Origin of the sequence: Rubrivirga sp. SAORIC476 (genome assembly GCF_002283555.1) — a bacterium.
In the GTDB taxonomy this organism is placed as follows: domain Bacteria; phylum Bacteroidota; class Rhodothermia; order Rhodothermales; family Rubricoccaceae; genus Rubrivirga.
Map to the genome: position 1 here is coordinate 57672 of NZ_MVOI01000004.1, position 57115 is coordinate 114786.

48 protein-coding genes and 2 tRNA genes (2 of these 50 only partly in view) are annotated in these 57115 nt (G+C 70.1%); 27 read left to right on the plus strand and 23 right to left on the minus strand.

All coding sequences use genetic code 11. From position 1 onward, the window contains the following. From B1759_RS11095 to B1759_RS11105, 3 genes are all read left to right on the plus strand, one after another. Positions 1–1603, plus strand: the 3' portion of a protein-coding gene (locus B1759_RS11095; RefSeq protein ID WP_095515148.1) for a PAS domain S-box protein. The gene continues 155 nt to the left of window position 1, outside the view; 1603 of the gene's 1758 nt are visible here — the last part of the coding sequence; its start codon lies beyond the left edge, outside the window; the stop codon is at positions 1601–1603. After that, on the plus strand, positions 1600–2232 hold the full coding sequence (locus B1759_RS11100; RefSeq protein ID WP_095515149.1) for a response regulator transcription factor: 633 nt from the start codon (positions 1600–1602) through the stop codon (positions 2230–2232). The genes B1759_RS11095 and B1759_RS11100 overlap by 4 nt, the downstream gene beginning before the upstream one ends. Positions 2233–2392: 160 nt before the next feature. After that, entirely contained in the window at positions 2393–2782 is a 390-nt protein-coding gene (locus B1759_RS11105) for a response regulator transcription factor (RefSeq protein ID WP_158225217.1), read from the plus strand. Here the strand turns inward: B1759_RS11105 and B1759_RS11110 are convergent, their stop codons facing one another. The 3 genes from B1759_RS11110 to B1759_RS11120 form a co-directional block, all read right to left on the minus strand. Then, entirely contained in the window at positions 2783–3331 is a 549-nt protein-coding gene (locus tag B1759_RS11110; RefSeq protein WP_095515151.1) for a YqgE/AlgH family protein, read from the minus strand. A 101-nt stretch (positions 3332–3432) separates the two neighbouring features. Further along, positions 3433–4236: an alpha/beta fold hydrolase gene (locus B1759_RS11115; protein WP_143537357.1), complete on the minus strand. Its 804-nt coding sequence runs from the start codon at positions 4234–4236 to the stop codon at positions 3433–3435. 85 nt (positions 4237–4321) lie between these two features. Next, positions 4322–4951, minus strand: coding sequence for a diacylglycerol/polyprenol kinase family protein (locus tag B1759_RS11120; RefSeq protein ID WP_095515153.1), 630 nt, complete (start codon positions 4949–4951; stop codon positions 4322–4324). 54 nt (positions 4952–5005) lie between these two features. On the opposite strand from B1759_RS11120, the gene B1759_RS11125 reads away from it, so the two are divergent. Continuing rightward, complete coding sequence (locus tag B1759_RS11125; RefSeq protein WP_095515154.1) at positions 5006–5866, plus strand: dienelactone hydrolase family protein; 861 nt, start codon at positions 5006–5008, stop codon at positions 5864–5866. On the opposite strand, the gene thiE is transcribed toward B1759_RS11125, so the two are convergent. After that, on the minus strand, positions 5830–6501 hold the full coding sequence (gene thiE / locus B1759_RS11130; protein ID WP_095515155.1) for a thiamine phosphate synthase: 672 nt from the start codon (positions 6499–6501) through the stop codon (positions 5830–5832). The two genes, B1759_RS11125 and thiE, sit on opposite strands and share 37 nt — an antisense overlap. 106 nt (positions 6502–6607) lie before the next feature. On the opposite strand from thiE, the gene B1759_RS11135 reads away from it, so the two are divergent. The 6 genes from B1759_RS11135 to B1759_RS11160 all read left to right on the plus strand — a co-directional run bounded on the left by B1759_RS11135 (position 6608) and on the right by B1759_RS11160 (position 13980). Further along, positions 6608–7000 (plus strand): response regulator transcription factor, encoded by a 393-nt coding sequence (locus B1759_RS11135; RefSeq protein WP_095515156.1) that lies wholly within the window; start codon positions 6608–6610, stop codon positions 6998–7000. Positions 7001–7104: 104 nt separating this feature from the next. Next, the gene (locus B1759_RS11140) at positions 7105–12063 is read left to right on the plus strand and encodes a chemotaxis protein CheB (protein WP_095515157.1); all 4959 of its coding nucleotides are present in this window, start codon (positions 7105–7107) and stop codon (positions 12061–12063) included. 106 nt (positions 12064–12169) lie between these two features. Further along, positions 12170–12838 (plus strand): response regulator transcription factor, encoded by a 669-nt coding sequence (locus tag B1759_RS11145; RefSeq protein ID WP_095515158.1) that lies wholly within the window; start codon positions 12170–12172, stop codon positions 12836–12838. A 12-nt stretch (positions 12839–12850) separates the two neighbouring features. After that, positions 12851–13609 (plus strand): L,D-transpeptidase, encoded by a 759-nt coding sequence (locus B1759_RS11150; protein WP_095515159.1) that lies wholly within the window; start codon positions 12851–12853, stop codon positions 13607–13609. Between the two features lie 120 nt (positions 13610–13729). Then, positions 13730–13802: transfer RNA gene (locus tag B1759_RS11155), tRNA-Phe, on the plus strand. A gap of 101 nt (positions 13803–13903) precedes the next feature. Then, positions 13904–13980, plus strand: a tRNA-Asp gene (locus B1759_RS11160). Positions 13981–14105: 125 nt separating this feature from the next. Here B1759_RS11160 and B1759_RS11165 read toward each other — a convergent pair. After that, a complete protein-coding gene (locus B1759_RS11165; protein ID WP_095515160.1) occupies positions 14106–14975 on the minus strand; it encodes an NAD(+)/NADH kinase in 870 nt (289 codons plus the stop codon). A gap of 74 nt (positions 14976–15049) precedes the next feature. Here B1759_RS11165 and B1759_RS11170 point away from each other — a divergent pair, with 74 nt between their 5' ends. From B1759_RS11170 to B1759_RS11200, 7 genes are all read left to right on the plus strand, one after another. Beyond that, entirely contained in the window at positions 15050–16261 is a 1212-nt protein-coding gene (locus B1759_RS11170; protein ID WP_095515161.1) for an NAD(P)/FAD-dependent oxidoreductase, read from the plus strand. Between the two features lie 62 nt (positions 16262–16323). Continuing rightward, positions 16324–17727, plus strand: coding sequence for a 4Fe-4S dicluster domain-containing protein (locus tag B1759_RS11175; protein ID WP_095515162.1), 1404 nt, complete (start codon positions 16324–16326; stop codon positions 17725–17727). A 234-nt stretch (positions 17728–17961) separates the two neighbouring features. Further along, positions 17962–19386, plus strand: a complete 1425-nt coding sequence (locus B1759_RS11180; RefSeq protein ID WP_095515163.1) for a hypothetical protein — start codon at positions 17962–17964, stop codon at positions 19384–19386. Between the two features lie 192 nt (positions 19387–19578). Further along, complete coding sequence (locus tag B1759_RS11185) at positions 19579–20061, plus strand: c-type cytochrome (RefSeq protein WP_095515164.1); 483 nt, start codon at positions 19579–19581, stop codon at positions 20059–20061. A gap of 79 nt (positions 20062–20140) precedes the next feature. Beyond that, the gene (locus B1759_RS11190; protein WP_095515165.1) at positions 20141–20368 is read left to right on the plus strand and encodes a hypothetical protein; all 228 of its coding nucleotides are present in this window, start codon (positions 20141–20143) and stop codon (positions 20366–20368) included. A 45-nt stretch (positions 20369–20413) separates the two neighbouring features. Continuing rightward, entirely contained in the window at positions 20414–21964 is a 1551-nt protein-coding gene (locus B1759_RS11195; RefSeq protein WP_095515166.1) for a YifB family Mg chelatase-like AAA ATPase, read from the plus strand. A gap of 102 nt (positions 21965–22066) precedes the next feature. Continuing rightward, positions 22067–27559, plus strand: a complete 5493-nt coding sequence (locus B1759_RS11200; RefSeq protein ID WP_095515167.1) for a T9SS type A sorting domain-containing protein — start codon at positions 22067–22069, stop codon at positions 27557–27559. A 159-nt stretch (positions 27560–27718) separates the two neighbouring features. On the opposite strand, the gene B1759_RS11205 is transcribed toward B1759_RS11200, so the two are convergent. The 14 genes from B1759_RS11205 to folD form a co-directional block, all read right to left on the minus strand. Continuing rightward, positions 27719–28138 (minus strand): hypothetical protein, encoded by a 420-nt coding sequence (locus tag B1759_RS11205; RefSeq protein ID WP_095515168.1) that lies wholly within the window; start codon positions 28136–28138, stop codon positions 27719–27721. A 143-nt stretch (positions 28139–28281) separates the two neighbouring features. After that, positions 28282–29028 (minus strand): MBL fold metallo-hydrolase, encoded by a 747-nt coding sequence (locus B1759_RS11210; RefSeq protein WP_095515169.1) that lies wholly within the window; start codon positions 29026–29028, stop codon positions 28282–28284. A gap of 86 nt (positions 29029–29114) precedes the next feature. After that, the gene (locus tag B1759_RS11215; RefSeq protein WP_198948827.1) at positions 29115–30134 is read right to left on the minus strand and encodes a polyprenyl synthetase family protein; all 1020 of its coding nucleotides are present in this window, start codon (positions 30132–30134) and stop codon (positions 29115–29117) included. A gap of 97 nt (positions 30135–30231) precedes the next feature. Next, a complete protein-coding gene (locus B1759_RS11220; RefSeq protein ID WP_095515170.1) occupies positions 30232–31512 on the minus strand; it encodes a DUF2851 family protein in 1281 nt (426 codons plus the stop codon). Positions 31513–31558: 46 nt separating this feature from the next. Beyond that, positions 31559–32296: a 6-phosphogluconolactonase gene (gene pgl / locus B1759_RS11225; protein ID WP_095515171.1), complete on the minus strand. Its 738-nt coding sequence runs from the start codon at positions 32294–32296 to the stop codon at positions 31559–31561. Between the two features lie 21 nt (positions 32297–32317). After that, positions 32318–33784 carry a glucose-6-phosphate dehydrogenase gene (gene zwf / locus B1759_RS11230; protein ID WP_095515172.1) on the minus strand — a complete coding sequence of 489 codons (1467 nt, stop codon included), beginning with the start codon at positions 33782–33784 and terminating at the stop codon, positions 32318–32320. Positions 33785–33904: 120 nt separating this feature from the next. Then, on the minus strand, positions 33905–34651 hold the full coding sequence (locus tag B1759_RS11235) for a phage tail protein (protein WP_198948828.1): 747 nt from the start codon (positions 34649–34651) through the stop codon (positions 33905–33907). Positions 34652–34786: 135 nt separating this feature from the next. Next, the gene (locus tag B1759_RS11240) at positions 34787–35566 is read right to left on the minus strand and encodes a phage tail protein (protein ID WP_198948829.1); all 780 of its coding nucleotides are present in this window, start codon (positions 35564–35566) and stop codon (positions 34787–34789) included. 90 nt (positions 35567–35656) lie between these two features. Next, a complete protein-coding gene (locus B1759_RS19995) occupies positions 35657–36427 on the minus strand; it encodes a phage tail protein (RefSeq protein WP_198948830.1) in 771 nt (256 codons plus the stop codon). Between the two features lie 119 nt (positions 36428–36546). Next, positions 36547–38109: a GMC oxidoreductase gene (locus B1759_RS11250; RefSeq protein WP_198948831.1), complete on the minus strand. Its 1563-nt coding sequence runs from the start codon at positions 38107–38109 to the stop codon at positions 36547–36549. Positions 38110–38205: 96 nt separating this feature from the next. Beyond that, positions 38206–39081, minus strand: a complete 876-nt coding sequence (locus tag B1759_RS11255) for an SDR family oxidoreductase (RefSeq protein WP_095515174.1) — start codon at positions 39079–39081, stop codon at positions 38206–38208. A gap of 172 nt (positions 39082–39253) precedes the next feature. Beyond that, positions 39254–40012 (minus strand): DUF481 domain-containing protein, encoded by a 759-nt coding sequence (locus B1759_RS11260; protein WP_095515175.1) that lies wholly within the window; start codon positions 40010–40012, stop codon positions 39254–39256. A 52-nt stretch (positions 40013–40064) separates the two neighbouring features. Continuing rightward, on the minus strand, positions 40065–41105 hold the full coding sequence (locus B1759_RS11265) for a mechanosensitive ion channel family protein (RefSeq protein ID WP_095515176.1): 1041 nt from the start codon (positions 41103–41105) through the stop codon (positions 40065–40067). After that, on the minus strand, positions 41105–41983 hold the full coding sequence (gene folD / locus B1759_RS11270) for a bifunctional methylenetetrahydrofolate dehydrogenase/methenyltetrahydrofolate cyclohydrolase FolD (protein WP_095515177.1): 879 nt from the start codon (positions 41981–41983) through the stop codon (positions 41105–41107). The genes B1759_RS11265 and folD overlap by 1 nt, the downstream gene beginning before the upstream one ends. A 172-nt stretch (positions 41984–42155) precedes the next feature. On the opposite strand from folD, the gene asd reads away from it, so the two are divergent. Genes asd through B1759_RS11285 form a run of 3 tightly spaced genes read left to right on the plus strand, consistent with a single transcriptional unit; the run spans position 42156 to position 44959 of the window. Then, positions 42156–43232: an aspartate-semialdehyde dehydrogenase gene (asd, locus tag B1759_RS11275; RefSeq protein ID WP_095515178.1), complete on the plus strand. Its 1077-nt coding sequence runs from the start codon at positions 42156–42158 to the stop codon at positions 43230–43232. Then, on the plus strand, positions 43229–43705 hold the full coding sequence (locus B1759_RS11280; RefSeq protein WP_095515179.1) for a GNAT family N-acetyltransferase: 477 nt from the start codon (positions 43229–43231) through the stop codon (positions 43703–43705). The genes asd and B1759_RS11280 overlap by 4 nt, the downstream gene beginning before the upstream one ends. A gap of 60 nt (positions 43706–43765) precedes the next feature. Beyond that, positions 43766–44959, plus strand: a complete 1194-nt coding sequence (locus B1759_RS11285) for an ATP-binding protein (protein WP_095515180.1) — start codon at positions 43766–43768, stop codon at positions 44957–44959. Here B1759_RS11285 and B1759_RS11290 read toward each other — a convergent pair whose 3' ends face one another. After that, positions 44960–45838, minus strand: coding sequence for a TraB/GumN family protein (locus tag B1759_RS11290; protein WP_095515181.1), 879 nt, complete (start codon positions 45836–45838; stop codon positions 44960–44962). A gap of 68 nt (positions 45839–45906) precedes the next feature. Here B1759_RS11290 and B1759_RS11295 point away from each other — a divergent pair, with 68 nt between their 5' ends. After that, positions 45907–47616: an aminotransferase class V-fold PLP-dependent enzyme gene (locus B1759_RS11295; RefSeq protein WP_158225218.1), complete on the plus strand. Its 1710-nt coding sequence runs from the start codon at positions 45907–45909 to the stop codon at positions 47614–47616. Further along, positions 47613–48578: a M28 family peptidase gene (locus B1759_RS11300; RefSeq protein ID WP_095515183.1), complete on the plus strand. Its 966-nt coding sequence runs from the start codon at positions 47613–47615 to the stop codon at positions 48576–48578. Before B1759_RS11295 ends, B1759_RS11300 begins: the two co-directional genes overlap by 4 nt. 3 nt (positions 48579–48581) lie before the next feature. Here B1759_RS11300 and B1759_RS11305 read toward each other — a convergent pair whose 3' ends face one another. Beyond that, on the minus strand, positions 48582–49364 hold the full coding sequence (locus tag B1759_RS11305) for a hypothetical protein (protein WP_095515184.1): 783 nt from the start codon (positions 49362–49364) through the stop codon (positions 48582–48584). A gap of 1154 nt (positions 49365–50518) precedes the next feature. Between B1759_RS11305 and pssA the strand changes: the two genes are divergently transcribed. The 3 genes from pssA to B1759_RS11320 are packed head-to-tail and all read left to right on the plus strand — an operon-like array spanning position 50519 to position 51872. Beyond that, complete coding sequence (gene pssA, locus B1759_RS11310) at positions 50519–51268, plus strand: CDP-diacylglycerol--serine O-phosphatidyltransferase (RefSeq protein ID WP_198948832.1); 750 nt, start codon at positions 50519–50521, stop codon at positions 51266–51268. A 26-nt stretch (positions 51269–51294) separates the two neighbouring features. Then, positions 51295–51561, plus strand: a complete 267-nt coding sequence (purS, locus tag B1759_RS11315; RefSeq protein ID WP_095515186.1) for a phosphoribosylformylglycinamidine synthase subunit PurS — start codon at positions 51295–51297, stop codon at positions 51559–51561. A gap of 2 nt (positions 51562–51563) precedes the next feature. Continuing rightward, complete coding sequence (locus B1759_RS11320; RefSeq protein WP_095515187.1) at positions 51564–51872, plus strand: ATP-dependent Clp protease adaptor ClpS; 309 nt, start codon at positions 51564–51566, stop codon at positions 51870–51872. Between the two features lie 10 nt (positions 51873–51882). Here the strand turns inward: B1759_RS11320 and B1759_RS11325 are convergent, their stop codons facing one another. Continuing rightward, positions 51883–54348 (minus strand): DUF5916 domain-containing protein, encoded by a 2466-nt coding sequence (locus B1759_RS11325; RefSeq protein WP_095515188.1) that lies wholly within the window; start codon positions 54346–54348, stop codon positions 51883–51885. 66 nt (positions 54349–54414) lie between these two features. Here B1759_RS11325 and B1759_RS11330 point away from each other — a divergent pair, with 66 nt between their 5' ends. Continuing rightward, a complete protein-coding gene (locus B1759_RS11330; RefSeq protein ID WP_095515189.1) occupies positions 54415–55023 on the plus strand; it encodes a YigZ family protein in 609 nt (202 codons plus the stop codon). A gap of 68 nt (positions 55024–55091) precedes the next feature. Further along, positions 55092–56219 carry a TRAP transporter substrate-binding protein gene (locus B1759_RS11335; RefSeq protein WP_095515190.1) on the plus strand — a complete coding sequence of 376 codons (1128 nt, stop codon included), beginning with the start codon at positions 55092–55094 and terminating at the stop codon, positions 56217–56219. On the opposite strand, the gene B1759_RS11340 is transcribed toward B1759_RS11335, so the two are convergent. Then, on the minus strand, positions 56216–57115 hold the 3' portion of the coding sequence (locus B1759_RS11340) for a TRAP transporter large permease subunit (RefSeq protein WP_095515191.1). 444 nt of this gene lie beyond the right edge of the window; only the last 900 of its 1344 coding nucleotides appear in the window; the start codon falls outside the window, past its right edge; it ends in the stop codon at positions 56216–56218. The genes B1759_RS11335 and B1759_RS11340 overlap by 4 nt on opposite strands.

Consider the following 57115-nt stretch of genomic DNA (forward strand, 5'->3'; position numbering starts at 1 on the left):
GGTCTCCGACGCGCTCCGGCGTCCGCGGACCCGTCCCGCCGTGGTGGTGGTCGCGACGACCGAGGCCGAGGAGGACGCCGCGCTGCGGGCCGGGGCCGAGGGCGTGCTTCCGCCCGATGCCTCGGACGGCGAAGCACGGCGGGCTGCACGGCAGGCGCGCGCCCGACACATCGGCGTCCGCACCGACGCGGAGCTGTACCGGCTAATGGTCGAGAACGCGACCGACCTCATCACCGTCACCGACGTGACCGGCCGGACGATCTATGCCAGTCCGGCGGCGACTCACCAACTCGGGCGCTCCACCGAAGACCTCATCCGCCACACGCCCCTGGACGCGGTCCACCCGGACGACCGCGAGGTCGTGCTCGCCGCGCTGACGGAAGGGTTCGACTCCGGGGAGCCGCGCGTGCTGCGCTACCGGACGGTGGACCCTGAGGGGAAGACGCGGATCGTGGAGAGTCGGGGCCAGGCGGCGATGGGTCCGGATGGGCAACCGGTCGGCATCATCACCACGCGCAACGTGACCGAACTGGAGGAGACTGAGCGCGGGCTGCGCGAGTCGCGAGCACGCTACCGGACGGTCGTCCGCTCGCTCCCCGACGTGGTCTCCCGCCTCGCGGCCGACGGGCTGGTCCTCGATTTCCACGTGCCCGAGGTGTTCCGGACCGAGTTTCCGGCCGAGGCGCTCATCGGGCGTCGGCTCCAAGACGTGATCCCGAAGCCGCTGGCGACCGAGTTCCTGTCGGCGATGGAGCGCCTGAAGGAGACCGGCGAACGGGTGTCGTACGGCTACGAGGTCGAAATCGCCGGGCGGACCCACCACCGCGAGGTCCGGATGGCACCCATCGAGGGGGGGGAGGTCATCTCGATCCTGCGGGATGTGACCCGGCTGCGGGAGAACGAGGCGGCCCTGAAAACCTCCCAGGCTGAGCTCCGCGCCCTCGCGACCCACCTCCAGGACGTCCGCGAGGAGGAGCGGACGCGGCTCTCACGCGAGGTCCACGACGTGCTCGGGCAGCAACTCACCGCGATCCGGTTCGGGGTCGGGTGGTTCGGGCGCCACTACCCCGACGACGAGGCCGCACAGGCCCGCCTCCAGGACGTGCGCGAGACCATCGACGAGACCATCCGCCACGTCCGCCAGATCGCGGCCGACCTCCGACCGGGGGTGCTGGACGACTTCGGGCTGGCGAGCGCCGTCGAGTGGCAGATCAAGCGCTTCGAGGAGCGGACGGGCACGCGCGGGTCCCTGGATGTCCACGGCGCGACCGAGCCTCCGACGGAGGTCGCCACGGCCGCATTCCGCGTGCTCCAGGAGGCCCTCACCAACGTCGCGCGCCACGCCGAGGCCCAGGCCGTGGCGGTGACGCTCGTGCTCGGCCCCGAGGTCGTCCGCCTCGTGGTGTCCGACGACGGCCGCGGCTTCGACTCCGAGCGGACCGGCCGTAGGCGGTCGCTGGGGCTGCTGGGCATGCGCGAGCGAGCCGGCGCGCAGGGGGGCACCCTGGACGTGCGCGGCGTGCGTGGTCAGGGGACCGTTGTGGAGTGTACGTTGCCGCACCAGCCCGTCCCGGACGCTCCACCACCCTCCGACTCGCCATGACCCGAATCGCCATCGCCGATGACCATGTCCTCGTTCGCCGCGGCCTCGCCGAGTTGCTCCGCGAGATGGACGACTTCCGCGTGGTCGGCGAAGCCTCCTCGGGCGACGAACTGCTCCGGCTCCTCCGCGAGGACCGCGTCGACGTGATCGTGATGGACATGAACATGCCGGGGCCGAGCGGGCTGGACCTCGTCAAGTCCATCCGCGCCGAGTTTCCCCGGCTGCCGATCCTCGTCCTCTCGGCACACCCCGAGGACCAGTACGCCGTGCGCGTCGTCCGCGCCGGAGCGATGGGCTACCTCACCAAGGAGAGCGCCGAGGCGGACCTCGTGGTCGCGGTCCGGCGTGTCGCCTCGGGCAAGCGCTACCTCACGCAGACGCTCGCCGCGTCCCTGCTCGACGCGCTCGACACCAATCCGGACGAGGACCCGCACGCGGCGCTCTCGGATCGTGAGTACCAGGTGCTCCGGCTCATCGCGTCCGGCATGACTGTCGGTGGGATCGCCGAGCACCTGTCGCTGAGCGTCAAGACGGTCTCGACGTACCGGAGCCGCCTGCTCCAGAAAATGGGCATGTCGAACAACTCCGAGATCACGCGCTACGCGCTGGAAAACGGACTGGTCGAGTAGCCGGGCGCCCGCCCTCGGCCGGGAGGCTGCCGGGTAGGACGGATGCCGACGCCAGGGGGCGGCCCGCGCTGACGCCACGCTGGGGGATCGGAGGCCGGTCCGGATGGGTCTCGCCCCCCGGATCTCCGTAGGATGGAGAACCCGTCACAGCCCCGGCCTTATGCCTCTCCGGCCCTCCGTCCGCGTCCTCGTCGCAGACGACTCCCCACGCCTCCGCCGCCTCCTCCGCGACGCCATCGAAGAGGTGGACGGTGTGGAGGTCGTCGCCGAGGCCGCCGACGGGCAGGAAGCCCTCCACCGCGTCCAGGCCTGCGCGCCCGGGGTGGTGGTGCTGGACCTTCAGATGCCGGTCATGGGGGGGCTGCTCGCGCTCCAGCACCTGCGCGAGGCCGGCCGGTTGCCGCGCGTGATCGTGCTCACCAACCACGCCGACGTGATGTACCGGGAGGCGTGCCTGGAGGCGGGCGCCGACCACTTCTTCGACAAGTCGGCCGAGCTGGACCGGGTGCTGGACGTACTCCGCAACCTCGCCGAGACGGGCGAGGCGTAGTCAGTTCAGGCGCGGGTCGTCCGGGAACGTCGAGAGGAGCGCGTACTCGCCTCCCAACTGGCGGAGGATTTGCCGCCACAGTGCGTCGTCGCCGTCGGCGAAGACGAGGTCGCGGTTGCCGGGGAGCACGATCCAGGCGCCCTCGTCCACCTCGGCGTCCAACTGGCCCGCACCCCAGCCGGAGTAGCCGACGAAGAACCGGGCCCGGTCGGGGTCGAGGTCCCCCGCAGCGATGGCCGCCCGGAGCGTCTCGAAGTCCCCGCCGAAGAACACATCCTCCAGGACGGGCAGGCTGCCGTCGAGGTCGCCGAAAGGGTGCAGGTAGTGGAGCGTCTCCGGCTGGACCGGTCCGCCCATCCAGAGCTCGGCGTCGAACGGCAGCGCCTCGTCGGCCGCCTGGCCGAGCGTGAGCCCCGTGGGACGGTTGAGCACGAGCCCGAACGAGCCCTCTGTGGTGTGCTCGCAGAGCAGCACCACGGTCCGGCGGAAGTTCGGATCCGCCATGGGCGGCTCGGCGACGAGGACGACGCCTGGGACGGGGGAGGACATGCGTTGGGGGACGGGCGGTGGGTCAACGGCGAGGGGCCGACACGGTTCGCGTTCGTCCCTCATCCACCTGATGCCTGCGGTCGATGTCCCCGACTGCGCCGTCAGAGGCCCCGTGACCGGAGCGCATCGCAGTGCGCCTCGAAAAATGCCATCGCGTCGTACGTCGCCGACGGCGTCCAGCGGAGCCCGATCTGCCGGGCGTGGTCGGCGTCCAGCACGCCCAGCCGCTCGCCCCACCAGGCCGAGTCCGTGGGGACGATCCCGTCGTTGAGGCCCGCCATTCCGTAGAGAATGCGGTTGGGGAGGACCAGCGGCGGGTACATCGGAGTGTCCGTCCCCTTGCCCGCACGCCCTGCGTACGAGGCGCACCACGCGCCGGGGAGGAGATCCTCCTCCGGGAAGACCGACGCGGTGGCGTCGGGCGTAAGCTCCCGCAGGGCTGCCTCGGCGTGCGGCGGGGCCCCCTCGTAGGCCGCCCGCCCGACGAAGTCCATCAGCGCGATCGCCCAGTCCCGGAGCCGCTCGGGGCGGTCGAGGACGAACGTCGCAAGGTCGGAGCCGCGGTGGGGCGTGGAGACGGTGACCAGGCTCGCGATCCGGTCCGCCCAGACCGGGTCCCGCGCCAGCCAGCGCGCATCCAGCCCACCGGTTGAGAAGCCGACCAGGTTGACCCGGTCCGCGCCGGTCTCGGCCAGCACCCGCGTCAGGCGCTCCGCCCAGGCCTCGGCACGCACCTCGACGGTGTCGTAGGGGTTGACGTGCGGAGCGTACGCCCAGACGCCGCGCCCGCGGAGGTGCATCGCTTCGGCGTGGAGGACGCCGCCCTGCATCAGGTTGGCGAGCGCCCCGAAGCCGTGGAGGAGCACGACCGGGTAGCGCGTCGGGCAGAGGGGGGGCTGGGGCATGGGCTCCAGTTCCACGGCCCGGCGGGCGACGGCCTCCGCGCGGCGGGACAGCCCGCTCAACATGGCCGAGGGGGGAGGTGCTGACTCACAGGGCCGCCCACATCGCGAGCCCGGACAGCAGCGGGACCCGGAAGTTGTCGTTGATGGGGATCGGCAGCGCCTCCAGCACCGCGCCGGTCACCGCGCCGATGACGCAGACGAGGGGCGTCAGCCCCGCACCCGGCCAGGCCGCGACGGCGAGGCCGGTCCCGAGGGCGGCCACCGCGTAGGCTGAACTTCCCTCCACCGACTTCGGCGAGCGGGGCCACTTCGTCCGCCCGAGCTTGCGGCCCACGACGGCCGCGGCCCCATCGCCGACCATCAGCATTGCGAGCGCAGCGGCGCCCACTCCGGGAGGAAACACCCACGCGCACACGGCGGCCGAGAGAAACATCCACACGCCGCCGTTGAACACCAGCGGACCGCCGAACGCGGGGATCTCCTCCGGCCGCATCATCCACCCGAACGCGCGTTCGACCAGCACCTCGTGTACGGCCGGGATCCGCTGCCGGGCGATGTCCAGTGCCACGGCCATCACGGCGAGGCTGGTGAGGACGATCCGGGCGAGCGGGGTCGGGAGGACGAGCAGCCCCGCCGGGAGCGCGAGCGCGCCCAGGTGGATGGCCTTGCGCTGCAGCTCGGCCGAGTAGGGAAGGACGGGTGGGGAGTCGCTCACGCCGGAACTTACGCGGCGCCCCTCTCCGTTCCGACCCGCCCCACCGATCGATCCATGCGTCTCTCCGCTCTCCTCATGCTGGTCGCGCTGGCAGCCTGCCAGTCCACCCCCGACGATGCCGCCGAAATGCGCCGCCAGCACGACGGGGACGCGCCGACCGCGTCCGCCGCGACCGACGGCGCCGGCACGCTCGCGGTCGTCTCCGAGCGGGTGACGTACGCGACCGCGGGCGGGCAGACGGTGACGGGCGTGCTCGCTCGGCCCGAGGGGGCCGAGACGGGGGTGCCGGGCGTCGTGGTCATCCACGAGTGGTGGGGGCTGAACGACAACGTCGAGGCGATGGCGCGGCAACTCGCGGCGCAGGGCTACCTCGCCCTGGCGGTGGACCTGTACGGCGGCGAGGTCGCCACCGACCCCGACGGCGCGATGGCGCTCATGCGGACTGCGATGGGACAGGAGGTCGCGCTCACGGAGAACCTCGCGCAGGCCGTCGCCTTCCTCGCCGACGACCTGGGGGCACCGCGGGTCGGCGTGATCGGCTGGTGCTTCGGGGGGATGTGGTCGCTCCGGACGGCCCTCGCCGCGTCCGACCGCGTCGACGCGACGGTGATCTATTACGGCCGTCCCGTCACCGACCCCGCTCGCCTCGGCGTGCTGACGGCCCCCGTGCTCGCGCACTTCGGCGGCGCCGACGACTCGATTCCGGCCGACACCGTGGCGGCGTTCGAGGCGGCGCTGGCCGAGTCGGGCGTGCCGCACTCGGTGTACACCTACGCGGGCGCCCCCCACGCCTTCGCGAACCCGTCCGGGCAGGCCTACGCCCCGGAGGCCGCAGAACTCGCCTGGGACCGGACTACAGGCTTCCTCGCCGACGCCCTTCAGCCCCCCGCCGCGGCGGACGAGGTCGCCGACTGAACCCACGCGTCGATCTCAGCGCGGAAGACGGCCGTCGCCGCGGTCGGGTCGTCGGCCATCGTGACTGCGGAGAGTACCGCGACGCCCCAGGCGCCCGCATCGAGGCAGGGGCCGACGCGCGCCGGTGTGATCCCGGCGATCGCGATCACCGGAATGCCCACGCCCGCGCACGTCTCGGCCAGCCCGTCGAGCCCTTTGACGGACGCGGGATTGGCCTTCGACGAGGTCGGGAAAACCGGCCCGAAGCCGATGTAGTCGGCCCCCTCGGCCTCGGCGCGGCGGGCGGCGTCGAGCGTGGTCGCGGTGGCGCCGATGACGAATGACTCCCCGAGGCGGTCCGCGAGGCGACGCGCATGCCGGACCGGCAGGTCGGACTCGCCGAGGTGGACGCCCGCAGCTCCCGTCGCCAGCGCGAGGTCGAGGTGGTCGTCCACGAGGCACGGGACGTTCCCCGTGCGGCAGGCCGCGACGGTCGGCTCCAGGAGGCGCAGCCGCTCGCGAGGCGAGCCGGGCTTGTGGCGGAACTGGACGGCGTCAGCGCCCCCGGCGGCGGCCGCCGCTGCGATCTCGGCGTGGGACCAGCGCTGCTGATGGTCGGTGTCGGTGAGGACGTGGAGTCGCCCGATAGAAGGCATGGGATGCGTTCGAGGAGGAAGGGGGGAAGATCGGGTGCCCTCGCCGGAAGTGCCGCGCCTCGACCTCCCGCGCTCCGTACGTTGCCATAGCACCGATCCCTTTCTGATGTCTACCACTCCCACCCGCGCCCTGGTCGTCGACGATGAGTCGGACGTCCAGTTTCTGTTCACCCAGAAGTTCCGCCGGGAGGTCCGGAAGGGGCTCCTCGAGTTCATCTTCGCCACGAGCGGGGAGGAGGCGCTGGGGAAGCTGCGTTCCGGCGAGGCCGCCGACGTCGTGGTGGTGCTCTCGGACATCAACATGCCGGGGATGAGCGGGCTCGACCTGCTCGCTACGGTCACGGCCGAGTTCCCGGACAAGCAGGTCTACATGGTCACGGCGTACGACGACGGTCAGTTGGAGGCGACCGCGTTGGAAAGTGGGGCGCGCGGGTACCTCACCAAGCCCATCGATTTCAACAGCCTCAAGGGTGAGGTGTTCGGGCTGGAGACGGCCTGAGGCCATTCTCTACCGAGGAGAGGTGATCCTTTCGTGTGTGCGAGGGTACGTAGGGAGATGCGGCGCCGAGTCCTGGCCGTCGCGCTCCTGCTCCTCAGGTTGTGATGACTTCAGACGCCGATCCTCCTGCTCCCGACCCGTTCGACGAGCACGAGACGGCTTCGGAGGCGGAGGCTGGCCCTGAGGCGGTGACGCGTCGAGAAGGGGTGGGATTTCCGGTGGTCGGGATCGGCGCGTCGGCCGGCGGGCTGCGGGCGTTCCAGGCGTTCTTCTCGGCGCTGCCGCCGCAGCCGAACATGGCGTTCGTGCTCGTCCAGCACCTCTCGCCGGATCACGAGAGCCAGCTGGCGGAGCTGGTCCAGTCGCAGACGCAGCTGTCGGTGGCGCAGGTCGAGGATCACCCGGTCGTCCAGGCAGACCACGTGTATGTGATCCCGCCGGGCAAGCACCTGGAGATCCACGACGGCGAACTCCGGCTCGTCGGTCCTGATGCGGACCGGGGGCGTCCCTCGGCCGTCGATCGATTCTTTCGTACGCTCGCCGAGGACATGGGCGACCGCGCGGTCGCCATCGTGCTCTCCGGCACTGGAAGCGATGGAGCCCTCGGGCTGAAGACCGTCAAGGAGCGTGGCGGGCTCACGATGGTGCAGGACCCCGCCGAGGCGGACTACGACGGGATGCCGCGGAGCGCCGTCGCCACGGGCCTCGCGGACGTGGTCGGGTCGGCGACCGACCTCGCGCGCATGCTGATCGAGGTGCGTGTGACGGCGGACCGGATTGGCCTCCCGAGCGACACCGAGAAGCCGACCGCCTACCGAGCCGTCCTGACGCATCTCCGGAACCGCACCGGGCACGACTTCTCCGACTACAAGCCCTCCACCATCCGCCGTCGCCTCGCCCGTCGGCTGCAAGTCAACGGGCTGGCGTCGCTGGACGCGTACCTCGCCTTTCTCAAGGCGACCCCCGCCGAGTCGGTCGCCCTCCTCCGCGACGTGCTCATCTCGGTCACACAGTTCTTTCGCGACCCCGGCGCCTACGAGGCACTGGAGCAGGACATCATCCCCGGCTTGTTCGAGGGCAAGACGCGCGGCGAGACCGTCCGCGTCTGGGTGCCGGGGTGTGCGACCGGGGAGGAGGCCTACTCCATCGCGATGTTGCTGCTGGAGCACCGGGACCGGACCGATGCGCCTGTAGAGCTCCAGGTGTTCGCGACCGACATCGACGAGGGGGCCCTTCAGAAGGCGCGCGACGGGATCTACCCGATGGCGGCGACCAGCGACCTCACGGTGGCGCGGCAGAAGGCGTTCTTCGAGGAGGAGCCCAGCGGCATCCGCGTCAAGGCCTCGCTGAGGGACGTCGTGCTGTTCGCCCGGCACAACGTGATCTCGGACCCGCCGTTTTCGAGACTGGACCTGATCTCGTGCCGCAACGTTCTCATCTACCTCAACCGCTCCCTACAGCGGCGCGTGTTGATCGCCTTCCACTACGCCCTCGTGGATCGGGGCGTGGTGTTCGTCGGAGGCTCGGAGGGCGTGGACGCGCTCGGGAAGGGGTTCAAGGAGGTCGACAAGTACGCTCGGATCTACCGGCGTCGCAACGTCGTGCTGGGAGGCGAGAGGCGCGAACGGTTCCTGGGCAGGGCCAGGCCCAAGCAGGTCGCGGTACCCGTTCCCGCCCGGACGGAGGCCGACTTCGTCGACCGGTATGCGGCGTGGACGGCTGCGACGTATGGCCCGCCTCGCATCGTGGTCGACGAGCACCACGAGGTCTCGCATGTCTTCGGCGGGGCGAGCAAGTACCTGCGGGAGAGGGAGGGGCCGGTCACGCAGAACATCATCGACAAGGTCCTCCGAGCGTTCCGCCTCGACCTCCGGGCTGCGCTCAGTCTGGTGTTCCGAACGGGGGAGTCCACCGATACCCGATTCCACCGGGTCACCCTCGGGACGGACGTTCGCTACGTGCGTCTCCACGTCGGGCCGGTCGGAGAGCCCGTGTCAGAGAGCGGGTTGGCCGAGGTCGTCTTCATCGAACTCGACCCGGCGTCGCTGGAGAGTCTGTCCAAGGGCATCCTGGACACCGCCGAGGGAGAGCAGGACCAGGACCATCCCGCACTCGCGCGACTGGAGGACGAGGTGCGCCAGACGCGGGAGCGCCTCCAGGCCACCATCGAGGAGCAGGTGACCTCGAACGAGGAGCTGAAGGCCTCCAACGAGGAACTGCAGTCGATGAACGAGGAGCTGCAGTCCACCTCGGAGGAACTCGAGACCTCCCGCGAAGAGCTCCAGTCGATCAACGAGGAGCTGCACACCGTCAACCAGGAGCTGAAGAACAAGGTCGATGAGCTGACGCGGTCGAACGCTGACCTGGCGAACCTCATCGCCTCGACGGAGATCGCGACCATCTTCCTCGACCACCGGCTGCGGGTGGTCCGCTACACGCCCGCGGCGGCGACGCTCTTCAACCTCATCCCCGGCGACCTCGGGCGCCCGTTCGAGCACCTCACGCATCGCCTCGAACACGACGACTTGCCGGGCCTGGTCCAGGGAGTGCTCGGCTCCTTGCGACCGGCGGAGGTGGAGGTGGAGGGAGGCCACAACCGGGCGTTCAGCGTCCGCGCCATCCCGTACCGCACGGCCGACGACCGGATCGACGGCGTGGTGGTGTCGGTGATCGACGTGACCTCGTTGAAGCGGGCCCAGCAGGAGAGCGCCCGCCGGGCCCACCAGCAGGAGGCGGTCTCCTCCCTCGGTCAGTTCGCGCTCCGCGCGACGTCCCTCGACGACGTGTTCGACCGGGCCGTGCACCTGGCGGCGGAGGCGCTCGGGGCGGAGCTGGCCAAGATCCTGTCCCACGACCCTGGTGCGGGCGTGCTTCGGCTCGAAGCCGGAGTCGGGTGGCCCGAGGGGGCGGTCGGGTCGGCCACGGTCCCCGACAACCAGGGCTCTCAGGCGGGCTTCACCCTCCTGTCCCAGCGCCCGGTGCTCGTCCCCGATCTGGCCCGCGAGGCCCGATTCGAGGGGCCGGCGTTGCTCCTCGACAACGGCGTCGAGAGCGGCATCAGCGTCGTCATCCCCGGGGACGAGCGGCGTCCATACGGGGTGCTGGGCGTCCATGCGCGGACGACGCGCTCGTTCTCCGAGGACGACGGCCGGTTCGTGGAGGCCCTGGCCAACGTCGTCGGCGAGGCGATCCGGCGGCACCGGGACGAGATCACCATCCGCGAGCAACTCGGGGAGATCGAGGCCATCTACGCCTCGGCGCCCGTCGGCCTGGCCACGTTCGACCGGGACCTGCGCTACATCCGCATCAACCGACAGCTCGCAGCGATCAACGGCTCGCCGCCCGAGGCGCACATCGGCCGGACCGCAAAGGACATGGTGCCGGGCCTCGGCGCGTCGCTGTATGCGATGTACCGACAGGTCCTCGAGTCCGGCGAACCCATCGAGCAGGTCGAGATCCGGGGATCGACGTCCAGCGAGGCGGGCCCCGACCACATCTGGCTCGCAACCTTCGCCCCGTGGTTCGACGCCGATGGCACCGTGCTCGGAGTCAGCGCGGCCGTCCAGGACATCACCGCGCGGAAGCGACAGGAGGAGGCACTCGCCGAGACCACGCGGCTCCTCGAACTGGCGATGTCGAGCGGTGGGCTCGGAAGCTTCGTGATGCCGGTCACGGGTCGGCGGTCGCAGATCACCTACGACGAGCAGGCCCAGGCGTTGCTCGACCTCCCGCGCGCCACCCCCCGCTCGATCCTGGACCGACGCATCCACGCCGGTGACCTCGACGCGTTCAGGAAGGCGGTCGACACCGCCTGCGGACTCGGCTCGGGCGACGACGCCTCCTCGCTGTCCGCCGAGTTCCGCTACCATCACCCCGACGGCCGGACGATGTGGATCGCGGCGCGAGGTCTCTGCACCCAGATGGAGGAGGGGCCGGCGCGCCTGACCGGCGTGCTGTTCGATGTCACGGGCTTGAAGGAAGCTGAAGCCCAGCTCCGCCGCCAACTCACCGAGATGGACGCCTACTTCGACTCCGCTCCGGTGGGGATCGCGGTCTTCGACGCGGCGGGGGATCTGATCCGGGCCAACATGCAGCTGAACGCGTTCCTGGGGCGATCCGAGGACTCACCGATCGAGGCCCTCGGCGAGCGCGTGGCAGGGGTGCTCGATCCGATGCTACGGAGCGTTCTCGCGGGCGGAGAGCCCGTCCGCAACGTCGCTCTGTCCATGCCCGGCGCCAGCACGGCGGCGGGTTCGGGGTCGGAGTGGCTCGTCAGCCTCGTCCCCCTCCTGGACGAGGGCGTCCCGGACGGCGCGATGTGCGTGGTCCAGGATGTCACGGCGCTGCAGCAGGCCCTGGCCCGGTTGGAGATGCTGACGGCCGAGCTGGAGGCGCGCGTCGCGATGCGAACGGCAGAAGTCCGCCGCCTCGTCGGCGACCTCACCGAGGCGGAGCGGCGCGAGCGTGGGCGCGTCGCGCAGGTCCTCCACGACGACCTCCAGCAGCTCCTCTACGCCGTCCAGTTCAAGATCGAGGCCATGCGTGATCCCGCCGATGAGCGCGTGGCCGCCCTGCTCGAACAGGCCGACGAACTCGTCGGCCGCGCCGTCCATGTGACGCGCACGCTCTCCGTGGACCTGCGCCCGCCCGTGCTCAAGGGCGAGGGGCTCGACCGCACGTTCGAGTGGCTCGGGCAGCGCATGCGAGAGGCGTACGGGATCGACGTCACCGTCGAGGCCGACACGCCGATTCTGGCGGGCAAGACGGTCCAGGTGCTCCTGTTCCAGATCGTCCGGGAGCTTCTCTTCAACGTCGTCAAGCACGCCGGCACGTTAGCGGCGACGGTACGCGTGGAGGCCGCCTCCGCCGAGCGCGTCCGGGTTGTCGTTACCGACACTGGGGCGGGCTTCGTGCCGAGCGAGGTCGAGAGCCAGGGTGATTCGCAGGGCGCAGGCCTGCTGAGCGTTCGGGAGCGGATCCGGTTGGTGGGCGGGACCGTCACATTCCATTCGGTCCCTCGTCAAGGAACGTCCATCGACATCGAGTGTCCTCTGAACCTGTAGCCCTCGACCCGCCGGCCGGGCCGAGCGAGGCTGCTCGTCCGGCCGACGCCCCCGCTCTCCGGGACCGTCTTCTGCCCATATCGTGTGCATCGCGCACTCTCTATCCATGTCCCACCGAATTTTTCTCGTCGAAGACCACCCTGTCATGCGGGAGGGGTACGTGAGCCTCCTGAATGCGGAGCCTGACCTCCACGTCGTCGCCCAGGCGGCCTCGGCCGAGGAGGGGTTCGACCTCTCCGTCGGTCTGGAGTTCGACATCGCCATCGTGGACCTGTCGCTGCCGGGCGTCAACGGGGTCGAGTTCATCAAGCGGCTGCGCTCCGTCGACCCAGACGTGAAGGTCCTCGTGGTCTCGGCGCACGACGAAGGGCTCTACGCGGAGCGGGCGCTGCGCGCGGGCGCGCGGGGGTACCTCATGAAGCACGAGTCGGCCCGGCGGTTCGTCACCGCGGTCCGCACCGTGCTGGATGGTGAGTTCTACCTCAGCGACACCCTCCAGAGCCGCTTCCTCGTCGACCGCTTCCGCCAGTCCGGGGAGACGACGCTTTCCATCGACCGGCTCACGGACCGGGAGTTGGAGGTGTTCGAACACTTCGGGCGGGGCAAGAGCACGCGGGAGGTCGCGGAACTCCTGGGCCTGAGTCTGAAAACCATCGAGTCGCACCGCGCCAACATCAAGCAGAAGCTGGGCATCGACGGGGCGGCGGAGTTCATGCAGCGTGCGGTGGTGTGGGTCGAGTCGCCCATGCGTCCTCAGTCGCCGGACGACGAGTAGTCGGCCTCCGACATGATGCTCCTCCTCGGCCTCGGTGTCTTGCTGGCGCAGACGGTCGCATCCGGCCCGATCCCAGCCTCGACGCGCCAACTCGTCCTCGTGACCACGCCCGACTGGACGGCGACCTCGGGCACGCTCCAGCGCTACGAGCGCGGCGCCGAGGCGGGCTGGGTGCCGGTCGGCGACGCGGTCGCGGCGGTGGTGGGGAGGAGCGGCCTCGGGTGGGGACGGGGCCTCCACGACGCGTCCGGCCTCGTGGGGCCCAGCAAGGCGGAGGGCGACGGGCGCGCGCCCGCAGGGGTGTTTCGGTTGTCGGCGGCGTTCGGCTACGACGCGTCGCTGCCGACGGGTCTGCCGTACGTCCCTGTGCCGGGCCTCCAGTGCGTCGACGACCCCGTGTCGGCGTCCTACAACGTCGTGCGCGCGCCCGACGACGACCCCGACTGGACGAGCCACGAGACCATGCGACGCCGGGATGGGCTGTACCGCATCGGCGCCATCGTGGCGCACAATGGGCCCGGCGTCGATCGGGACCTCCTTCCGGCGGCGGCCTCGGTGGACGGGGCGGCCCCGGTCTCGGGCGCGGGGTCGTGCATCTTCCTGCCCGTGTGGAACGGGCCCAGGTCCACCACGGCCGGCTGCACCGCCATGGCAGATCCCGCGCTGGCGGAGATTCTCGCCTGGCTCCGAGCAGATGCCCACCCGGTTCTCGTCCAACTGCCGGCAGGGGTGAGGCGCGGACTGCAGGCGCGCTGGGCACTCCCGGAGTGACCGCGAGGGGCAGGGAAAGAGCGGCTGGGTCCTCTTCACCGAGTCTCGGTGTGCGGAAGGTTGCCGGGCCCGCCTGCACGCCGCGTATATTCGCGACCCCGGTTGTTCGCAGCCGGTGCTGGTCGAGTAGCTCAGTTGGTAGAGCAATGGACTGAAAATCCATGTGTCGGCGGTTCAAGTCCGCCCTCGACCACCCCGCTGGGGGATTCGCCGCTCGTCGGTTGAAGATCCAGCGGAGCGCGCCCAGGCGCTCGCCGACCCCCGCGGTCGGCGGTAGATTGGGCACACCGATTCGGCCCGGTAGTTCAGTTGGTTAGAACGCCTGCCTGTCACGCAGGAGGTCGCGAGTTCAAGTCTCGTCCGGGTCGCCATCGACGAACGCCCCCGCTTCTCCGGAAGCGGGGGCGTTTTCGTGTCTGGTCGCACGCCTCGATGCCGAGGTGGACCCGGCGAGGGCACCAGAAGAGCGAGTGCCGCTCGCTTCAGGCTCTCCCGCCTAAAAGACGCCGCCCTGGCCCCACGAGAGCTTGCTCCGGATGGTGCGGAAGTAGTCCCGGTCGGGGAGCGTCACGAGGCGGACCACATGCTCAGACCGCCGGATGCGCACCGTGACGCCGCCGTCCAGCAACGTCGAGACCCCGTCGCAGGCGAAGGCAAACGGGTGGCCCCGCGTCTCGACCCGGAGCACCAGCTCGGCGTTGCAGGGCAGCACGATGGGTCGCGCGGTGAGCGTGTGCGGCGCGATGGGCGCGACCACGATCGTCTCGGAGCCGGGTACCAGGATCGGGCCGCCGACGGACAGTGCGTAAGCCGTTGAGCCAGTCGGGGTGGCCACCACGAGGCCGTCGGCCCAGTAGGTGTTCAGAAACGCGCCGTCGACCGTGGCCTCGACCTGGATCATGCTCGTCGTGCCCGACTTGTCGACGACGACATCGTTGAGCGCCCACGTCGGCGTGTCGCCGAGGTCGGGGGCGTCGACCTCGACATCGAGCGTCATCCGCTCCTCGACGCCGGTCCGCCCCGCCTCGATCGCTTCGATGGTCGCCCAAACCTCAGAAACCTCCGCCTTGGTCAGAAACCCCAGCCGTCCGATGTTGACGCCGAGGATCGGGACCCCGTCGGCGTGGTGCGCGGTCCGCAGCAGGGTGCCGTCGCCACCGAAGGAGAGGAGGAGGTCGGCGCCGTCTGCCGGGGTGTCGGTGGCGTGCGCCATCGCATGCGCGGACAGGCCGCGGTCCCGGAGGCCAGCGGCCAGCGGCTCGGCGAGGCGGAAGGGGAGGCCCTCCGCGGCCAGGGAGTCCACGAGCGCGCTGAGCGGCTGCCAGAGCGCGTCTTTCGTGGGGTTGCCAGTAATGCCGTAGGTCATGGGCGCGTCGGGGGAGTCGAGCGTACGTCGTGAGCCGGGCTACGTTCTGACTCCGCCGCTCCCGCCTCCTCCTCATGCACGTCGTCCTCGTCGGAAATGGCATCGCCGGCGTGACCGCGGCCCGGCACGTCCGCAAGGCCGATCCGGCGGCGCGCATCACACTCGTTTCAGGCGAGGCGCGTGAGCCGTTCGCGCGGACGGCGCTGATGTACATCTACATGGGCGTTCTCACGCAGCGCCACACGTGGCTGTACGAGGAGCGGTTCTGGGAGGAAAACCGCATTGACCGGGTCGTCGGCCAGGCCCGCGGCCTCGACAGTGGCCGTAGCATCCTGGACGTGGATGGGGCAGCGATTTCCTACGATCGGTTGCTGATCGCGACGGGCTCGACGCCGGTGCTGCCCGACTGGCCGGGCGTCGGTCTGACCGGCGTGCAGGGACTCTACCACCTGGCCGACCTCGACCGGATGGAAGCGGCGACGGTCGGTGTCTCCGAGGCTGTGGTGGTCGGCGGCGGCCTGATCGGGGTCGAACTGGCGGAGATGCTCCGCACGCGTGGCATCCGCGTCACCTTCCTCGTGCGCGACGCCCGCTACCTGCCGCGAACGTTTTCGGAGGCCGAGAGCGCGCTGGTCGCCGAGGCCATCCGCGCGCACGGCGTCGACCTCCGCCTCGGTGCTGAGGTGGAACGCATCGAGGGCGACGACCGTGTCGAGGCCGTCGTCACGACCGATGGGGAGCGGCATCCGGCCGGATTCGTCGGCGTGGGAACGGGCGTTCGGCCGAGCATCGAGTGGCTGGGCGACGCGGTCGAGACGGACCGCGGGGTGCTGGTGGACGGCGCGCTCCGCACGTCGGGGGAGGGCATCTGGGCGGCGGGCGACTGCGCGCAACTCCGCGAGCCGCCACCGGGCGTCCGCGCCATCGAGCCGATCTGGTACACGGCCCGTCTCCAGGGGGCGACGGCCGGACTCGGCATGGCGGGACGGCCCCGCCCGTATGCGCCCGGCGTGTTCTTCAACTCGGCCAAGTTCTTCGACCTCGAGTGGCAGGTCTACGGCCAGACGGGAGGGGAGGGGGGGGACTGGGAATGGACCGACGGCCGCCGCAGCGTGCGGATCCGGCACTTGCGCGGCGCAGTGATCGGGGTGAGCGCCCTCGGCGTCCGTCTCCGTCAGACAGTGTGCTCGCGCTGGATCGCCGAGCGATGGGCGGTCGACCGTGCGGTGGCAGACCTGCCGGCAGCGCGCTTCGACCCGGAGTTTTCCTCTTTCGTCGCTACATGAGGCCCTTTGGGTGGCTGGAAGAACAAGGCACGCCGACCCCCGACACATTCAATTCCGATTCCATGACCCCCTCCGGCCTCCCACTCTACAACCCCGAGGCGGACCTGTCGCTGTTCTCGAACCCGGCGTTCCGACCGACGGGACTCCAGCGGTTGGGCCTCGTAGGCGTGGCCGTCGGGGTGGCGGCGTGCGTGGTGGCGCTCGCGAGTGGGCTCGGCGCGGCGCACCCGCTGGCGTTCGGCGTGACGGCGCTGCTCGGTCTTGGCGGCGGGGGCGTGCTGTATGCGCTCGGCGGGCTCGCCCATCCGGCAGGCGTCCGCACGGAGGGGACGATGGTGTCTTCGAACGAGGCACGCGGCGCCGTCGGTTGGGCGATCGGACTGGCGCTGACGGGCCTCTACGTGGTCCTTTACTTCTGGCCCGCCGGCCTGGCCGGGCTGATCCCCCTCGCCGATCCGCTGTCGCGTCTGCTCCGCGACCAGCCCGCGACGCTCGACAACGGCGGGCAGTGGTTCCTCTACACGACGCTGTACACGCTGGCGGTCGCCGTGATGGGCGTCCGCGCGCTCGTGCGGTACCGGCACAGCCGCTACCACCAGCTGCGGACACTGAGCGTCGTGTTCTTCCAGACGGTGATCGCCTTCGCGCTGCCGTTTTTCCTCGTCGCCATCCAGCAGCCAGAGCTCTACCTCCATTACACGTGGCCGCTGGACTACGACCTGTTCTTCCCCTGGAAGATCGCAGAACTGCGCGCGGAAGGAACGCTGGGCGTCGCCATGCTGATCTGGGGCGTCGTGATGATCGCGGTCGTCACACCGGTGCTGACGTTCTTCTTCGGCAAGAGGTGGTACTGCTCGTGGGTGTGCGGCTGCGGCGGCCTCGCGGAGACGGCGGGCGACCCGTACCGCCACCTGGCCGACACGTCCACGGCGGCCTGGAAGGTGGAGCGCTGGATGGTGCACGGCATCCTCGCGGTCATCACGGCGGCGACGGTGCTGCTGGGCGTCGCCGCGGTCGCCGAGGTGGGATGGCTGGACGCAGTCGCGGGGACCGTGGGCTGGATCTACGGGCTGCTGATCGGCTCCATCTTCGCCGGGGTCGTCGGCGTCGGCTTCTATCCGATCTTCGGGACGCGGATGTGGTGTCGGTTCGGGTGCCCGATGGCGGCCATCCTGGGCCTCCAGCAGCGGTTCTTCTCGCGCTTCCGGATCACCACCAACGGCGGCCAGTGCATCTCCTGCGGCCAGTGCTCGGCGTACTGCGAGATGGGGATCGACGTGAAGGCCTACGCCCAGCGCGGTCAGAACATCGTCCGCGCCAGCTGTGTGGGATGCGGCATCTGCGCGACGGTGTGCCCGCGGGGGGTGCTGCGTCTGGAGAACGGAGCCGACACCTCGGGTGCCAGCCGGGCGGGGGTGCCGGTGAACAACCTCATCCTGGATCTCGACATTCTCCCCGACGCGTGAGCGGAGCGGAGGAGCGACGGTGTGCACCGCTCTCGACCGGGTCTGTACGCTCAGCAAACCGCGTTTAGGACACCGGACGCGCGGGATCTCGTGTCCCCACAGGATTTTATGCTGACGGGGTGTCGCTTATCCGGTCCTTCATGCTAGGTTGATCCTCAATCAGAGCGTTCCGGGGTGCCCTTGGCGTGCCCGGCCGCCGAGTCGATCCTTCCCCAACACCCTCCACGGACCCTCATGCGTCTTCTCCCCACACTCCTGCTCGCCGCCGGCCTGACCGCCGCTGCGAGCGCCCAGTCCAATACGGGCTCAGTGGTTGCCAGCGGCGACGCCAACGTCGCCACCATCGACCAGTCGGGCAACATCGTCAACACGGCCTCGATCGTGCAGTCGGGCGACAACAACACGGCGAGCCAGACGCAGGGCGCGGCCCCCGGCTTCCTGCCGCCGATTTTCTTCGATGCGACGGTCGACCAGTCGGGTGACCGAAACACCGTTACGCAGACCCAGGGCAACCCCTTCGGCAACCCCAACTTCGGCGACACCGACAGCCGCGTGAACGCGGTCCAGAGCGGCGACGACAACTCCGCAGAGCAGACCCAGACCAACTCGGGCTGCTGCACGGGCGGCCTGAACACGTCCGACCTCACGGTCGATCAGTCGGGCAACAACAACACGTCCGTCCAGAACCAGTACACGCTCAACTGGGTCGGCGTCCAGGTCAACAGCGGCACGGTGATCCAGACGGGGGACGACAACACCGCCGAGCAGCAGCAGGAGGACAACTCCACCAAGACGGCCCTCATCGACCAGAGCGGCGCCTTCAACACGGCGTTCCAGGGCCAGGATGGCAACAACAACCCCGCAGCCGGCTCGCTGGACGCCTCGGTGACCCAGTCGGGTGACATGAACGATGTCTCCCAGTTGCAGATCGTCGCCTCGAACGCGGTCGGCCCTGTGGTGCAGGTGGCCACGGCAGATCAGTCGGGCAACAACAACGTGCTGTACCAGGAGCTGAACCACTTCGTGGGTTCGCCCTTCGGCAACGCCACGCACACCGCGACGGCCACGCAGACCGGCGACGACAACGACGGCACGCAGGTGATCGGCCTCCTCGGCGGAGCCAGCCCGGCGGATGCGTCGATGTCTCTCGACCAGTCGGGTGACCGCAACGTCTCGACCCAGATCCAGCAGTCGGTCAACTACGGCGGCGGCTTCAGCTTCTCGTCGGCGAGCGTCTCCCAGACGGGCGACGACAACACGGCGTCGCAGACGCAGGACGACCTCGGCGACATCGAGGCGAGCATCACGCAGGCCGGCACGTTCAACTCGGCGACGCAGTACCAGGACGCCGAGAGCTTCGAGGGCGACCTCGACGCGACCATCTCGCAGGCGGGCACCGGCAACGTCGCCACCCAGGACCAGCGCGTCGACGACCGTCCGGGCGTCGCGACCTTCGCGATCCACTCGGCCGACCTCACGCAGGACGGCACGATGAACACCTCGTCGCAGATCCAGTCCGGCAACGGTGGTCACACGAGCATCGCGACCCAGATCGGCGACATGAACACGTTCTCCATCATGCAGTCGGGCACGCTCGGTCACACGAGCACCCACACGCAGATGGGCACCAACAACAACACGACGATCGTCCAGAACTAGGGACCCTCGACCGGTTGCTTGAGAGGCCCGCGGGAGACTCGCTCTCCCGCGGGCCTCGTCGCGTCTGGCGCTCCCGACGTGGCACGCTTGGGGGACGGGCACGCGGCCCTCGCCAGGAAACCAGTCTGTGAAGCACTTGTGCAGGGAGGCATTCGTGGCGACGTTGCCGAGGTCCAGTTGCCCCCTCGCGCCATGCGTTTGCTGCTTCCCGTCCTCCTCTTCGTGGTCGTCCTGCTGGCGGCCTACGCGCCTGCTCCTGTTTCCCCGGTGGCGTCGCCCGAGGCGACTGTCCGCTGGGAGAACCTCCAGGTGCTCCCGGACACGCTCTCTCGCGACGCGCTCATGGGGATCATGCGTGGCTTTACCGGCGCGCTGGGCGTCCGCTGCGACCACTGCCACGCCCGCGGGAGCGAGGGACCGCCCGATTTTCCGTCGGACGCCAATCCCATGAAGGACGTCGCCCGCGACATGATGCGGATGACGTGGCAGATCAACACCGAGACCCTCCCGGCCATCGAGGGGCTGCAGGAGGCAGACGGGATGCAGGTCACCTGCTACACGTGCCATCGTGGGGGGACCCATCCAGCCACGAGTGCTCCTGCGGAAGGAGAGGCTGCGCCCGTGGAGCGGGACCGGAACGAGCACCCGCACGGCGACCACGGGAGCGACGGCTGAACTCATCCGCCTCGGTGCTGAGACGGGACCCTGGGCTCAGGCCGCTTCGTCAGACGCCCCTCTTCCTACGATTGCCTCAATGCCTACCCTGCCTGCTCCGCGCCCCGTCACGCCGGTCCGCGCCCTCGTGTTGTTCGTCGTCTATACGGTCGCGTTCGCGCTCGGCGGCGGGCTGGCGGCGGGCATCATGGCGTTCGTGTTCGAGGCCGTCAGCACGGAGGGCTACGACCCGACGGTCTATGCGATCACGTTCGGCGTGACCGGCTTCATCGCGTACCGGCTGGCCCAGCGCGTGGCCGAAGGGTAGATCTGCGACCCTTCCGGGTCTATGGGGCGACACACCCGCCCCGAGATGCTGTCGAGAGTCTGGAGCAGCGCCGTCCTCGGCGTCGACGCGCTCCCCATCGAGATCGAGACCCACACCGAGCCCAACATCCCACGCTGGACGGTGGTGGGGTTGCCGGACGGGGCCGTCCGCGAGAGCCGCGATCGGGTCTGGGCTGCGCTCAAAACGTCCGGACTGCCGACGCCGCGCGGCGCGGTGACGGTTAACCTCGCGCCCGCAGACGTGAGGAAGGAAGGCTCGGCGTACGACCTGCCGCTCGCACTGGGGTTGCTGGCGGCCATCGGCGAGGGGCTGATCACGCAGGATGTGCTCGACGAGGTCGTGATCGTCGGAGAACTCGGCCTGGATGGTGCGGTGCGACCGGTGCGCGGCATCCTGCCGATGGCCATCGGCGCGCGTGACGATGGGCGGCGGGCGATGCTCGTCCCTCCCGAGAATGCGGCCGAGGCGGCGGTGGTGGAGGGACTGGAGGTCTACCCGGTCCGCACCCTCCAAGAAGCCTTCAACTTCCTGACGCGCGAGCGGGGGCGAGGCACGCCGGAGCCGACCCATGCCCACGTCGCCTCTGCCGTCGAAGCGGGTGGCCCCGACTTCGCGGACGTGAGGGGACAGGGGCTCGTCAAGCGGGCCCTGGAGGTCGCCGCCGCGGGCGGCCACAACGCGCTCATGGTCGGGCCGCCGGGCTCGGGCAAGACCATGCTCGCGCGCCGGCTTCCCGGCATCCTGCCGCCGTTGTCGTCGGCCGAGGCGCTGGAAACGACCAAGATCCTTAGCGTCAGCGGGCGGTCGACCTCACGCGGGGGACTGGTGTCGGAGCGTCCGTTTCGGTCGCCGCACCACACGATCTCCAACGCGGGCCTCGTCGGCGGTGGGTCGAACCCGATGCCGGGGGAGATCTCACTGGCTCACAACGGGGTCCTGTTCCTCGACGAACTGCCTGAGTTCGACCGACCGGTGCTGGAAGTGCTGCGGCAGCCGCTGGAAGAAGGGGAGGTGACCATCGCGCGGGCGCGGGCGACGGTCCGCTACCCAGCCCGCTTCATGCTGATCGCGAGCATGAACCCGTGCCCGTGCGGCCACGCAGGCGACCCGACGCGGGCGTGCGTCTGCGCGCCGGGCCAGGTGCAGCGGTATCTCGCCAAGGTGAGTGGTCCGTTATTGGATCGGATCGATCTGCATGTCGAGGTGACGCCGGTTCCCTTCGACGACCTCAGCCGTCGGGAGGATGCCGAGCCGAGTGCGGCGGTGCGCCGGCGTGTAGAAGCCGCCCGCGAGCGCCAGGCGGTCCGCTTCGCCTCCGTCGCCGGGCGCTACTGCAACGCGCAACTGACGAGCCCCGAAGTCCGCCGCTGGTGCCGCCTGGACGACGCCGGGCGGGGCCTGCTCAAGTCGGCCCTGACGCGACTGGGCTTGTCGGCGCGGGCCCACGACCGAATCCTCAAGGTGGCGCGCACCATCGCCGACCTCGACGGCGCCGAGGCCGTCGCCCCCGCGCATGTCGCGGAGGCGATCCAGTATCGGTCGCTCGACCGGGCGGGGTGGGGCGTGGGAGGATGAGAACGCTGGGGGATGACCAAAAAACCGTTTGATCCCCTGAAGCGCACGGGGAGGAGTGCCGGTCTACCTTGCGAGCCACCCCCACTTCGGTTGATACGGCTCATGCGACTTTCTGTACTCCTGGCCTTCCTGCTCACGGCGGCATCGGCTCAGGCCCAGCCCACCTTCAGTCGCTCGTTCGCTCCGAACGCCATTGGCCCAGGCAGCCAGACGACGCTCACCTATTTTCTCACCAACCCGGAGCCCGTGCGGATCGATGGCCTGGCGTTCACGGACTCCTTCGCCGGTCAAGAGGGGGTGGGCGCAGGACTCATGGTGGCGTCGCCCGCACAGGCGACCACGACCTGTCCGGCGGAGCAGGGCGGAGCCGTCGTCCTGACCGCCACCGAAGGCAGCTCGGTCGTGAGCTTCTCGGGTGCATCGCTCCCTGCGGGCGCCTCCTGCACCGTCACCGTCAACGCGACGGCGTCGACGCCCGCTGTGTATGAGACCTCGGCCGTGCTTTCATCGAGCGTGGGGGATAGCCAGCCAGCGTCCGCGACGCTGACAGTCGACGCGAACCGGATCGGCTTCACGAAGAGCTTCGCGCCGGCCTCGGTGCCGTTTGGCGGGCGCAGCAGGCTCACGTACGTGCTCGACGCCAGCGCCTCGGGCAACTCGTTCAACTCCCTCTCCGTGACGGACATGCTGCCGGAGGGAATCACCGTCGCCGACCCGGCGAACGCGTCGACCACCTGCGAGACGGCTCAGGTGGCCGCCTCGCCGGGTAGCAGCCAGGTGGTCCTGTCCAATCCAATCGGGGTCGTCTTCCTCTCTGCCGGAGCCACCTGCACGGTGTCGGTTGACGTGATCGGCGGCGTGATCGGGCAACTCGGCTCGGTGTCGGGCGACCTCTCGGCCCGCAATCAGACCTTCGTGATCCTGAGCAACGGACTGGCGGGAGCCACACTGGGGGTGACGGGCGGTGGGCTCCAACTGTCGAAGACGTTCGTAGACGACCCGGCGGCTCCGGGCGGCACCGTCACCGCGCGCTACCGGGTCACCAACCTGAGCCGACTCGATCAGGCCACGGCCATCGCCTTCGAGGACGACCTCGACGCGGCGCTGCTGGGCCTGGCAGCGACCGGCACCCCGACTCCAGCGTGTGGCGGAACCGTATCCGGGACCTCGACCCTCGTCTTGAGCGATGGCGTCCTGGCTCCTGAAGCCTCGTGTTCCTTCGATGTCTCCCTTCAGATCCCCGCGGGTGCGTCCCCCGGGACGTACCCGGCTGCCACGGGTCCGATCACCGCGACCGTGGGGGGCTCGGTGGTGACGGGTGCGCCCGCATCGGACGACCTGTTCGTGGCGTTCGTGCCCACGTTCGCCAAAAGCATCACCCCGGACCCGGCTTCAGGAGGGGAGCTGGTCACGGTCGCCTACACGATCACCAACACCGACACCGACACGGGGAATGGGCTGACCGACCTGCGCATGGACGATCCGTTGTCGGGGGACATCGGGGGAGCAGTCATCGAATCCCTGCCCGCCAATGGGTCCTGTGGGCCAGGGTCCGTGTTCTTCGTCCAGTCGGTCGGAGGCATCTCGACCTTCAGCTTCTCGGGTGGGGCGGTCGATCCCGGCGCGTCGTGCACGTTCGACGTGGGGGTTCGGTTGGCCGCTGGGACGCCGACCGGGGAGTATGTGACCACCTCGGGACCGCTTCAGGGGCAGTTGGGCGGTGCGGCCGTAACGGCCCCCGGCGCGACGGCCACCTTCCAGGTGTTCTCGCCGCCCGCGCTGTCGGTGTCGTTGCCTCCTGAGGCGGTGCAACCCGGCGGGACCGTCGACCTGACCATCGCCATCAACCAGAGCGATGAGGACACCTTCGGCGCGAGCGAACTCGGGTTCACGCTCGATCTCGCCGCTTTGCCAGGCCTCAGCGCGACGGGCCTCCCCATCATGGGGTGCGGCGGCACGCTGAGCGGAAGCGCGGGCGACACCTTCCTGACGTTCTCGGGCGGGTCTCTGCTGCCTGCCGAGGACTGCACGTTCGACGTGACCCTCGCCGTCGACGGCTCGGCGGCATCTGGGACGACGACGCTCACGACGAGCCCGCTTACGGCGACGGTCTCCGGACAGGCCGTGACCGGAGTGGCGGCCTCGGCCGACCTCACCGTGTCGTCGCTGACGTTCTCGACCACGTTCGTCGGCGACCCCGTCAATCCCGGGACTGCACTCGACGTGACCTTCGACATCGCGAACGTCAGCGCCACGGCGAACGCGACGGCGATCACCTTCACGGACAACTTCAGCAGCGTGATCACCGGCATGACGATCACGTCGGCGGGGGAGGCCGACGTGTGTGGCCCGGGGTCCCAGTCCATCGTCTCCGGCTCGTCGTTCTTCATCGTGACCGGGGGGGCACTCGCCCCGGGCGAGTCGTGCCAGATCTCGGCGACCGTCCTGGTCCCGGCGAACGCGGCCAGCGGCGACTACACGAACGTGACGAGCGCACTGACCTTCCAGGAGGGTGGCACGAGCCGCGCCATCCCTGCAGCCACGGACGTGCTCACGGTAACGGAGAATGTGCCGCCGCTCTTCACGGCGGCCTTTGACCCGACGGTGATCGCCACGAACGGCACGAGCACCCTCACCCTCACCATCGACAACGCCGCTTCGCTCGCCGAGGCGGCTGATCTGGCCGTGGCCACAGCGCTGCCGACCAACGTGGTGGTCGCCACGCCCTCCAGCGCCTCGACCTCCTGCGCCGGCGGGACGCTGACGGCGGCGGACGGAGGCACCTCGGTGTCGTACACGGGCGGCTCGGTCGCGGGCGGCGCCTCCTGCACGATTTCGCTCGACATCACCGGCACCGCTTCCGACCTCTACACCGTGACGACGGGCGACCTCACCTCGTCCCTGGGCAACAGTGGCCCGGCGAGCGCCGACCTGCGCGTGGCAGAGCTGATGTTCGCCAAGACGTTCGCCGAGGACGGTGTGGCAGCGGGAGGCTCGACCGACCTGACGTTCACGCTCATGAACGGCAGCACGGCGGACACCTACCAGCGGCTCGCGTTCTCGGACGACCTCGATGCCTTCCTCACCGGGGCCGTCGCCTCGGGGACGCCTCAGACGGATGTCTGTGGCACCGGCTCTCAACTCACGGGTACGTCAGTGCTGTCGCTCAGCGACGGCACGCTGGCACCGGGGGAGAGTTGCTCGTTTACCGTGACCGTCGTGCTCCCCGGTGCCGCCTCGCCCGGTGTATATGTCAACGAGACCAGTGCGCTCACCGCGCGGGTCGGCGTGGCCGACGTGACGCTCCCGGCGGCCACCGACGCCCTGCAGGTGTTCGTGCCGCCGACGTTCGCGAAGGCGTTCGCCCCGGACGCGGTCCTCTTCGGCGAGGGCAGCACGCTCACCTTCACCATCGACAACACCGCCGAGGTGGCCGCGGCGACCGATCTCGCCTTCGCCGACGATTTCCCTGCGGGGCTCGTGATCGCGACGCCTTCCAACGCATCCACCACCTGCACGGGTGGGACGCTGACGGCGGCCGATGGCGCGTCGGCCCTCACCTACACGGGTGGTACCGTCGCTGCGGGAACGGCGTGCGAGGTCACGGTTGACGTGATCAGCACGACACCGGGGACGTTCCTCAATACGTCGGGGGATCTCACGTCTTCACTCGGGAACAGCGGACCGGCCGCGGCGACGCTCGCGGTTGCCTCGCCCCCGCCGGCCTTCGCGAAAGCATTCTCCCCCGAGGAGATCCTCGCGGGCGGGGTGAGCACGCTCACGCTCAGCATCGACAACGCTGTCGCCACCGAGGCGGCCAGTGACCTCGACGTGACCGACAACCTCCCTGCTGGGATGACCGTCGCTACGCCGTCCAACGCGACGACGACCTGCACCGGGGGCACGCTGACCGCGGCCGATGGGGCCTCGACGCTCACGTACACCGGAGGTACCGTTGCGGCGGGCGCGTCCTGCACGGTGGCCGTGGACGTCACGAGCGCGACGCCGGGAGACCTGGTCAACACGACCGGGGAGCTGACCTCCTCGCTCGGGACCAGCGGCACGGCGTCGGCGACGCTGACGGTCTCGGCTGCGCCACCGACCTTCACGAAGGCCTTCGCTCCGGAGACGGTGGCGCTGGGGGGGCGGAGCACACTCACGCTGGTCATCGACAACGCGGCTGCGCCCGTCGCGGCGACCGATCTCACGTTCACGGACGCCCTCCCGTCGGGGATGGTGATCGCGACGCCTGGCAATGCCGCTGCGACCTGCACGGACGGGACGCTGGTCGCCATCGACGGTGCCTCGACGCTGTCGTACAGCGGAGGGACGGTGGCCGCGAGCGCCTCGTGCACGATCTCGGTGGACGTGACGGGCACGGAGGTCGGCGCCCTCGTCAACACGACGAGTGACCTGACCTCCTCCCTCGGCAACAGCGGTCCGGCGTCGGCTACCCTTACGGTCGAGCAGCCCGCGCTGCTGGCGACGAAGGCGTTCGCCCTCTTCGACCGCGACAATCCGCGCACGGCCGATGAGGGAGAGACCATCCGCTACACCATCGAGGCGTCGGTGGAGGACGGCCGGACGCTCTCCGGCGTCGTCTTCGACGACGTCCTGAGTCCCTACACGGCGCTGCGCGTGGGGTCGGTGAGCACCAACGTCGGCGTGGTGACCTCGGGTAACGACCCCGGCGACACGAGCGTGTCCGTCGACCTGGGCACGCTCACGCCCGCCTCGGGCACGGTGAAGATCACCTTCAACACTGCCGTGGTCGGCGGCATCCCGGAGTCGGTCGCGGTCCTCTGCAACCAGGGCACCTTCACGGGCGACTTCCCCGTCGTAGGAACGGATGACCCGAGTGAGCCTGGGATCAGCGACCCGACCTGCACGCCCGTGACCCAGCCCGACGTCAACATCGAGGTGGTGTCGCTGACGGCGGAGCGCGGGGGCCAGGTCGTGATGCAGGGCACGCTGACCAACACGACGGCGAACCCGATTCGCGTCCAGGTCTCGGGCCGCCTCCTGACCCCGGACGGGCAGACCATCCCCAGCGAGGGGCGTCGCGTCTCCGTTCAGCCCGGTGCGACCATCGGGCCCGCTCAGCTGATCCGCGGCATCAACCTCTCGGCGTCGGCGCCGGACGGCTTGTACCGGCTGACGCTGGACGCGGTGACGGTCAACACGAGCCGCCTCGTGGATACGGACGTGGTCGAGTTCACCCTGACGCCCGCTGGCATGCTGGCGGACGCCTCGGACGCCACCACGGCGGACGCCGACGTGCCGGCGGCGGCCGTCGCCGCGCCCGCCGCTGCGTCGCTCTCTGCGGAGGACCTCGCTGCCATCGAGCCGGGCGCAGGGCCGAACCCGTTCCTCGGGCGGACCGTGATCCGCTACGGGCTGCCCGAGGCGGCCCAGGTCGACCTTCGCGTGTTCGACCTTCAGGGTCGGCTCGTGGCGGTGCTGGAGAGCGGCTCGCGTCCGGCAGGCCTGGAAGAGGTGGTCTTCGATGCCTCGGCGCGGCCCGTTGGCGTCTACATCTGGCGCCTAAGCATCGACGGGGAGGTGACGACGGGCCGGGTCACGCTCGTCCGGTAGCGACGACTCGCCGGTTCTTCTCGCGGGCGCGGCTTCTTCAGAGGCTGCGCCCGCGAGACGTTGTGATCGCATCTCCTGCCAACGCGTCGAGCACGTGCACGGGCGGCGGGACGGCGCGACACCGGTGGTCGATGCTCCCGAAGGAAGCTCCATGCTGATCTACTCGGGAGGAGGCATCGGCGCCTCGTCTACGTGCGTGGTACGCGTCGATGTGACCAGCGCGACGCCGGGCTCGGCCACCCGCACATCGAGCGCTCTCACGTCGACGGCGAGAGCCAGCGCGGCCGCGACGGCAGACCTCACCGTGGCCACCGACCGCCCCGGATTCAGCGCGTCCCTCTCGCCGACCTCGGTGACGCTGACGGTCGGAGCGCGCTCCCCTACATCTGGGGGGCGCCATCGGTAGTCCAGCCAACGCCGCCACGACGTGCGACGGCGCGCCCGTTGGCGCCACAGAGCCAGATCGCGACTGTCCGGTTTGAGGCGCTCAAGGCTGCAACCGTCCGTGTGGCCGTATACGACGCCCTCGGCCGCGAAGTCGCCAGCCTCGTGGACGCGCCCGTAGAGGCGGGACGCCACCAGGCGACCTTCGTGTCCGACGGACTCCCCAGCGGGACCTACCTGCTACGAATGCCCCCCTCCGAGGGCTTCGCGCAGACGCGATCGATCACCGTGATACGATGATTCGACCTCGCTCTGTCGACAGACGTCGGAGCGGAGCCCTACTGGCCGACCGAGACCTGGCCTCCGTCCTGGCCCCAGGTGGTCTCGTCGAAGATGGCCCGCGCGTCTGTCAGATCCTCGTCCGACGCGCCGACGGGGGCGTGGACGAGGACCAACCGCCCGACCCCCGCGCGGGCGGCCACGTCGGCGGCCTCTGCTGGGGAGCTGTGAACCCCAGAGAGTGAGCCGGTGCCCTCATGGATCAGCACGTCGGCGCCCATGGCGAGCGCCACCACCGCCTCGCTGTGTGCGGTGTCGCACGAGTAGACGAGCGTGCCCGCCTCGGTCGTAAACCGGAGCCCGATGGTCGGCACGGGGTGGTCCACCGGTGCAGCCGAGATGGTCAGTCCGCCCAGGCGGACGACGGGAGCGCCCGGCTCCATGACCACCGGGTGGAAGCGGCGCTCGGGGAGGCCCTGCCAGTGGAGGGTATCGAATATGGCGAACACGGCCCGTGCCTTTTCCAGCGTCGGGGCGGGTCCGTAGATGTTTAGCGCTTCGCGCCGCCCCATCAGCCACAGCTTCTCGATCAGAAGCGGGTATCCGGAAATGTGATCCGGGTGCTCGTGCGTCAAAATGATCGTGTCCACCGCCAGCGGGTCGAGGCCGCAGGCCAGCATCCGCTGCACCGCGTCCCCCCCGCAGTCGACGAGGACCACGTGTGCCTCGTATTCCACGGCGAGCATCGTGGTGGTTCGGTCGGGGCCAGCGTGTGCGGAGCCGGTGCCCAGGAGGTGGACGGTCATGGCGCGGAGAGAAACCGGAGTCTAGTGCCCCCGGTGCGTACCGTGCGCACAGAATCGGGCGCAGTCGCCGCGAATCAGGAGCGAGCCTATGCCTTCCGGGCGACGACGTAGGCGCAGAGGCCGACGAGCGCATCGCGGGCGTCCGAGACGGGGAACGCGCCCAGGGCGTCGGCGGCGTCCGTGGCGAGGGTGACCATGCGGGCCCGGGCTTCTGCCAGTCCCCCCGAGGTGGTCACGAACGTCACGACTTCGTCGACCTCCGCGCGGCTCTTCTTCCGCTTGCGCACGATCCGGCGGATCCGCTTCCGGGTGGGGTCGTCGGCACGCTCCAGCGCCAGGATGAGCGGGAGGGTCATCTTGCGGTCCTGGAGGTCCAGGCCGACCGGCTTGCCCGCCGTTGCGCTCGGGTCGTAGTCGAACAGGTCGTCACGGATCTGGAACGCGAGGCCGATGGTCTCGCCGATGGCTTTCGCGCGGGCGACGGTCTCCTCGTCGGCCCCCGCAGACGCAGCCCCGGCCGCCATGCAGGCAGCGATGAGCGAGCCGGTCTTGTCGGCGATGATCTGGAAGTAGCGCTCCTCGGTCATGTCCAGCTTGCGCGCTGTCTCCAGCTGGAGCAGTTCGCCCTCGGACATCCGGCGGACGGCGTCGGAGGTGATGTGAAGCAGATCGTAGTCGCGGGCGTCCAGGGCGAGCAGGAGGCCGCGGGAGAGCAGGTAGTCGCCCAGGAGCACGCCCACTTTGTTCTTCCAGAGCGCGTTGATGGACGCGACGCCGCGCCGGGTCTCTGCCTCGTCGATCACGTCGTCGTGGACGAGCGTCGCCGTGTGGAGCAACTCGACCAGCGTCGCGCCGCGGTAGCTCCGCTCGGTGATGCCGCCGCAGAGTTCGGCCGAGAGGAGCACCAGCGTCGGGCGGATCTGCTTGCCCTTCCGCTTGAGGAGGTACTGAACGATCGTGTCCAGGAGGCGGACCCGCGACCGCATCGCCTCCCGAAAGTGCTGCCGAAAGGTGGTCAGGTCCGGTGCGACGGGACCCTGAATCGCCTTGAGGCTCAGCGGAGCGGCGTCGGAGAGGGACGGCGGGGAGGCGACGGCAGGGGACACGCGGCGTTTTCAGTCGTGGTTGAAAGTTCCTACCGGTGCGGGGCCGTTCGGTTGCGGCACCGCAAGGCTCTCCCACGATTCTACACCCGAAGCCGCTCTACATGCGATCGAGCGCTGGATAGAGTGCGCGTCCGATGGCGCAGCGAGCGCAGCGCCCCTCCTGGCAGTAGGACCGGGCGAGCTGCTGGACCCCCTGCGCCTCGACCGCAGAGCGGGGTCGGAACCCCGCTTCGGCGAACGCCCGCGTGACGTGGTCCTCGGAGGTGGGAATGGATCGGTACAGGTCGAGGACCGCTCCCTCTGCGCCGGGATCCTCGCGTTGCTCGGCATCGAGCAAGAGCACCGGCAGGACAGCGTCGGCCAGGACGCGCACGGCGCGCGTGCGTCCCATCGGAGCGCTGCCGTCCGGGGGAGCCGGTCTCAGCAAGGTCAGAACGGGGTCGAGACCCGCTCGGGCTGCCTCGGCCAGGGTGGCGACCGCGTCGAGGCGGAGGGGGCCCGCGGGCGCCAGCCACGCCGCGGCCTGTGCGATGCGCCGCCGGGGCGCGTTGGCCGGGCGCCCGCCCCGGCGCCAGGCGTCGGACCGCATGGGGGGCTCGGTGGAGGTCGCCGGATCGAAGAGGTCCGTGCGCTCCAGGCCGGAGGCGGCCAGCAACCGGTCCTGGATGGCACGGCCGTCGAGGGCGCGCACGGCGGTGAGAGAGACGCGCTCCGCGAGCGTCTCGAACGCATCCGCGTTCGCCTCATAGCCGAGCGCTCGGAACATGCGCCTGACCAAGAGACGGTCGAGGTCGGGGCGCTGCCCGTACGCCCGCCCGACTTCCTGCGCGCGGTGCCGGAGCCGTTCCGTGCCCAGGTGTCGGATCCAGTCCCCGGCGAGCTTCGGGTCCACCTCACGCCACCGCGAACCGCACTGGGGCGTCGTGGCCGCGTCCAGATGAAACGCACGCAGCAGCGCCCGGAGCGACCGGTCGAGGTGGGGGAGGAGCACCAACTCCGGCAACTCCGATCCGTCGGCCCGTCGGAGCGTTCCGGTCCGCCGGTCCGCCGTCAGCACGACGTGCAGCACGACCCGGTCGTAGGCCGAGTCGAGGTGGTGGCGGTGCGTCTCCCACGCCGAGCTGGACGTGTGGATCTCGATGTCCCCCGCCCACAGAAGCCCCCCGATCTCGACACGCGCATCCGAGACATCGGGGCCGGAGTCCCGGTTGAGCCGCCCGGCGTCGACGAGCCGCACCGGTTGGCCGTCCGTCGTCTGCAACCGGCTCGCGTCGAAGAGGCCGCGCACCCAGGCGTCCTGGATGGCGGCCTCGGGGATCCGGGCGATGCGGTCGAGCGGTTCGGCGACGAGGGGTTCGTGGACCAGCAGGTCAGTCATCGGGGCCAGGGGAGTTCGCCCCCATAGACCCGGCAGACCCGCAGATCTAACCTTCGTCGTCGTCTGCGAGGCCGGACGCGAGTTCGCGGTCGACCAGCCAGACCATCGTCCCGTCCACCTCGACCCGCGCGATGGGAGGGCCGACGGCCTCCCCGTCGTACGCGTCGAGCACCTCGGTGAAGGCGCCGCGCTTGCCCGCGCCGGCGGCGGCCACGAGGCAGAGGTCCGCTTTAGCGAGCGCGGGGAACGTCAGCGTGAGCCGGTCACGGACTGCAGCCGACGCGGGCGCATGACCGACCGTCACGCGCCGGTCGGTCTCGCCGAGCGCGTCGGTGCCGGGGAAGAGCGACGCCGTGTGTCCGTCCTCGCCCATCCCGAGGTGGAGCACGTCGAACCGGAGGTCGGCGCCGAAAAACTGCTCCAGGGCCTGTTCGTAGACGACCGATCCCTCCGGCGGTGGGCAGTCGCCGGGCATCTTGTGGACGTTCGTCTTCGGGATGCTGGCCGGGCGGATGAGCGTCCGGTTCGCCATAGCGAAGTTGCTCTCTGGGTGGTCCGGCGGGACGCACCGCTCGTCGCCCCAGAACAGGTGCACGCGGCCCCAGTCGATGCCCTCGGCCTCGGCGAGGCGGGCGTAGGCGGTGACCGGCGTGGAGCCGCCCGTGAGGCACAGCGTCACGCGCTTTTTCTCCGTCAGCGCCGCGCGAAGGGCGGTCGCCGTCCGGTCGGCCAGCGCCTCGGCGACGGCCTGTTTGCTGGGGAGAACGATGATCTCGGCAGACATGCGAATGGGAGGAGAGGGGGGTCAGCAGGTGTCGTCGGACGCCGCCACCTCTTCGGTCGGCGGCGCCTGGATGAGCGTCTCTGTGGCATCGGGGCCCCAGGTGCGGGACGGGTACGGGTGGACCTCGATGGCGTCGTTGTCGAGGATCTCCGAATACACGCGCCACGCTTCCTCAGCCTCGTCGCCGTGGACGAACAGCGTCGCGTCGCCGCGGACGATGTCGGCGAGGAGCGTCTCATACGCGTCCGGGAAGGCACCGAATCGGTCCTCGTAGTCGAACGACAGTTCCTGGGTGCTCACACCGAACCCGTTGCCGGGCGTCTTGACGTCGAAGGAGAGGCGGAAGCCTTCGTCGGGCTGGAGACGGAGGCGGAGTACGTTGGGCGTCGGGTCGCAGCCGCCCGACGTCTGGAAGAGCGTCACCGGCGGGCGCCGGAACACGACCGCGATCTCGGAGACGCGCGCGGGCATCCGCTTGCCGGTGCGGAGGATGAAGGGGACCCCCTGCCAGCGCCAGTTGTCGAGCTGGAGACGGACGGTGGCAAAGGTCTCGGTCCGTGAGCCCTCGGCGACGCCCTCGTGGTCGGCGTAGCCTTCCGGATCGTCGGGGCCGGAGGCGTACTGTCCCAGGATGACGGCGTCGGGGCGGGCGGTGCGGGTGGAGCGGAGCACCTTGATCTTCTCGCTGCGGATGCCCTCCGCGTCCAGCCGGGCCGGTGGGTCCATCGCCGTCAGCGCGAAGAGTTGCGTGAGGTGGTTCTGGATCATGTCGCGCAGCGTGCCCACGCCGTCGAAGTAGCCCGCGCGCCCGGCGGCATCGTTGGTCTCGGCGACGGTGATCTCGACACGCTCCACGTCCTGGCGCGTCCAGGCGGACTCGAAAAAGGCGTTCGCGAACCGGAAGACGAGCAGGTTCTGGACGGTCTCTTTCCCCAGGTAGTGGTCGATCCGATAGACGACGTCCTCGGGGAAGTGCTCATGGACGATCGCATTCAACTCCCGCGCGCTGGCCAGGTCGTGGCCGAACGGCTTCTCGATGACCAGACGCACCCACGGGGCATCCTCCGCCACGTGGTCGCCGACAGTCCCGCGCTCAGCCTCGTGCTCGCCGAGGGAGGCGATGGTGCCCGGAAAGGCAGACGGAGGCAGGGCCAGGTAGTAGACGCGCTCGCCCTCCAGGTCCCGCTCCTCCTCCAGTGCGGCGGCGGCGTCGAAGACGGGCGCGAGGTCGTCGTAGGCGGTCACGCGGGCATACCGGAGCGCGGCCTCGGCCCAGGCGCGGGCGTCGCTCTCGTCGACCCCACCCTCGGTCAGTGACGAGACGGCGGCGGCCTGGAGGCGGGCGTCATCCCAGTCCGACCGGCCGACGCCGAGGATGGTCGGCTCTGGAGCGCCTTCGCGCGTCGTGACGTGGTAGAGCGCGGGGAAGAGCTTGACCGCGGCGAGGTCGCCGGTGGCGCCGAAGAGGACGAACAGGTGCGGATCCATCACGAGGTGAGAAGGGGCCTCGTGAATGTCCGAAGCACGCCGGGGTTCGCGCGGGACCCCGAACGCACACCGGCCCCGGCCGCGAGGCAGCCGAGGCCGGTTGGCTGACCGGTCTGAGGGTCAGCTACGAGACGGATAGATGCCGTACAGCGCGATCTGGTAGCTCAGCGAGAGGAAGGGGCTCCGGATGTTGAAGCTCATGTTTCCGCCCGTGCCGGAGGTCGGCGCGAGGGAGCCGTTGGCTGCCGAGGTCGGGGCATAGATCGTGTCGTTGGTGGCGTCGCCCGCCAGGATGTTGCCCGAGGGCGTCCGCTGGTCGCCCGGCGCGTTGAGCACGGGCAGGGTGTGTGCGTGCGAGGGCATGGTGGCGGACGTGAGCGTGAGGGTCTCCGCGCCGTACTTCTGACCCATCGCCACAGGCTGAAGTCCGGGCCCGGCCCCAGCGTTGACCGGAGTGCGGCCCCGCAGGTCGGGGACCCCGAACGTGGTTCGGCCGTCGCCTCCGTACGTCGTTCCGAGGATGGAGAACAGGGCGTCGTTCGAGGCCACTGCGAGCAACTGGCCGTCGCAGTTGGCCCACTGGCGGACGGCGAAGTTGCCACCGAAGAGCATGATCTCGCCCACGTAGGGCTGGTTGCCCTGCGGGTTGCGGATCGGTCGCCCGGCGGCATCGACGACGGTACCGGGGGCGATGTCCCGGGTGGCGGCTCGGGCCACCTCGGGCATCAGGAGGCCGGTGCCGATGGCGACGGCGCCGGCGCGGCGGAAAAAACGACGACGGCCGCTGTCGGCGACGGGGCGAGCCCCTCGGTCGAGGAGCGTGCGCTTGGCGGCGTCGACGAGGCGAGAGAGACGATTGTCAGACATGAGATCACGGGTTGGAGGGCCATCGGGCCCTGCGAGCGGAGGGAGTGTGCGGGGATCCGGCAGTGCCGGGATCGGCGAGGTGCGCGATGTCGGAGAAGGGCGCGTACACGCGCGCCCGACCCGGACGTGCGTCCACTAGCTCCGCGAGGGGTAGACGCCCACAGTGGCGATCTGGAAGTTGAGCGCGAGGGAGGGACGCCGATGCGAGAAGGGGATTCCGCCGCCGGTCGCGGCGGTCGGCGCCAGCTGCGCGTTGGCCCGGCTGGCAGCGGCGTAGATGGTGTCGCTGGTGGCGTCGCCCGCGAGGATGTTGCCCGCTGGCGTCCGCTGGTCGCCCGGCGCGTTCTTGACCGGCAGCCCGTGGTTGTGCTGAGGCATGGTGGCGACGGTGAGCGTGGTCTGCTCCTGCCCACCCTTCATGCCCTCGCGCACGGGCTGGAGGCCGGGGCCGCTCCCGTAACTGACCGCCTCGCGCCCCTGCAGGTCCGGGACGGCAAACGTGGTCCGGCCGTCCCCGCCATAGATGGTGCCGATGATCGAGAACAGCGCCGTGTTGGCTGAGATCGGAAGCAAGGCTCCGTTGCACGGGGTGTAGCCTCGGACGGTGAAGTTGCCACAGAACAGCATGATCTCCCCGAGGTAGGTGTCCGCGCCCACCCCGTCGGGGGCCGGTCGACCCTGGGCATCGACGACGGTGCCGGGGACGATCCCGAACTGTGTAGCGCGCTCCTCGATGCCGGCCCACGCGTCGTCCGGGATCATGAGGCCGGTGCCGACCGCACCGGCGGTGACGACCCCGGCGCGGCGAAAGAAGCCTCGGCGGCCGGTGTCGGCGCCGGGAATGGGCGTCGCGCCGCGGCCGAGCAGGTGGCGGCGTGCGGAGTCGAGGAGACGGGAAAGCGGGTGGTCAGACATGTGCTTCGAGAGGGAGGGGCCCGAGGGGGCCAGCGTGTGCCGAGAGATCCGAGACCGGCGCGTCGACCGCGCCGTGGGGTCGGAGTAGGCCTAGGTGCGCGACGGGAACAGACCCTGGATCGCGACCTGAATGGAGATCACCAGGGACGGGTCGAGGACGTTGATCGGCTGCCCGCCTCCGGACGCCTGGGTCGGCGCGAGCTGGGCGTTCGCCCGGGAGGCGGCGGCGTAGATCGTATCGTTGGTCGCGTCGCCCGCCAGGATGTTGCCACTGGGGGTTCGCTGGTCGCCCGGCGCGTTGAGCACAGGGAGCGGGTGCGTGTGGGACGGCAGGTTCTGCTGCGTCAGCGTGACCGTCTCCTGGCCCGATCTCGCGCCCAGGGGCTGCGGCTGGAGGCCTGCCCCTGTGCCCATCCCGACCGGAGCGCGGCCCCGCAGGTCGGGCAGGGCGAACGTGGTCCGGCCGTCTCCCCCGTACGTGGTGCCGAGGAGCGAGTACAGCGACTGGTTCTGGTTGATCGGCAGCAACTGCCCGTCACACTTCATGAACCCGCGGACGGCGAAGTTGCCGCCGAACATCATGATCTCCCCGAGGTAGGGCTCTGACGTCGACGGGTTCGCTACCGGTCGGCCCTGAGCGTCGACCACGGTGCCGGGGACGATGCCGAAGCGGCTGGCGCGTTCTTCGATGCCTGCCCAGGCCTCGTCGGGTGTCAGCAGGCCCGCGCTGAGCGCGCCCAGTGTGCCCATGCCGGCGCGCCGGAAAAACTGCCGCCGGCCGTCGTCGGCGGCAGCGGGTGGGCTCGCCTTCCGACGGCGCGTGGCGACGCGGAGGAGACGGGAGATCGGGTTGTCGGACATGAGGGTGTGGTGTGTGAGCATCGACATGAAGCCGATGTGAACCTAGCCCTGCCTGCCCGATCTCATGTCGTGGGATCAGCCGATATTCTCTGCCGCTGCGTGACAGTTTGGAGTTGCCCCTATGTCCACACCTCTGTGTCGAGGTGCTCTCCGACGCGAAACGCATTCGCGGCGATGGTGAGCGTCGGGTTCGTCGCTGCCGAGGACGGGAAGACACTCGCGTCTGCGATGTACAGGTTGGTGAGGTCGTGGGCTCTGCCCACCGGGTCGACAACGCTGTCGGACGGGGCCGTGCCCATCCGGCACGTCCCGCACTGGTGGTTGACCACCGCCAGGGGCATCGGGACGCGGAGGAACCGGTCGAAGCCGATGCGGCGAAGGGCGTGCTCCAGACGGTCCATCAGGTGCTCCTGCGCCCGGCGGTTGGTCTCGGTGTAGCGCACCCGGATGCCGCCCTCCGGCCCGAGCGTGATGCGGTTGTCGGCCAGGGGGAGGTCCTCGGATTGCACCCACCAGTCGACCGAGTGCGCGGCGATCTGGTCGGCCTCCTCCGGTGTCAACGCACCGTGCGGCAGGTCCTGAAGGATCTGCCAGCCCGCGTGCTTGCCCATCAGGTGGATGTGGCCGAGCGGCACGTTCTCCCACTCGGGATCGCCGGGAACGCCGAAGTAGAAGTCATTGACGGCGAGCGTCTTCTGGAAGCGCGTCGGGTTGGGGGTGCCGCTGGCGATGGTGTAAAACTTGGAGGTGACATGCCGCATGAAGTGGCGCCCGACGGCTCCGGAGCGGTTCGCCAGTCCGTCCGGGTGGGCGTCCGAGGCGGACCGCAGGAGCAGCGCGGCCGAGTTGACCGCCCCGGCACAGAGCGCGAACACGTCTGCGTGGAACGTCACCGGCTCGCCGTCCACGACGGCCTCGACGTGCGTGACGGTTCGCCCCGAGGCGTCGGTCACGATCCGTGTCACGTCCGCGCCGGTCACGAGGTCGACGTTGTCGTGGGCGGTGGCCGGAAGGACGGTCGCGGTCTCGGCGTCGGCCTTGAGGTGGAGGAGGTCCGGGAAGCCGTCGAAGGCGGCGCGGCCCATGGCGTCGAACGTCTCGCGGAGGATGAATGGCCCGGCACCGGGGGTCTCATGGCTGTAGCGAACCCCCATCGGCAGGTCGAACGCGTTGACGCCCTGGCGGCGGAGCCCCTCAGCGACTTCCGCGATGCGCGCGTCGTGCGGGATCGGAGCGTGCGGGAACGGGCCGTCGGCGGGGGGCTCGAACGGATCCGCCCCGCGGTTGCCGTGCACGTGGTAGACCGCCTCGGCCTGGTCATAGAAGGGCGCCAGATCCGCATATGAGATGGGCCAGGCCGGGGAGAGACCGTCGAGCGTCTGGAGTGCCTCGAAGTCCTCGGGGCGGTTGCGGAGCAGCGCCGAGCCGTAGACCTTCGTGTTGCCGCCGAGCCAGTAGTACATGCCCGGCCGGAAGAGGTCGCCGGTGGCATCGTCGGTCCAGCGCTCGTCGGCCTTGTACCGGTCCTCGGTGAAGAGCTTCTTTGGGTCCCAGTTCTCCGCCTCTCGCGGGAGCGAGCCGAGGCGGTTGAGGAGGAGGATGCGCTTGCCGGTCGGGGCCAGGGCGTGCGCGAGCGCGCCGCCGCCGACGCCCGCGCCGATGATGCAAAGGTCGTAGGTCAAGAGGATGGGGAATGAGGAGCAGGGAAATGGCGGGCGACGCGACGCGGGTCCCGCGACCGGTTGCTCGCTCGTCGTTCCCCGCTCGTCAACCCCGCATCACCCGCTCCAGGGGTCCTGGAAGTCGCCGTAGAGGGTCAGCCCGCCGTCGGCGATGAGCGTCTGGCCGGTGACGTAGGAGGCGTCGTCGGACGCGAGGAAGGCGGCGATGTGGGCCATCTCCTCGGGCTCGGCGATGCGGCCCATGGGAATGTGGTCCTCGACCACCTCCGTAGCCTCCTTGTCGGTGAGCCAACTCTGGATGGGCGTCCGTGTGGCGCCCGGCGCGAGGCTGTTGACGCGGATGCCGCGGGCGGCGTACTCCAGCGCCAGCGTCTGCGTGAGGCCCTTCATGCCGAACTTCGAGACGGCGTAGCTGAGGTACTTCGGCCGCGGAATCTGCTCGTGGACGCTGGACAGGTTGACGATCACGCCGCGGCTTCCGCCCTCGCGCTCGGGCAGGTCCAGGAACCCCTTGATAGCTTCGCGCGCGCACAGGAACGCGCCCCGCAGGTTGACACCCAGCACGGCGTCGAAGTGCTCGGCGGTCGTTTCGTGGCTGGCAGGCTCCTCGATCTGGATGCCCGCGTTATTGACCAGCAGGTCGACCCGCCCGAACGCCTTCGTGACTGAGGCGAACATGCCCTCGACCTCGGACTCCCGGGAGACGTCGGCGCGCACGAGCATGCAGGTGTCCTCCTGGTTGGCCAGGGCGACACTGTGGGCGGCCTCCGCAGCGGCCCCGTGAGCGGCGGCGTACTGCCGGGCGGCCTGGTGGACGAGGCGGCGCGTTTCTTCGGCGTTCGCCCGCTCGCGCTCGAAAGGGTAGTTGATGGCGACAGTCGCACCGCGACGCGCGAACTCCACCGCGATGGCGCGGCCGATGCCGGTAGAGGCGCCGGTGACGAGGGCGACGCGATCTGAGAGGTCAGTCATGGGGGACGTGATCGTTTGTGGCTCGCTCAACCCGGCCGAACTTTCAGAGTTTCCTGAAAGCCCTGCTGTGCGGTCCGCCTCGGGCAGTCCCCGGAGAATCCTGACCTCGCCGTCGGGAGAAGCGAGCGGAAGGGAAGGAGGACGAGGGGATCTCCTGTCTGGAAAGCACTTCTCAGCTCCCTGGAATTACGATCACGACGCCGTTCTCCAGTCGCAGGTCGATGGTCTCGATCCCCTCGGGCGGACGGCTGTCGTACCGGAGGTCCGTGCGGACGCGCAGCTTCAGGTAGCGCGTCAGCCCGACATCCAGCGAGGCTTGCGTCAGCACCCGGAGGTCGCCGAGGTCGCGCGCACGCGGCTGGACGTACGAGACCAGCGTGAACGCCGTCCCGTTGGGCAGGGTGGCGCGGCCAGCGACGTACGTGCTGACCCGCCCGACAGCGTCCTGGCTCCCGCCGAGCGCCTCGTCCAGCACCTCGTACTCGAACATCGGTGTGACGCCAAACGCGAGGCCGACGGAGTCGCGCTGGACGATCTCGTAGCGCAGCCCGGCCCCGAGCAGCGTCCGCCGGTCGAGCGCCTCCTGGCGGTTGCGCTGGATCTGGACGAACGACTCGGCGATGAGACGGGGCGCCAGCATCCGGTTGTGGCGGAGGTGCGCGAACGACTGGTCCACGAACGCGCGCTCGTCGGTTTGGGCGAGGTCGAACCGGCCGACCAGGAACGCCGTGTTCTCGCCCACCCGCACGTCCAGGCGGCCGCCGAGGCCGACCTGCAGGAAGTCGGTGTTGCCGGTCGCGAACGAGGCCGCGGCGTCGACCGACGCGATCACGGCGTCGTCGGTGAGCAGGCGGCGCATCCGCTCGGTGTTGACCTGGGCGGTCGCGGCGGAGGCGGTGGCGATCAGCAGGACGAGGAGCGTGCAGCGCATACCGGGCAGGAGGGACGTCAGCCGAGGATACCGGAGACGCCCCGAACGGCGGTCACCCGCCCGCGTCCGCCTCGGGGCCCGGCCCGAGCAGGCGCGAGCCCTGGAACGCCTTCGCCTCGTCGACGAAGAGCTGCAGGTGGGGGAACGGGATCTCGATGCCCGCCGCCTTGAGCGCCTCGAACACCTTCTCCTGATACTCCAGTCTGAGCGAGACCTCCAGCTTCGAGTCCTTCAGGTGGAGCCGCAGTTCCATGTTGACCGACGAGTCGGCCAACTCGGTGACGACGACGGCGGGTGCGTAGTCCGGGTGGAGGCGTTGGTCGCCCTCGGTGAGCGCCAGCACGACCTGGCGGGCGGCCTCGGGGCTCTCCTTGTAGGCGATCCCGAACGGCACCAGCACGCGCAGCGCGCGCAGCATCGAGTGGTTGATGATCCGATCCGAGATCACGTTCGCGTTCGGCAGGATGGCCATCTGGTTGTCGAGCGTGCGGATCCGGGTCGTTCGCAGGGTGATCTCCTCGACCGTCCCGAAGGTGTCGTGCAGCTCGATGTTGTCGCCCACGTGGAAGGGGCGGTCGAGCAGGATCGTGATGCCCGCGATCAGGTTTTGGACGGTGTCCTGTGCCGCGAAGCCGAGTGCGATGCCCGCGATGCCGAGGCCCGCGATGAACGGCGCGACGGCGATCCCGATCTTGTCCAGCACCGCCACGACGGCCAGCGCGACGATCACGAACCGGGAGAAGCGCAGGATGAGTTGCTGGACCCCCGCGTCGATTCGCTTGGACCGTCCCAGCGCGCGCCGCAGCACGCCCAGGAGGATGCGCAGGGCGATCCAGAAGGCGACGGCAGTGATCGCCGCCGGGAGCAGGTTGTCGAACGCGAACGCCTTCAGCGACGCCGCCAGGATGCTGGCCGCGTCCTCGAAGCGCCCGCTGCCCAGGGCCTCCGCCGCCACGCCCACGTCCTGCGACAACCCCCCGATCCCGCCCGACGTGTCGACCACCGCCGAGTCGGCTCGGAGGGAGTCGGCGAGCGCGAGGGAGTCCGCCACCGCGAGCGAGTCGGCAGCCAGCGAGTCGAAGGCGGACTGCATCACGCGGTCGCCCGGCGGGTGGCAGCCTCCAGGGTGTTGGCCAGCAGCATCGCGATCGTCATCGGGCCGACGCCTCCGGGGACCGGGGTGATGGCGCCCGCGACCTCCGCGACGGCCTCGAAGTCCACGTCCCCCACGAGCCGGTAGCCCCGCTCCCGCGTCGCGTCCTCGACGCGGTTGATGCCCACGTCGATGACCGTCGCTCCCGGCTTCACCATGTCCGCCGTGACGAACTCGGCCCGCCCGATGGCCGCGACCAGGATGTCGGCTTGGCGGGTGATCGACGCGAGGTCGTGGGTGCGGCTGTGGCAGACGGTCACGGTCGCGTCGAGCCCGCGCCGCAGCAGCAGGCTCGCCATCGGCTTGCCGACGATGTTGCTCCGGCCCAGCACGACCGCGTGGGCGCCCGAGGTGGGTACGTTCGTTCGGCGGAGCATCTCCACGATGCCCGCCGGCGTGCAGGGCTCCAGCGTCGGTTCGCCGAGCGACAGCTTGCCGACGTTCTCGGGGTGGAAGCCGTCCACGTCCTTGCCTGGGTCGATGGCGCGGATGACCGCCGCCTCGTCGATGTGGTCGGGGAGAGGGAGCTGGACGAGGATCCCGTCCACGCCATCGTCGGCGTTCAGGGCCGCGATGAGCGCGAGCAGGTCTGCCTCGGGCGTGTCGGCGGGGTGGAGGAGCGTCTCGGCGTCGATGCCCGCCTCGCCTGCCGCCCGCGCCTTGGCGCGGACGTACGACTGGCTCGCCGGGTTGTCGCCCAGGAGCACGACGCGGAGGGCGGGTGCGCGACCGTGTGCCTCGGAGAACGCCGCGGCGCCCTCGGCGACCTCGGCGCGAACAGCGGCGGCGACGGCCTTTCCGTCTATGAGATGGGCCATGCGGGGGACGGGTGGCGAGGAGGCAAACTAGCGGGCCGGGACGCGCGGGTTCGATGGCGCGCGTGGGTATCGCCGGTTTCTCCACACGGGCAGCGGGCGCGAAGGGTTAGCGTCGGGGCATCGGGTACGCCACGCACCCGTCCGTCCTGCGACACCTGCTCCCTGCCATCCCATGCTTCGCGTTGCCATCCTGGGCGCCACCGGCGCCGTCGGCCAGACCTTCGTCCGCCTGCTGAGCGGCCATCCGCTCTTCGAGATCGTCTCGCTGGTCGCCTCGGAGCGCTCGGCGGGCAAGCCGTACCGCGAGGCGGCCCACTGGATCCAGTCGGAGCCGCTGGACGACCGCATCGGGGACCTCGTCGTGGAGGGCATCGATGCGGCCCCCGACGCCGACCTCGCCTTCTCCGGCCTCGACGCGTCGGTCGCGGGCGAGGTCGAGGCGGACTGGGCGCGGCGCGGCTACGCCGTCGTCTCGAACGCGCGCAACTACCGCATGGACCCGACGGTCCCGCTCCTCATCCCCGAGGTCAACGCGGACCACATCGCACTCATCGACCGCCAGGACTGGCGCGGCGCCGACGGCCAGCCGTCGGGCGGCTTCATCGTGACCAACCCCAACTGCTCGACGGTCGGGCTCGTGATGGCGCTCAAGCCGCTCCACGATGCATTCGGCGTCGAGGCCGCGCACGTCGTGACGATGCAGGCACTCAGCGGTGCCGGCTACCCCGGTGTGGCGTCGCTCGACGCGCTGGGCAACGTGGTGCCGTACATCGGTGGGGAAGAGGACAAGCTGACCACCGAGACCCGCAAGCTGCTCGGCACGCTCGGCAGTACGGGTGAGGTGGTCGAGGCGGAAGCGGTCGTCTCGGCGCAGTGCAACCGCGTGCCGGTCATGGACGGCCACATGGAGGCGGTCTCGGTGCGCCTTGTAGGCAGCCCCTCGGCGGCCGACGTGGCGGACGCGCTCCGCTCGTGGGAGAGCCCGCTCGCCGGTCGCGGCCTGCCGACTGCCCCAGCGACGCCCCTCCTCGTCACCGACGACCCGACGGCGCCGCAGCCCCGCACCCACGTCCACCTCGGCGGCGGCATGACGGTGACCGTCGGGCGGATCCAGGACTGCCCGGTGCTGGGGGTCAAGTTTGTGGTGCTGAGCCACAACACGGTCCGCGGGGCCGCGGGCGGCGCCATCCTGAACGCGGAGCTGCTGCACGCGGAGGGCCGCCTCGGTCGCCGCGCCGACGCCGCGTGAGCGTGCTCGTCCGCGAGGCTCGGTCGTCGGACCTCCCGGTGGCGCTCCCCCTGTGGTCGGCGCTCCACCGGGAGCACGAAGCGCGGGACCCGCGCTACCGGCTCGCCGACGACGCTGAGGCGCGATGGTCGACCGACTTCCGCGACTGGACGAGGTCGGACGGCAGCCGCGTCTGGCTCGCCATCGACGCGAGCCAGCCGGTCGGGCTGCTGACAGCGCACCTCTACCAGCCTGCGCCGCTGTACCGCGAGCACCTGCTCGTGCACGTCAGTGACCTCTACGTCGCCCCCGAGGCGCGAGGGGAGGGCATCGCGGCCACGCTGCTGGACCAGGCCCGGACGTGGGGGCGCTCGGCGGGGGCGACGCACCTCCAGGCGGGAGTGCTGGCGGTCAACACCGTCGGTCGGGCGTTCTGGGCGGCGCAAGGGGGCGAGGACTACTCGGTCACCGTCTCGATGGCGCTGACGTCGTAGAGGCGTCGGCGGTTTGCTGCGGCTCGTACCCTTCACCCCTCACTCTTTCTGCTGCGTCCTATGTGGTCTCGGGTCATCGGCCAGCGCCGCGCCGTCGGCGTGCTCCAGCAGGCGCTCGCGCACGACCGCGTCGCCAACACGTATCTGTTCCACGGCCCGGCCGGGTCGGGGCCGCGGGCGGCGGCGCTCGCGTTCGGGCAGGCGCTCCTGTGCGAACGTCGCGGACGCCCTGGCGGACCGGAGGGCGACGCCTGCGGGACGTGCCTCGCCTGCACCAAGGCGGCGCGCCTCATTCACCCGGATCTCCACGTCTACCTGCCATTCCCGAAGGTCAGCAGCGGGGCCGACAAGGACGACCGGCCGTCGGACTACCCCGAGCGCATCGCCCAACTCGCGCTCGAGCCCTACGCCCCCGTCGACTACCGCCAGCGCGGCGCGCTCGGCGATGACGGGCCGAGCAAGAAGCAGGTCGAGCACCGGCGGCGGCCGACCAACGAGTTCCTCCGACGCGACATGACGTTCGTGCCCGCCGAGGGGCGCTACGTCGTCGGGGTGATGACCGACGCGGACCACGTGCGCACCGAGGCGGCCAACTCGCTGCTCAAGCTGCTCGAAGAGCCGGGGCCGGACGTGGTGCTCATCCTGACCGCAGAGCGGGTCGAGAATGTGCTCCCCACGATCCTCTCGCGGTGCCAGCGGGTCCGCTTCGACCCGCTCCCGGCCGAGGCCATCGAGGAGGCGCTGGTGGCCCGCTCCGGCGTGCCGCCCGGCGACGCGGGCGTCGTGGCGCGCATGGCGGACGGGTCGTTCACCCGCGCCCTCGAAATCTGGAGCAGCGAGAGCGTCAAGGAGAAGCGGGCCCTCGCGCTCGACTTCGTGCGCAAAGCCTACACGGGCCGCCCGGAGCTCGTCGCGCCCGTCATCCAGCAAGCGTCCACCGGCGGGCGGGAGGCCATCAAGTCGTGGCTGGACCTCGTCGCGCTCTGGGTGCGGGACCTCGTGCTGGCGCAGGCCGTCGGTGCCGAGGCGCAGCTCGTCAACGTGGATCAGGCCGACGCCGTGCACCGGTTCGTAGCCGCGCTCCCCGAGGCGGACCTGGGCGCGATGGCGACGCTGGTGGCCGAAGCGACCGAGGCCATCGAGGCCAACGGCTCGGCCGGTCTCATCCTGCCGACGCTCGCCTTCGGCCTCCGAGACGCGATGTTCGGGCAGTCGTCGGGCCACCTCGTGACGCCGCTCGACGCCCCGGCCTGACTACATCCGCCTCGGCTTGTACCCGGCCCGCCGGAGCAGGTCCACGACGTTGTCGCGTCCGACCAGGTGCCCTGCACCGAAGATCACGAGCGAGACGTCGCCCTTGCGTGCGAGCAGCGTCTCGATGGTGGGGATCCACGACCGGTTGCGGCCGATGAGGATCGACTCGAACACGTCGGGCTGCTCGAACTCGTCGCTCAGGACGCCGGTGAGACGGGCATCATCGCCCGCGGCCCATGCGTCGATCAACTCGTCGAACTGCGGCCCCGCCTGATCCGCCGACGCGACGAGGCTCATCAGGTACTCCACCTGGCTCGCGTCCGGGAGGTCGTCGAAGGCCGCGATCTGGTCGGCCAGCGTCTCCAGCGCGACGATCTCCTTGCCGTCGAATCCAGCGCGCTCGAAGAAGTACTCGTCGACCCCCTGTCCGAAGGCTTGCTCCTGGCCCTGGAGCGACAGCATGCCGTAGCTCATGCTCCCGAACCACGGCTCGAAGGCGTCGAAGCTGGGGCCGGGGTAGCCGAACTCGCGAAGGGAGGCGTGGAGCGTCTCGCGCTGCTCGTCGTCCAGCAGGTCGCCGATGAGCGCCTCGTCGGTGGCGGCGGAGACCAACTCCGGGTAGAGGTCCGCCGACATCGACAGGTCGACCTCGAAGCCCACGACGGCCGCCGCGGTGTAGATCGACTCGATGTGGTCCGGCATCGGCAGCGCGCCGACGGGCAGGACGTGGACGGAGCCCAGCAGATAGACCTTCGCTCCCTCGTGCTCGACGAGGTAGAGGGGCGGACGTCGGGCGTCGACCTGCGCGCTCGCGGCGGCGGCGAGGCCCGCGAGCAGCGTGAGGGCGAGGAAGCGACCAGAGAGCAGGAGGAACGGCATGACGCGTCGGGGGGGATCGGCAATATCCGACACCGGCAATGGGACGCGGGGGCGCTCTATCTTGCGGTATGGAGCTTCCGCGCCTCACCCCCAACGCCCTCCGCGCCCAGACCCTCGGCGCCGATGCCGTCGTTCAGACGCCCTTCGGCGAGCGACCGCTCGTCTACGCCGACTTCACGGCCAGCGGGCGGCAACTCGCCTTCGTGGAGGACTACCTCCGGTCGCTGGCGCCGCTGTACGCCAACAGCCACACGGAGGACAGCCTGACCGGTCGCACGGCGACGCACCTGCTGCATCAGGCCGAGCACGCCATCAAAGAGGCCGTCCACGCCGGGCCGTCGGGCCGGGTCGTGTGCTGCGGCAACGGGTCGACGGGTGCCATCCACAAGCTGCAGGAGATCCTCGGGGTCGCCATTCCGCCGGCCACGCTGCGCGACCTCGGCCTCCGGCTGACCGGCGCGCTCGGCGACGAAGCCGCGGGACGGCTGATGTACGACCTCCGCGAGAAAGGCCCCGTCGTGTTCGTCGGCCCGTACGAGCACCACTCGAACGAAGTCACGTGGCGCGAGGGCCTCTGCACCGTCGTCGAGGTGTGCCTCAACGAACAGGGGCAGATCTGTCTCGACGACTTGGAGCGACACCTGACCGATCCCCAGTGGGAAGGCCGGACGCTGTACGGTTCCTTCTCGGCGGGCTCCAACGTGACCGGCGTGCTCGCTCCGGTGCACGACATCGCGCGCGTGCTGCATCGCCACGGGGCGCTGGCGTTCTTCGACTACGCGGCGTCCGGCCCGTACGTCGAGATCGACATGGCGCCCGACGGCGACCCTGACGGTCGGCTGGATGCCATCTTCCTCTCGCCCCACAAGTTTCTCGGCGGTCCGGGGTCGTCCGGCCTGCTGGTGTTCGACGCCGCCATCTACCCCGACGGCCTCGCGCCGACGGTCGGTGGCGGCGGGACGGTGGTGTATGTCAACGCGACTCACCACGACTACACGGACGACATCGAGGCCCGAGAGACGGCCGGAACGCCGGGCCTGTACCAGACGCTCCGTGCCGCCATCGCGATGCAGGTCAAGGCGGCCGTCGGCGTGGACGCCATCCGAGCGCGCGAGCATGCCCACCTCGAGCGCGTGATCGACCGGTGGGCTGCCGACGAGCGGATCGAGATCCTGGGTCCGGGCGCGGAGGTCGAGCGGCTCCCCATCGTATCGTTCAACGTCCGCGACCCCAAGGAAGGCCTCTTGCACCCTCGGTTCGTGACGGTGCTGCTGTGCGACCTGTTCGGCATCCAGAGCCGGGCCGGCTGCTCGTGTGCAGGGCCCTACGGTCACCATCTGCTCGGCATCACCGAGCACATGAGCACCCGCTTCCGCCAGTGCATGGCGGACGGCATCCACGGCCTCAAGCCCGGCTGGGCGCGCATCGGCTTCCACTACACCCACGACGACGACGAGGTGGACTTCCTCATCCGGGCGGTCGAGTTCGTGGCCGACTATGGGGCTCGCTTCCTGCCGCTGTACGCGTTCGAGGTGGAGACCGGGGCCTGGACGCTTCGGGAGGACCGCGCGCCCGATGTCGCGCTCTCCATCGCCGACGTGCTCGCGGGCGCCGCGCCGCTGGGCGTGGGGGTCGCCTCCGGGGCAGACCGTCGGCGACTGCTGGCCGAGACGCTGGCCCAGGCGGAACGGATCGCCCTCGACCTGCCCGAGCCGACCCATTCGGGTCGACTCGCGGACGACTTGGCTGACCTCCAGTTCTTCGCCCTGCCCGCGTGACTCGTCGCACTCTCTGGCTCGCCCTGGCGGGCCTCGTCGTGGCCGCAGTCGCGGTCGGTATCGTTCTGCGGTGGGCCGACCGGCCCGCCCCGCTTCCCGCTTTCGAGGAGGAACGCGCGTACGCGCTGGTGTCCGAGCAGACCGACTTCGGCCCCCGCGTGCCTGGCACCGCGGCCCACGACTCGGCGCGCGTCTGGCTCCAGGCCCGCCTCGGCGTGTACGCCGACCGGGTGGTCGAGCAGCAGATCGAGATCCCCGATCCCGCCGACACGACGCGGACCTTCCGCGGAACGAACATCGTCGCCTCCTGGCAGCCCGGCCTGCGGCGGCGCATCCTGCTGGCGGCCCACTGGGACTCGCGCCCGATCGCCGACAACGATCCGGACCCGGCGCGGCGGCTGGAGCCCGTGCTCGGCGCCAACGACGGCGCATCCGGCGTGGCCGTGCTGTTGGAGATCGCTCGCCTGCTGGATGCGCAGCCGCTCCAGCGGCCCGTCGGCGTGGACATCATCCTGTTCGACCTGGAGGATCTGGGGACCATCGACCCGGCGGTGCCGGAAGGCGACCGGGTGCCGTTCGCGATGGGGTCCGAGATGTTCGTGCTCCACAACCCTGGCTACCGGCCCGTCTGGGGCGTCTTGCTGGACATGGTGGGCGACACCGACCTCCGCATCCCGAAGGAAGGCTATTCCTTGCAGCATGCCCCGGAGCTGGTGGACCGCATCTGGGCCGCTGCGCGGCGGGTCGGGTCTACGGCCTTCCTCGACGAAGTCGGCCCCGCGATCCAGGACGACCACGTCCCGTTCCTCCGGGTGGGCATCCCGATGGTGAACCTGATCCAGACGCCGTTCCCCGATACGTGGCACACGACCTCCGACACACCTGAGAACGTCAGCGCGGAGAGCCTCGGCCAGGTCGGCCGCGTTCTCGTGGACCTGCTCTGGCGTCCGGACGCCGAGTAGGGATCAGGGGAGGCTGGGCCGGTTGCGCGGCGTCAGGTCTGTGAACAGCGCCTCGTCGATCTCCAGGAGCGCCTCAGGCTCAGTGAGGATCGCCGAACCGCCTGCCCGCGACGCCTTCTCGGTCGCGAACGAGAGCGGACCCAGAGGCGTGTCGAGTTCGATCGGGTCGAGCCAGATGAAGTCGCCCTCGTTCCCGCTCTCCAACACGAAGGCCCAGCCGGTGGTCGCACCCGAGCCGTCGTCCACTGCCAGCCAGTAGCGGTCCCCGGGTGTCAGGCCGACGCCCTCGAAGGACAGCGCGAGGCCGACGACGTTGTCCCGGGTCTCGACGGCCCGGACCACGCCGGGGTCGAACACCTTCAGGGGTGCCAGGAGCCAGTAGCTGTCGTTGATGAACCGGCTCTGCGCGCCCGTCAACTGCTCGGACGCGATCTCGCCAGAGAGGATGGTCCCGTTCAAGGCCGCCTGGCCCACTGGAGATGCCGGGTCGAAGGTCGAGGGGGAGAACACCGCCACGACGACGCTGTCCGCGCCGATCTGGAACTCGCTCCGGACCCGGTCGCCTGTCTTGTCCCACACGTGCCAGTTGCGAGCGACCTCCACAGAGTCGCGGACGACGGCCCACTCGAAAGCGATGCCTGGCAGCGCCTCCCAGGTGTCGAGCCCGCCCGCAGCCTCGGTGACGCGGAAGGCGAGGCTGTCGGCCGCCGTGTCGAGGCGGGGCGCGTCGGGCGACCCGCAGCCGACCAGCGCGAGGAGCAGAGCGGCGAGGGAGGGCGTGCGCATGGGCGAGGGGAGAGGGCGTTGGGCGAGAACGACATGGCCGGATCTGGCTCGGAGAGCCGTCCCGCCGAAGCTCCGAAGCCAGAAGGGTACGATGTGGACGGGGGTGGATATGTGGGGAACTTAACCGTTGGTTCATCTTGACTCCGCAGGATCTCCCCGGTACTATGGGTCACTGCCTTCGGGCAGGCGGCCCTCCGGGGTCGCGTTCCTTGACACAGTGCGTCTCATTGCTGGAAGAGGGCTTCCTCACGGAATGCCCTGCGTGTACAAGGCCCCGCCTCGGTGGGGCGAGAGGAGCGTCGCCCTCCAGGCCATTCATCGAACGGCCACCGAAGGCCCTCACGGGCCCTCCGGACGACCCGACTCTCCGCTCGTACGCTGGACCCATTCTCGCCCCGACTCTCTGTGAAAAGAGAGATCCGGGTCGACATTTTGGTGGCCAGACCGTACCGCACGCCCGACCGAACTTCGGTTCGGAAGGACAGCCCCGGCTGCTTCGGTGGGCGGGATGCTGTGGGCGAGACGTCCCGAGAGGCTTTCGAGCCCCGTGACGCCCGACCTGTTCCGTACAGGAGGACCCAGCACGCGCGACGGACGCGACCGGGGATTCGTCCTCGATCGCTCAGACGCCCTGCGAAGACCCCCACGTCGTCGCTGTCAGAGCCCGCTGTCTCAGCGGTCCTCAGACGGCCCACGACGGTCTCGTAGACGGACGCACTCGGCCCTCGAACCGGAGCTACGGCTCGCGGGACGATGGGCCATCAAGGATCTCGAACGGGGGCCTGCCGCTTGTCGGTGGGCCCCCGTTCACGTTCTGGAAATCCGTGAGGGGACGGCGGGCCGATCGAGTTGTGGGGCGCGATGGTGGAACGCCGAGGTGCCGTCGTGGCGTTGACTGCTTCCACTTCACCCCAGCCAGTGTCTGTCCCCGACGGGTTTCGATCCTCCCGCCACGTCTTCTCCTTACGACGCCTCTCTGGGGGGTGGTCGGGTGACGTTCAGGCCGAGCCCGCGGTGGGCTACGGGCTCCGTGAGGAGCCTCTCACCCCGATGAGAGAGGTCGCCTGATGGAACCGATCCGACCGCCTCGAGGCCCAGTACTGCGCGCTCGCCGTGCGGCGAGCATCCGGTCGAGCGCGCGCGCGCGCGCCGCGGTGCCCAACTTCTTCACCCTGATGAACCTGCTGGCCGGGTTCTTCTCGCTGATCCAGACGGCCGCGGGCAACCTGGAAGCCGCCGCCTGGCTGGTGGTGCTCGCAGCGTTCTTCGACCTCCTCGATGGCCTGATGGCCCGCCTGGTGGGTGTCTCGGGCGAGTTCGGCGTCGAGCTGGACTCGCTGAGTGACATCGTCTCGTTCGGCGTCGCGCCGAGCTTTCTGCTGTACATGTTCGGGCTGAACCAGCTCGGGCCGATGTGGGGAGGGTTGCTCGCGAGCCTGCCGGCCCTCTTCGGCGCCGTTCGGCTGGCCAAGTTCAACTCGATGGCCGAGGCGGGCGCCAAGTCGACCGAGTTCACCGGGCTGCCGATCCCCGCGCAGGCCGGGACGGTGGTCGTGTTCATCCTCACCTTCATCGGCCGCCCCTGGTTCGACGTGCTGGCGAGGCCGCAGCTCTCGGTCCTGATCACGCTGGTCGTCGGTCTCTCGGCCCTGATGGTGGCGCCGATCTCGTTTCCTGCGCTCCCTCAGCCCAACCGCGCCAACCTGCGGACGTACCGGTACCGGTTTCTCCTCTTCCTGCTGGCGATGTTGCTCGGCGTCATCTTCCAGGAGATCGGTCTGCTGGTCGCCGCCGTTATCTACCTGCTGTGGGGCCTTGGTCGGGCATTGCTGTGGGCCGTCCGCGTGGCTACCGACACGGAGCCGCTCGCGGATGCCGACGCGGACCCTGGCGTGACGCCGTAGCTTTCTGACCCGCATTCGCCTCCCCGATGTACACCGCCACCGTCCACGTCACGCTCCGCCCCTCCATCCTGGATCCGCAGGGGAAGGCCATCCAGTCGGCCCTCGGCGACCTTGGCATGCCCGAGGTCGAGGAGGTTCGCACGGGCAAAGTGTTTTCCCTCCGTGTTGCCGCGGACTCCGCCGAGGCGGCCGAGGCCAGCGTCCGGCAGGCGTGCCAGAAGTTGCTCGCCAACCCGGTGACGGAGGACGTCGAGATCCTGTCGGTCGATGCCGTGGAGACGGCCGCGGCGTGAGCATGCGTAGTCTCGGAACGCTCGCAGGCGCCGCGACCCCGGAGGTCGCCCCCGTCTTCGAGGCGGACACGGACGTGGAGGTGGAGACGCCCTGGCGTGTCATCCTCTATGACGACGACATCCACACCTTCGAGGAGGTGATCCTCCAGTTGATGAAGGCCACCGGCTGTACCGCCGAGCAGGGTCAGTTGCACGCCCTCACCGTCGACGCGACGGGCAAGGACTGTGTCTACCAGGGCGACTTCTTCGACTGCTTCCGCGTCCAGGGCGTGCTGCGCGAAATCCAGCTCGTGACCGAGATCGAAGGCTAGCGAGCTCGCACTACCGCATCACCAGGTAGCTCAGCTTCACGAGGAAGACGTTCTCCGGGAACACGCCGAAGGTGTCGGCGAACTGCTGGGAGGTGGAGGTGTCGAACGGCGAGGCGCTCATCCCGTCGGCGAACAGCAGATCCTCGAACGCCGACGTACCGCGCGCCTGCGACCAGACGACGTACAGCGAGGACCCCGGCCGGTACTCCCAGCGCAGGACCGCGTTCGTGTTGAAGTCCGAGAACGAGAAGTCGCGGCGGCGCGGGTACGCGTCGAACGGACGGAGGTCGTCGGTGGAGGCGAGCAGGCGGAAGTCTTCGTACTGGCCGCGCGCCGAGAACAGTTGCCCGTACAGCTGGACGGAGAGGTCGGCGCTGAAGAGGAGGTTGGCGCGGGTGGTGAGGCTGGCCGACCGCGTGTCGCGGGAGGCGAACACCGGTCGGTAGAACCCGCCGTTGACGCGTGCCACGCCATCGAAGAGGGTGCCTGCCTCGGTGGACGAGAGAGGGAGGAGGACGAGCGTCTCCGGGTCCAGGTCAGATGGCAGGCCCGATGTGGGGCCCACGGCCAGCCCGTCAGCCGTCTCGACGAAGCCCTCGTTGAGCACCCAGGCCCGTTCGCCAGTCGCCGCGGCGATCTGCCCTTCGAGCGCCAGCGTCAGCCGGTCGCTGACGGTCCAGTCGATCGCGGCACCGGGCGAGAAGCTCCGCCCGCCGTCCTCGTAAACCTGTCCTCGGAGGCCGAGGCCGAGCTGGAATCGCCGCCGCTGGTCCGTCGTGACGTCGACCGAGAGGGCCGCGCCAGGCACGTTGACGACCGGGTCGAGGCCACGCGTCTCGCGCACGTCGACGCCGCCGAGGCCGAACACGTTGGCCTGTAATCCCGCGCTCTGGAAGCCGAAGAAGTCCGCCCCGAGCCGTGCCGTGCCCTGGAAGCCCCGGTTGGCGCCGTCGGTGTAGCGGAACTCCTGGGTCCCAAACCCGAACACGCTGAGGCGCCGGAACGGCCCGACCGGCTGCCCGCGGTTGAGCAGCAGTTGCGTGCCCCCCCGGAGCGAGATCAGGTCCGTCTGCCGAAACCGCCCCACGTCGTTCAGGCGGAACGCCTCTGAGTACACCCGGAGGCCGAAGCCGGGCTTGAAGTAGCCCTGGACCTTGTCCAGGCCGAGGTACACCGCGTACCCGAGGTCCGGGTCTGCGCCATCGGTCGCGCGGGCGGTCGCGCTGGTGGTCCCCTCGAACAGCCAGTCGAGCGTGTCGCCGAGGCGGAAGGCCCAGTCGGCTCCGACCGAGGCGCTCCGGGGCGACGCGCTCTCCATCCACGACGAGTAGGCCGTCGCGCCCAGGCCGACCGCGCTCTGGTTGGGCAACTCCTGCTTGAGTCGGGCAGCCGCGTAGAGGCGGCTCGGGTCGAAGTCGTCGCCCGTGGTGGCACCGAGGACGCCGAAGGAGAGGCCCCCGTCGGTGCGGCCGGTCAGCTTGGCCGCCCCGATGATCGGGCTCGACCCGCCGATGCGGCGCGTGTAAAGCAGCGCGCCATCGCCGGAGGCGTAGTCGAGGTCGAAGATCTGGGTGCCCTCCAGGAAGAACGGCCGCCGCTCGGAGAAGAAGGTCTCGAAGGTCGACAGGTTGAGCTCGGCCGGGTCCGCCTCGACCTGTCCAAAGTCCGGGTTGACCGTAACGTCGAGGATGACGTTGGAGGTGAGGCCCAGCTTGAGGTCGAGCCCGGCCTCGCTTCCGTAGGCGGCGGTCGGCACGCCTGGTGTGTCGGCTTCGAACCGCCTTGCGCGGGCCAGCGAGTAGGGCAGCGCCTGCACGACGCGCTTCGGCTGGAGCCCGGCGACGCCCTCCAGGCGGCCGAGGTCTTCGAGGAAGGCGCTCTCGCGTTCCCGCGTCAGCGGCGACCAGAAGACCTTCTCGTTGAGCCGTTGGATCTGGCGGACGAAGTTGACGCCCCACACCGGCTCGGTGCCGGTGAACCGCAGCTGCGAGTACGGGATTTCGATCTCCGCGACCCAGCCCTCCTCGGTGACGCGCGTCGCCGACCCCCAGATGGCATCCCACGACTCGTCCTCGTTCTGCCGTGTCGCCAGCGCATCGAACTGGACGTTGGCGGCCGTGACCGCGAACTCGTAGGCCGACCGACCGTCACCGTAGGCGTCGAGGGCGACCAGGAAGAAGTCCCCGTCGGGGTTGTCGCGGCGGCTGAGGGTCGTCCGGATGCCCTCCGGGTCGCTGTCCCGCATCACCGCGCCCACGTACAGGGCGTCGGCGCCACGGAGGATGCGCACCTCGGTCGTCTGGGTGGCTGGGGCGCCCTCGGTGGGCTCGAACTGGACGAAGTCGGTCGCGACCTCGGCCGTCGTCCAGGCCGCCTCGTTCAACTCCCCGTCCACGACGACGCGGTCGGCGGTGCCCGCTCGCAAAGTGGGCGGAACGAGCGTGAGGAGGGCGGCGAGACCGGTGGCGAGGAGCATAGCTTGCGACAGAGAGGATGGGCGGGTGTCGCCGCGTCCCGAGGGTACGGCGCGCTGCCATTTCGAATGACCGACACGTTCCGAACGCTGGCCGCCCCGGCCCGTGCAGAGCCTCCTAAAACGAAGGGCTCCCGCTTCCTGGCCGAGGTCGTCCCCGCCGCCGATGCGGAGGCCGCCCTGGAGCACCTCGCGACGGTACGTGCCCGCGAGTACTCCGCGACGCACCACTGCTGGGCCTATCGTCTCGGCCCTGACGCGCCCGCGCCGCGCAGCAGTGACGACGGCGAGCCGAGCGGGTCCGCAGGGGCGCCGATCCTCCGCGAGATCGAAGGGCGGGATCTGTACCACGTCGCCGTGGTCGTGACACGGTACTACGGCGGCACGAAGCTGGGCGTCGGCGGGCTGGCACGGGCCTACGGGGAGGCCGCGGGCGTCGCACTCGACAGCGCCCGACTGCGGACCGTGACGCTCCGCGTGCCCGTGACGCTCGCCTTCGCCTTCGACGACACCTCGCCCGCGATGCGCCTCCTCGACCAGTTCGACGCCGAGGTGGCCGATCAGCGCTACTCGCCCTCAGGTACGGAGCTCGAACTCGCAGTCCGCCGGTCCGAAGCGGACGCGTTGCGAGCCGCGTTCGTCGAAGCGACCTCCGGGCGAGGCGAGATCCTCGACTGAGCCGGTCGAGAACTCGCCTCGTCATCCTGAGCGGGCCGAATCTGGCTAGCGCCGTCGTAGACTCCGGCATGGACCGTCGTCGCTTCGTCACTGCCGCCGCTCTCGGGGCAGGCGCCACCCTCGCCGCCTGTGGCCCCGGCCCGGGGCATGGGCGCCGCAACACGGGCGAGGTCGCCGAGGTGGACGCGCCCGGCATCGTCACGCGGCCGCGGATCCGGTGGCGGCTGGCGTCCAGCTTCCCGCGGTCGACCGAGATTCTGTACCGCGCCGCCGAGCACTTGGCGGCCCGCGTCGGGGCGCTGACGGACGGGCGCTTCGAGATCGAGCCCTCCGAGGCGGGCGCGCTCGTGCCCCCGCTCCAGGTGCTCGACGCCGTCCAGGCAGGGTCGGTCCCCATCGGGCACACGGCCAGCTACTACTACCTCGGGAAGACGCCCGCGCTGACGTTCGAGACGGCGGTGCCGTTTGGCATGCAGGCGCGGCAGCACGACGCCTGGATCCGCCACGGCGGCGGGCGGGACCTGACGCAGCAGGTCCTCGACGGCTTCGACGTGATCGGTCTCCTTGGCGGCAACACCGGCACCCAGATGGGCGGCTGGTTTCGCGAGCCGGTCCGCTCCCTCTCCGACCTCCAGGGGCTGACGATGCGGATCCCCGGCCTGGGCGGGCGCGCGATGGAGCGCCTCGGCGTCGTCGCGCAGACCCTGGCCGGCGGGGAGATCTACGGGGCCCTCGAGCGTGGCGCCATCGACGCGACGGAGTGGGTGGGGCCGTACGACGACGAGAAGATGGGCTTCTACCGCGTCGTCAAGACGTACCACTACCCCGGCTGGTGGGAGCCAGCCGCGGCGCTCTCGTTCTACGTCAACCGGACCGCGTGGGAGGGACTGCCGTCGTCGTATCGGGAGGCGCTCCAGAGCGCGTCCGACGAGGTCAACGCGACGATGCTCAGCGAGTACGACGCCCTCAACCCGGCCGCGCTGGCGTCGCTGCTGGACAAGGGGGTCCGCACGGTGCCCTTCCCCGACGATGTGATGGCCGCTGCCGCGACGGCGTCGCGCGACCTGATGGACGACGCTGCCGCAGGCGATGCCCAGACGCGGGAGCTGCTGACGAGCTACCGCGCCTTTCAGTCCGCCTCGGACCGGTGGTTCGGCCTCGCCGAGTGGGGCATGGCGAAGAGCAAGCTCCGCTAGTCCCCCACGAACGCGAGCACCAGCTCTGGGAAGGCGACCACGAGGCCCAGCGCGAGCAGCTGGATGGCCACGAACGGAAGGGCGCCCCGGTAGATCTGGCCCGTCGACACGTCGGGCGGCGCCACCCCGCGGAGGTAGAACAGCGAGAACCCGAACGGTGGGGTCAGAAACGAGGTCTGGAGATTCATCCCCAGGATCACGCCGAACCAGACGAGGTCGATGCCCAGCGCGGCGGCGGCGGGCGCCAGCAGCGGGACCACGATGAAGGCGATCTCGAAGAAGTCGATGAAGAAGCCCAGCACGAACACGAGCACGTTCGCTACCAGCAGCAGCCCCACCACTCCGCCCGGCAGCCCGGTCAGCGCCTCCTCGATCCACAGGTCGCCGTAGAGGCCGCGGAAGACCAGCGCGAATGCGGTCGAGCCGACGAGCAGGATCAGGACCATCGTGGTCAGCTTCGCGGTGGACCGGGCGGCGTCCCAGACCAGCGGGCGCGACAGCCGCCGGTTGAGTGCCGTCAGCACGAGCGCGCCGACTGCCCCGAGGGCGCCCGCCTCGGTGGGCGTGGCGACACCCGCGAAAATGCTCCCGAGCACGACCAGGATGAGCAGCAGCGGGGGGAGCAACACCGTCACGACGCGGCGGACCAGCGCCCAGCCCTGCTCGGTCCGTTCTTCGAGCGGCAGCGCGGGCGCGGCCCCGGGGTGTCGCCACGCGACCCAGCCCACGTAGAGCGCGAACATCGTCGCCAGCATCACGCCGGGCACGAGCGCTCCCGCGAACAGCGCGCCGACGCTCACGCCCAACTGGTCGCCGAGCACGATCAGGACGATGGAGGGCGGCACGATCTGGCCGAGCGTCCCCGACGCCGCCACCGTCCCGGCTGCGAAGGAGGG

Excerpts from the sequence above, each read along its gene's own strand:
- B1759_RS11260 (WP_095515175.1), bottom strand. The coding sequence starts at position 40,012 with ATGCGCTGCACGCTCCTCGTCCTGCTGATCGCCACCGCCTCCGCCGCG.
- B1759_RS11110 (WP_095515151.1), bottom strand. The coding sequence starts at position 3,331 with ATGTCCTCCCCCGTCCCAGGCGTCGTCCTCGTCGCCGAGCCGCCCATG.
- B1759_RS11330 (WP_095515189.1), top strand. The coding sequence starts at position 54,415 with ATGACCGACACGTTCCGAACGCTGGCCGCCCCGGCCCGTGCAGAGCCT.
- B1759_RS11210 (WP_095515169.1), bottom strand. The coding sequence starts at position 29,028 with ATGACCGTCCACCTCCTGGGCACCGGCTCCGCACACGCTGGCCCCGAC.
- B1759_RS11150 (WP_095515159.1), top strand. The coding sequence starts at position 12,851 with ATGATGCTCCTCCTCGGCCTCGGTGTCTTGCTGGCGCAGACGGTCGCA.
- B1759_RS11320 (WP_095515187.1), top strand. The coding sequence starts at position 51,564 with ATGCGTAGTCTCGGAACGCTCGCAGGCGCCGCGACCCCGGAGGTCGCC.
- B1759_RS11200 (WP_095515167.1), top strand. The coding sequence starts at position 22,067 with ATGCGACTTTCTGTACTCCTGGCCTTCCTGCTCACGGCGGCATCGGCT.
- B1759_RS11265 (WP_095515176.1), bottom strand. The coding sequence starts at position 41,105 with ATGCAGTCCGCCTTCGACTCGCTGGCTGCCGACTCGCTCGCGGTGGCG.
- B1759_RS11170 (WP_095515161.1), top strand. The coding sequence starts at position 15,050 with ATGCACGTCGTCCTCGTCGGAAATGGCATCGCCGGCGTGACCGCGGCC.
- B1759_RS11195 (WP_095515166.1), top strand. The coding sequence starts at position 20,414 with ATGCTGTCGAGAGTCTGGAGCAGCGCCGTCCTCGGCGTCGACGCGCTC.
- B1759_RS11105 (WP_158225217.1), top strand. The coding sequence starts at position 2,393 with ATGCCTCTCCGGCCCTCCGTCCGCGTCCTCGTCGCAGACGACTCCCCA.
- B1759_RS11305 (WP_095515184.1), bottom strand. The coding sequence starts at position 49,364 with ATGCGCACGCCCTCCCTCGCCGCTCTGCTCCTCGCGCTGGTCGGCTGC.
- B1759_RS11100 (WP_095515149.1), top strand. The coding sequence starts at position 1,600 with ATGACCCGAATCGCCATCGCCGATGACCATGTCCTCGTTCGCCGCGGC.
- B1759_RS11125 (WP_095515154.1), top strand. The coding sequence starts at position 5,006 with ATGCGTCTCTCCGCTCTCCTCATGCTGGTCGCGCTGGCAGCCTGCCAG.
- B1759_RS11190 (WP_095515165.1), top strand. The coding sequence starts at position 20,141 with ATGCCTACCCTGCCTGCTCCGCGCCCCGTCACGCCGGTCCGCGCCCTC.
- B1759_RS11165 (WP_095515160.1), bottom strand. The coding sequence starts at position 14,975 with ATGACCTACGGCATTACTGGCAACCCCACGAAAGACGCGCTCTGGCAG.
- purS (WP_095515186.1), top strand. The coding sequence starts at position 51,295 with ATGTACACCGCCACCGTCCACGTCACGCTCCGCCCCTCCATCCTGGAT.
- B1759_RS11180 (WP_095515163.1), top strand. The coding sequence starts at position 17,962 with ATGCGTCTTCTCCCCACACTCCTGCTCGCCGCCGGCCTGACCGCCGCT.
- B1759_RS11145 (WP_095515158.1), top strand. The coding sequence starts at position 12,170 with ATGTCCCACCGAATTTTTCTCGTCGAAGACCACCCTGTCATGCGGGAG.
- B1759_RS11135 (WP_095515156.1), top strand. The coding sequence starts at position 6,608 with ATGTCTACCACTCCCACCCGCGCCCTGGTCGTCGACGATGAGTCGGAC.
- B1759_RS19995 (WP_198948830.1), bottom strand. The coding sequence starts at position 36,427 with ATGTCCGACAACCCGATCTCCCGTCTCCTCCGCGTCGCCACGCGCCGT.
- B1759_RS11325 (WP_095515188.1), bottom strand. The coding sequence starts at position 54,348 with ATGCTCCTCGCCACCGGTCTCGCCGCCCTCCTCACGCTCGTTCCGCCC.
- B1759_RS11220 (WP_095515170.1), bottom strand. The coding sequence starts at position 31,512 with ATGACTGACCTGCTGGTCCACGAACCCCTCGTCGCCGAACCGCTCGAC.
- B1759_RS11185 (WP_095515164.1), top strand. The coding sequence starts at position 19,579 with ATGCGTTTGCTGCTTCCCGTCCTCCTCTTCGTGGTCGTCCTGCTGGCG.
- B1759_RS11255 (WP_095515174.1), bottom strand. The coding sequence starts at position 39,081 with ATGACTGACCTCTCAGATCGCGTCGCCCTCGTCACCGGCGCCTCTACC.
- B1759_RS11295 (WP_158225218.1), top strand. The coding sequence starts at position 45,907 with ATGGAGCTTCCGCGCCTCACCCCCAACGCCCTCCGCGCCCAGACCCTC.
- folD (WP_095515177.1), bottom strand. The coding sequence starts at position 41,983 with ATGGCCCATCTCATAGACGGAAAGGCCGTCGCCGCCGCTGTTCGCGCC.
- asd (WP_095515178.1), top strand. The coding sequence starts at position 42,156 with ATGCTTCGCGTTGCCATCCTGGGCGCCACCGGCGCCGTCGGCCAGACC.
- B1759_RS11335 (WP_095515190.1), top strand. The coding sequence starts at position 55,092 with ATGGACCGTCGTCGCTTCGTCACTGCCGCCGCTCTCGGGGCAGGCGCC.
- B1759_RS11290 (WP_095515181.1), bottom strand. The coding sequence starts at position 45,838 with ATGCCGTTCCTCCTGCTCTCTGGTCGCTTCCTCGCCCTCACGCTGCTC.
- B1759_RS11175 (WP_095515162.1), top strand. The coding sequence starts at position 16,324 with ATGACCCCCTCCGGCCTCCCACTCTACAACCCCGAGGCGGACCTGTCG.
- B1759_RS11235 (WP_198948828.1), bottom strand. The coding sequence starts at position 34,651 with ATGTCTGACAATCGTCTCTCTCGCCTCGTCGACGCCGCCAAGCGCACG.
- thiE (WP_095515155.1), bottom strand. The coding sequence starts at position 6,501 with ATGCCTTCTATCGGGCGACTCCACGTCCTCACCGACACCGACCATCAG.
- B1759_RS11285 (WP_095515180.1), top strand. The coding sequence starts at position 43,766 with ATGTGGTCTCGGGTCATCGGCCAGCGCCGCGCCGTCGGCGTGCTCCAG.
- B1759_RS11240 (WP_198948829.1), bottom strand. The coding sequence starts at position 35,566 with ATGTCTGACCACCCGCTTTCCCGTCTCCTCGACTCCGCACGCCGCCAC.
- B1759_RS11115 (WP_143537357.1), bottom strand. The coding sequence starts at position 4,236 with ATGCCCCAGCCCCCCCTCTGCCCGACGCGCTACCCGGTCGTGCTCCTC.
- B1759_RS11140 (WP_095515157.1), top strand. The coding sequence starts at position 7,105 with ATGACTTCAGACGCCGATCCTCCTGCTCCCGACCCGTTCGACGAGCAC.
- zwf (WP_095515172.1), bottom strand. The coding sequence starts at position 33,784 with ATGGATCCGCACCTGTTCGTCCTCTTCGGCGCCACCGGCGACCTCGCC.
- pgl (WP_095515171.1), bottom strand. The coding sequence starts at position 32,296 with ATGTCTGCCGAGATCATCGTTCTCCCCAGCAAACAGGCCGTCGCCGAG.